The following is a 56169-nucleotide window of genomic DNA, read 5'->3' as shown; positions in this document are numbered from 1 at the left end:
GCAGCCTGCCGGGAAGCTTCTCGCTGCTCGTCCGGACCTACAACGGGATGAGCTGGGCCGCGCTGTTCAACCGTCGCGACGACGCGAGCGGCAAGTCGTACGGCGACATCGACGCGGCGATGTGGACCGCGGCCAACGGCGTCCGGACCTGGCCGACCAACGACCTCTTCCCGCAGTACTTCCCCGCCTGACCGATCGCAGTCCGCGCTACTGCCACGTTGCGGTGTCGGGATCGATGCCGTGGGCAACCGCGTGGGCGTCGATGAGCTGCCGGAACCAGGTGGCGAGGCCGGGCCGGATGCTGTCGTAGTGGGCGGCGAACTCCGGGTCGGCCTCGAACCTGCGGCCGAGGCAGACCTGCATCTGCCGGGTGATGGGGAAGTACGAGGAGAAGATCTCGCGGTGCAGCTCGACGAGCTGATCCGCTTCCGGGCTGCCCGGGGTGACACCGGCGTCCATCGCCTTCGCGAGATCGCCGTCGAGACCGGCCACCAAGTCGGCGATGGCCTGCCACTCCTCGGGGCTGCGCGAAGCTGAGCGTTCGGCGTACTGGCGCCATTGGGTCGTGTCTCCGTAGCGCCGGCGGGCTTCGGACGGCCAGTCCGGGTTCCACTGTGGGCCCAGGATCGCGGCTTGCTGCTCGGCGGTGAGCAGCAGGCCGCGTTCGTGGGCATCGATCATCCGGTCCAGTCCGGCGCTGAGTTGCTGGAGGCGGTCGATCCGTTCGGCGATCTGGCTGCGCTGCGCACGCAACGCGGCGGGCACGTCCTCGGCCGAGTCGTCCAGGACGGCCCGGATCCTGTCCAGGCCGAGACCGAGCTCGCGATAGACCACGATGCGGTGCAGGCGCTCCAGGTCGGCGGCGGTGTAGAGCCGGTACCCCGCGGGTGTGCGCAGCGACGGCCGGGCGAGACCGATCTCGTCCCAGTGATGCAGCGCGCGGACGGTCACGCCCACGCGCGTCGAGACCTGACCGACTGTCAGGCCATCGGTGTCGGCGACATCAGGCATGCGTCCCATTGTCGCCGCCACCGGCACCCGGCGCGGGGATCCCCATCGCCGCGATGTTCCGGGCCTCTTCGCTGGCAGGATCGAAGACCTTCGCCGCGGTCATGATGATCCGTGCGTTCTCCGGGGTGATCACCTCCACGTCGACGGTGTTCCAGGGCGTGTCGCGGGGACCGTCGACCGAGTCCGGCCGCAGGGTGCGACAGGCCTCGGCCAGCGGCTCGATCTGGCTGAGCACGCACGCGAAGCTGAAGCTCATCGCCGGTGCCTGCTCGGGAACGCTGTCCGCCGCGACGAGCAGGACGTCCTGGAAGGCCCAGCGGCGCAGGTGGGTCAGCCGGCCGGGGACGCTGAACAGGTCGATGAACCCGAGCCCCCGAACCCAGAAGTCCACCGACGCCGCCAGATCGGCGGTGGGGATCGTGGCGAAGGCGGGCATGCCGTAGATGCCCCGGTACGGCTCCGGCGGGACCGCATCCGGGCCAGGAACGGGTACGGGGCTCATCTCGAAAGCGTCGTAGTAGTCACTCATGCCCCCGACCCTCCAGCCTCACGCTACGTGAGGGTCAAGCTCGATCAGAACAGCAGCGCCCTGAACTGCGGATCGGTGGTGCTGTCCTCGCCGGCCATCGAGGTCAGCACAGCCCGTACTGCGTCGATCGCCGCGTCACCGTGGGTCTTGCGGAGTCTGCGTTCGTAGGCCTGGTGAAAGCGCCGGGCCGCGGCGAGCGCGGCCTGGCCGCGCTCCGACAGGTGGATCAGCCGGGCGCGCCCGTCGGTCGGGTCGGGGTGGCGCTCGACATAGCCGCGGCGTTCCATGTCGTCGACGATCTGCGCCGCGCCCTGCTTGCTGATGTCCAGCCGCTGCGCGAGCGTGCTGATCGTCGCCGGCGCCCGGCCGAGCGTCCGCAGGACGAAGCCGTCGCTGCGGCCCTGGTCGTCGAAGCCCTGCGCCGCGGTCACCGCGCGGAGCTCGCGGACGAACTCCTGTTCGGCGAGCAACAGCAGGATGCCGAAATCGGGCTTGCCATTCGTCGTCATGTGCTCCATGATAGACAAGTCAACTTGAACAAGCCAGCTTGTCTAATATGTGAGGGGAATACAGATGCCGATCGTTCGTGCAGCAGAGGCGCCGCAGTTCGACCTTCAGGGCGCGCAGTTCACCGTGCTGGCTTCGCCGAGCCTGGGCTCCGAGGGGCTGTGCACCTGGCGGCTGCGTCTGGCCGCGGGCCCCCGCGACGACGCGCCGCACACGTTGGACCGCGACGAGGTGTTCATGGTCCTGTCCGGCACCGTGCAGATCACCCCGGGCGGCGAGAAGCTCAGCGCCGGCGATGCGGCTGTAGTGCCGGCGGGAGAGCCGATCCAGGTTCGCAACCTCGGTGACGACGACGCTGAGATCCACGTCGCCATCACTGCAGGCTTCACCGGCACCATGGCCGACGGCACCAAGGTGCAGCCGCCCTGGTCCAAGTAGTCGGCTAGCAGCGGCGGATGGGGGCGCTGTAGGTGGTGTTGCTCGGGGTGGCGACGTAGTAGTCGGTGACCCAGCTGCCATCGGTCAGCCTGTCCCAGACCGCCGTAGTACCGACTGTCGAGCCGGCTCGTTGGCACGTGACCCACGCCAGCGAGCCGGACGGCAGAAGTCCTGGGTACCTGCTGTACGCCGAACCGGGGCCGCTTCGCCTGGCCAGGTTGTCGATCGTTGTCTGGTACGGGTAGCTGCAGCCCGGGATCGGCGGGCTGTAACCAGTCTTGTTGGGCGTGCGGACGTAGTAGTCGATGACGTAGGTGCCGTTGATCAGCTTGTTCCAGACCGAGCTGGTGCCGATCTTCGGGCCGTAGGTCTGGCACACGATGCGGACGCTGCTGTTCTGGGCGATCGTCGCCCGGATCGGATAGGCGGTCGACGGGCCGCTGTAGGCGTAGATGGTGGTTCTGACCGTGTACGTGTACCAAACGGACGCGACCGGCGCGTCGAAGCGGTCGTTGTCGATGTTGAGCGTGACGCCGCCGTACGTCTCCGTGTGGTCACCCCGGTACTGCTTCGCCCGCTGGCCGACGGACCAGTAGCGGTCGGAGATCAGCGGCCAGCCTGTCAGTGCGGAGTTGAGGTCCCAGCGGGCGATCCACAGCGCGTCCGGGCGGGCGTAGGAGGTCGAGTTGTAAACCTCTGCCAGGTGGCGAGCGCCGGAGTCCTGGTGGGCGTACACCGCGGAGAGGTAGCCGCGGCGGTGGAGTTCCTTCGTCCAGGACGACAGGTACCGCAGTACTGTCGCCCGGCAGGTCGCATCGGCTGCGTTGTAGTGCTCCATGTCGCCGTAGATCGCACTACCCGGCAGCAGCCCGATCGCTGCGGCCTTGGCGACGGCATCCGCCGCCTGACTCGTCCCCTGCGTTGCAGCGGAGGGCGCAGTCATCTTCACCGCGTTGACGCGGGTCGTGCAGGGCGCCTGATAGCCCATGTAGATAGGGATCAGCCGCCAGCCCATCCGGGTCACAGTGCTCACCCAGCTGGCCGTCAGCTGCGGCTGGGCGCAACCACGGTTCACCCCGCCGAAGTAGATCCCTATTGCCTTGTACGGCGACGACGTCCACGCCGACATCTGCGCGACCGTCGGCGCAGTACAGGTGTCGAACGCCAGGCCGGTGTATCTGGTGGCGGTAGCACTCGCCGGATAGTTCACCGTCGTGGCCGGCTCAGCTGCTGCCGGCACGACCACCATCCCCAGCGTCAGACCGCCACACACCAACCCCACAAGCAACCGCAAACGCCCCATGGTGACCCCTTAGACATCTGCAGTAGACGCCTCCGGCGAGCGTCCCGCAATGCCTAGCGGAGCAGCGATGCAGCACCGATACGGTTCTGGCGGTCCTTGACTACGACGCGCAGTTCGAGCTTGCCGCTGGGTAGCTTCGCGAAGACCCGGTACGGCGGTGCGTCGTCGGTTCCGAGCACGGTCCACTTCTGCTGCGCCTGGACGCGCAGTGCGAAGGTCGCCTGGGCGTAGGAGACATCTGGGACCGTCGAGACGAGTTCCGTGCGGCCGTCCTGGGTGGTGTTGGTGCCCAGCGCGAGAGTTGGCTCAGGAGCAGCCGGGTCGGCCGGCAGTGCGCTACGGCTGCGGTAGACCGCCGCGCTCAACGGCGGCACGGTGAGCTTGACCGTGCCCTCTGCACTCGTCACCTGCGTGACCCCTGCCGTCTGCAGCGCAGGACGGATCCGCTCGTACTGCGTACCCGACGCCCCCACCGGCACATCGACAGTCTTCGCCGAGGTGGACGAGTTGGCGACCACGAGGAACTCGCGACCCGTCGTACGGTCGATCCGGCTGTAGGCGAGCAGGTCGCCGGAGGCGAGGCGCAGTACCTGGTTGCCGCGCTTCCACATGGGGTCCGAGGCGGTGAAGCCGGCCAGTGAGCGTAGTTGGCGGTAGAGCGGATGCGTGGGGTCGAAGTTGTCGTCCGCGGGAGTCTTGGCCGTGCCGACCTGGTCCTGCGTCTTGTGGTCGGCGACCTGCGTCGGGAACATGTCCTGCCGGGTCTCGGCATCGCCGCCGGTCCCGATGAAGCCCTGCTCGTCGCCGTAGTAGATGACCGGGTTGCCACGCCAGAGGAAGAGCAGTTCGTTGCCGAGCTTGACCCTGGCCAGCAACTCCTGCTCGCTGATGTCTGGATGGTCCTGCTTCAGCATCATCGCCAGCCGGCCCATGTCGTGGTTGCCGAGGAAGGTGGTCAGCGAGTACGCGTTCGAGTCGGCGTCGGTGTAGAGGTCGTCGGACTGGAGCACCTGGCCGAGCAGCGACGAGCCCTTGCCGGAGACGAAGTCGCGGGCCGCGCCCTGGAACGGGAAGTCCAGCACCGACTGCATCTTCGCCGCAGTGCTGTAGTGCGAGGTCAGCTCGGGATCACCGCTGTAGACCTCGCCGAAGATGAAGAAGTCCTTCTTGCCGCGGGCGATGGCATGAGCCCGGACCGCGGGCGCGAACGCCTGCCAGAACTCGTCGTTCACGTGCTTGGCGGTGTCCACCCGATAGCCGTCGATGTTCATCTCGTTGATCCAGGACGAGTAGATCTGCTGCATGCCGGCGACGACCCGCGGGTGCTCGGTCATCAGGTCGTCCAGGCCGAAGAAGTCGCCGTACAGCAACTGCTCGCCTTCGTAGACGGTCGCGTCGCCACGGTTGTGGTAGAGCGTCGGATCGTTCAGCCACGCGGGCCTCTTCAGCTTCGCGACTTCGGGGGTCGCCAGGATCGGCTTGTAGGGAAAGGATTTGTCGACAGGGAGCTTCGGGAAGTCCGGCCGCCCGGCCATCGCGCGGAGGTCGAAAGGCTTGCCGTCGGCATCCTTGTAAGGGGCCTCCTGCAACGACCTGTACGGATGCTCACCCGCGAAGGTGATCACGTCCGCGGTGTACTGCGCGGTGATGTCGAAGAACACCTTGATGCCGTTGGCGTGCGCCTTGTCGACCAGCGCCCGCATCTCCCGCGCCGTCCCGAAGTGCGGGTCGAAGCTGGTGAAGTCGGTGATCGCGTAACCGTGGTACGCCGCGAACGCGCCGGCCGGGCCGAGATCGACGACCCAGCGGTTGCGGAACGGCGGGTTCACCCAGAGCGCCTTGACGCCGAGCCCGGCCAGATAGTCCACCTTCGACGACAATCCGGCCAGGTCGCCCCCGTGGAAGAACTGCTTGTCCGTCGGGTCGAACCCGTTCTCCAGCCGCGTCCCCGCGGTCAGCCCACCGCGGTCGTTGCGCGGATCACCGTTGGCGTACCGGTCGATCATCGTCATGTAGAACGGCACGCCGGTCAGGTCCGAGCGCAGCGAGTCCCGCGCCAATGCGGCATCACCGGGATCGGCAGCGGTCGCAGTGCTGGCCAGACCGAGAAGGAGGGTGCTTGCAGTCAGCAACGATGCGGCTACGGAGCGCTTCACCCGGGCAGGCTATCTCCTGGCGGGACCAGGCCAAGAGATAGCCTGCACCGGACCCCACTGGAGGAGCGGATGCCGACCGTCCTGGCTGGCCTGGCCCGGCTCGATCCCGAGCGAATCCGGCATGTCGCCTCACCGCTGATCGAGCTCGGCTGCGCCCTGCACGTCCTCGCCGAACCGCGCCACCACGGCCGCACCGAGTGGGCCGACCAAGTCAAAACAGCCATGCCCGCCGTACTGCGAACCGACCTCGCCACCTGGGCCTGGACGGTCCGGGCGGTCCGGGCACGGTTCTTCGCCACCAGCCCTGCGACGGGCCTGCCGTCATTCCCCGATGAACTCGCAGTACTGCGCTCCCGCCCGCCGGCAGACCTGGCCGCCGAGCTGGTCCGGCCGTTGCGTGGCCAGCCGTTGGGCAGCCGGAGTACCGACCTGGTCGCAGTACGGCGCTGGGCGTTGAGCCGGGGGAGGCCGGTGGCCGAGCTGGTGGAGGCGCTGCTGACCTCGCCGGCCGAGCCGGTCGCGCAATTCCTGGACTTCCTTGAAGCGTGCTGGAGGGGCTGGTTCGGCGAGATCTGGGAGTCGTCACGGGATCAGCTGGCCGCGCGGGGCCGGCAGGATCGCGATCTCGCGGTGCGGGGCGGATTGAGCGTGATGCTGCCGGGGCTGGACGGCTCGATCGAGGTCAGGGACGCCGACAGCATCGTCGTTCAGAAGGTCCAGAACAAGCGGATCGATCTGGCTGAGCGCTCGCTGCTGCTGGTGCCCAGCAACTTCATCGCTCCGCACCTCTTCCTCGGCGAGGTCCCGGGCGAACCCTTGACCGTGATCTATCCCGTCGGCGGCCGCGGGTCCGCAGTACCGACGGCTCAGGTGATTCGCCATCGGCTCGAGGCGCTCGCGGTCGCCGACCGGCTGCAGGTCTGCCGGGCGGTCGCCAGCGAGCCGCGGACGGCGGGGGAGATCGCTGCTCTGTGGAATCTCAACGCGACGCAGGTCACCCGGCATCTCAGGGCTTTGACCAGAGTTGGACTGGTGACGGCCGAGCGGCATGGCCGATTCGTGGCCTACCGGCTCGACGAGCAGGCGGTCCGCAACCTCGGCACAGATCTGCTCGACCTCGTGATGCGCTGACGACTTCCGTCAATCCAATCGCCACCCGCGGGTCCGGGCGGTTGACTGACGGCCATGACTTCTTCCCTTCCGCCGGAAGTCCGCCGGCTGGTCGCGGCGACCCTGGTCAACACCTTCGGCAACGGCGTCTACGCGGCGGTGGGCGCGCTGTACCTGACCCGAGTGGCGGGGCTGTCCGTCGGTCACGTCGGCATCGGCCTGACGGTCGCGGGCCTCGTCGGCCTGATCGTCAGTACTCCGCTCGGTGTGGTCGCCGACCGCCTCGGCCCGAACCGCGCGTACGTCGCGTTCCTGCTGCTCCAGGCCGTCACCATGACCGCCCTGACCCAGGTGCGTTCCTTCCCCCTGTACATCGCCGTCGCGGCGGTGACCGCGATCGCGGACTCCGGTCAGCGGGGTGCAAAGGGCGCGCTGATCGCCGGGCTGGTGCCGTCCGACCAACGCGTCCGGACCCGGGCGATCCTGCGGGTGACGACGAACATCGGGATGGGCGTCGGGATGGGTCTGGCCGGGATCGTGCTCGCCGTCGACCGGCCGGTGGTCTACGTGATCGCGCTGCTCGCCAACGCGGCGACGTACCTGGTCACGGCCGGGTTGGTCGGTTGGGGGATGCCGAGGATCGCGCGAGTGCTGGCTACGAGCGGTCCGTCGGGGTTCACCGCGCTGAAGGACCGGCCGTTCCTGGTGTTCGTCGCGCTCGACGGCCTGCTCAGCATGCACAACTCGATGGCCCAGATCGCCATCCCGCTGTGGGTGGCGACCGCGACCGACGCGCCCACCTGGCTCATCTCGGTGCTGCTGGTGACCAACTCGGTGGCGGTGATCCTGCTGCAGATCAGAGTTGCCCGCGGCACCGAAACCCTGGTCGGTGCCGCGCGGGCCGGTCGTCGAGCAGGCCTTCTGCTCGCAGTGGCGTGCGGGGTGCTGGCGCTGACCGACGTGACGTCGGGCGCGGTGACGATCGCCTTGCTGCTGGTCGCCGCGCTGGTGCACGTGCTGGGGGAGATGCTGCAGTCGGCGGGCGGCTGGGGGATCAGCTTCGAGTTGGCGCCTGCCGGTGCGCAGGGGCAGTACCAGGGCGCCTACGCGATGGGGCACCAGGTCGGCGACCTGATCGCGCCGTTCGTCCTGACCGTCGTCGCGGTCAGCTGGGGCTGGCCGGGATGGTTGCTCACGGCCACTATCTTCCTGCTCGCCGGAGCGTTCATTCCGGTTGTGGTTCGGAGGAGCTCAGGCGGCGAGCCGCTGGAGGAGATCGCGCAGCTGGCGAGCAGCGGCGAAGCCGGCGCGGTTGCCGCCAATCGTGCTGGCTGACGGTCCATAGCCGACCAGATGGACTCGCGGCTCGAGGACCGTATGGGTGCCGTCCATCCGGATGCCACCGGACCGTTCGCGGAGCTGGAGGGGAGCGAGATGACCGTGGTCGGCCCGGAAGCCGGTGGCCCACAGGATGGCGTCGACGTGTTGCTTGCGCCCGTCCGCCCACTCGACGCCGTCGGGAGTGATCCGTTCGAACATCGGCAACCGGTTGTAGACGCCTTTCCGGTACGCCGCCTGCTCCTGCTCGCGCAACTGCAGGCCGGTGACTGCTACTACGCTCTTGGGTGGTAGCCCTGCCCGGACCCGCTCCTCGACCTTGGCGATGATCTGCCGCCCGATCTCCGGCCCGAACTCCTCACCCGGCGCGCGCCACTCCGGCGGCCTGCGGGTCACCCACGTGGTGTCGGCGTACTCGGAGATCTCGGCGAGCAACTGTACTGCGGATGCGCCGCCGCCGACCACGAGCACGTGTTGGCCGGTGAACTCCTCAGCGCCGTTGTAGTCGGCTGTGTGCAGTTGCCGGCCCTTGAACGTCTCGATGCCCGGATACCAGGGAATGAACGGACGATTCCAGGTGCCGGTCGCGTTGACGATCGCCTCGGCCTGGTAGGTGTCGTGATCAGTCCTCAGCTCGAAGACCTCGCCATCGCGGCGCACGCTCTCCACGATCACGGGCCGGACAACCGGCAGGTCGAAACGCGTCTCGTAGTCCGCGAAGTACCGGGGGACGAAGGCGTTGGCCCGCTCGTCCGCGGCACTTTCCGGTACGGCGACTCCTGGCAGGTTGGCGATGCCGTGCACGTCGTGCATGGTGAGCGAGTCCCACCGGTGCTGCCACGCGCCACCGGGTGCCGGGTTGCGATCGAGCACCACGACACCGTCGTACCGGTCGAATCCCATCCTGACCAGGTGATACGCGGCCGAGAGCCCGGCTGGCCGGCTCCGATCACCGCTACCCGCGTCGTCTTCACACCGGGTGCAACGTCTGCACCCGGTGTGACTCTTCCCAGTTACTCCCAGCTGTTGTCGATCCGCTTGTGGTAGCGCTGACCCGCCTTGCCGCCGATCACCGCGGCCAGCAGGCTGACCACCACGACCGCGCCGGCCAGGATCAGGCCGCCGCTGGTCAGCGTCTCCTCCGCGATCGGAACGGACGGCAGGTCCACCCGGTCGAGGACGTCGTACTGCGAACCGGCGAGCGCGCCGATGCCGGCCACCACGAGCGTGACGACCAGGCCGATGGCCCAGACGCCGAACCCCTGGCGAGCACCGTCGAACCGGGCCAGCCGGCCGGCGACGTACCCGCCGTTGTAGTAGGCGATCGCCATCATCAGGATCAGCACGACGCCGGAGACGACGCCGATGGTGCCGGCGTTGTCCTCGGCCGTCGAGCGGTCGAGGGTGATCGCGTAGTCGACCGCGGCGGCGATCGCACCGACCACTCCGGTCAGCAGGACCGTCAGACCGACGGCGATCAGCCAGCCGAAGAACGCGGCGCCGGCCTTGAAGCCGCGGAACGCCGGATCGACCTCGGCCGCCGTGGAGGTCTTGATGTCAGCCCGGTGGGTCGGCTGAGTCCGCTCGACCACCGGCTCTTCGTGGGTGTAGTCGTGCTCTTCTCTGTACTGCGCGTCTTCTCTGTACTGCGCGGGCGTGGTCTGGGTGTCAGGCTCGTCCCGATACTGCTGAACCATGTCGCTGTCTCCTCATCATCGACAGCCCCGTGTTTCCCCGTCCCAGGTACCCGCGGGTATGCCTCTCAGTCGAGCAGACTGTCGATTTTCTCGTGGTACCGCTGCCCGGTCCTGCCGCCGAGCAGCGAAGCGAGCAGAGGCAGCATCAGCAGCGCGGCGGCCGTGATGAGTCCGCCGGTCAGCAGGGAGTCGTTGGTCAGCGGTACGTCGGGGCGGTCGACCCGGCCGGTCAGGTCGTAGTGGCTGTTCAGGAATGCCCCGACGGATGACGTCAGCACGAGCAGCAGGAAGGTGATCATCCAGACGCCGAAGCCCTGCCGCATGCCGTCGAACCGGGCCAGCCGGCCGGCGACGTACCCGCCGGTGTAGAAGGCGAGGCTGAGCATCAGGACGAAGGCGGCCGCGGCAGCGACGGCCGCAGCACCGGCCTGCCGCTCCGCATCGTCTCTGGTGTAGTCCAGAACGTAGGTGGTGCCGGCGGTGGCTCCGGTGATCAGAGCGCTGAGCAGGACGACCATCGAGCCCATGATCATCCAGCCGAAGAAGGCAGCACCGAACTTGAAGCCGCGGTAGGACAGCCGTTCGGGTTCGATCGGCAGCAGCGGGGTGTCGGGGACCACCGTGACGTTGCTCATCGCCCGGTGGGCCGCTGCGCGCGCCTCCTGGTAGCGCTGGGTCGAATCGACCTCAGGCTCGGTCAAGGTGCCGGTACCGCCATTGCGCTGTTCCACTGCCATTTCCCCTCACGAGTGGGTCCTGCGGGCGGTCCCTACCCGTCCAGTGCTCGGGTCATGCGGGGTCCGGCGAGGAATTAACGATCTCCTGCGGGTACCGGCGCGGGGTGAAGACCAGCGGACCGGCCGGGCGGGGGACTGTCTGGGTCTGCGAGGAGCCGATCAGCAGCAGGCACCGCATGTCGACCTGCTCCGGGTCGAGCTCCGCCAGAGTCGTGACGGTGATCGACTCGGCCGGACCGCCTACGTCCCGGCCGATCACCACCGGGGTGGTCGGCGAGCGGTGTTCGAGCAGGAGGTCGCGCGTGGCGCCTACCTGCCAGGTCCGGGACTTCGAGGCCGGGTTGTAGATGGCGATGGCCAGGTCAGCCGTTGCTGCTGCAGTCAGGCGGGCAGCGATCACGTCCCACGGCTTGAGGCGGTCCGACAGCGACAGCACGCAGTAGTCGTGGCCTAGTGGCGCGCCGACGCGACTGGCCACCGCCTGGGCCGCAGTCATGCCTGGCAGAACGCTGACCGCGATGTCGGCGTACTCCGGTTCGGAGGCGACCTCTGTGACCGCGCTCGCCATCGCGAAGACACCGGGGTCGCCGGAGGAGACCACGACGACCCGGGAGCCCTTGCGGGCCAGGTCGAGCGCGAAGGCGGCCCGCTCCGACTCCACCTTGTTGTCCGAGCCGTGCTTGCGTTGCCGGGCGCGGTCGGGCAGCCGGTCGACGTACGGGCCGTAGCCGATCAGGTCGTCGGCCTCGGCGATCGCGGACCGGACCTCCGGGGTCATCCACTCGGGTCCTGCCGGGCCGAGGCCGACCACGGTCACCGAGCCCTCGGTGCTCTCGGTTGTGTGGCGCGACTGGGGTGCCGGGGTGTTGATCGGGCTGGGGAGCAGGGCGAGGGAGAAGTAGGGGACTGAGTCCGGGTCGACGTCTTTGAGCGGCGCGGTGCGCTGGGCGTCAGTGGTCGCGCGTTCGACGTACCAGGCCTCGTCTGCTCGTCCGGCCAGCTCGAAGGCCTCGCGGACGCCCTCGAAGGTCCTGCCCAGCTTCATGACCGCGGCAGCGTCGGTGTTCCGGAGCCGCTCGGCCAGTACGTCGGGCGGCAGTGTGCCGGGGAGCACCGTGAGGATCTCGTCCCGCTCACACAGCGGCCGGCCGAGTACTGCGGCTGCCGCGCTCACCGAAGTCACTCCTGGCACGACCTCACAGTTGTAGCGGTCGGTGAGCCGCTTGTGCATGTGCATGTAGGAGCCGTAGAACAGCGGGTCGCCCTCAGCCAGTACTACGACGTTGCGACCCGCATCGAGATGCGCGGCCAGCCGGGCGGCGCACTCGGTGTAGAAGTCGTCCATGGCGCCCTGGTAGCCGCCGGGGTGGTCGGTGGTCTCGGTGGTGAGCGGGTACATCAGCAGTTCTTCGAGCTGGCCTTCGCGCAGGTACGGCGCTGCCACCGAGCGCGCGATGCTCCGGCCGTGCCGGGCGCTGTGGTAGGCGATGACGTCCGCCTCGCCGATCAGCCGGGCCGCCTTCACAGTCACGAGTTCGGGGTCGCCCGGGCCGAGCCCGACCCCCCAGAGCCGTCCGGTCATTCTTCCTCGCTCGCGATCGCGTTGATGGCGGCAGCGGTGATCGCACTGCCACCCCGGCGGCCCCGGACGACCAGGTACTCCAGACCCAGGTCGTTGGCGGCCAAAGCTTCCTTGGACTCGGCGGCGCCGATGAACCCGACCGGGATGCCGAGGATCGCGGCCGGGCGCGGTGCGCCGTCGCGGATCAGCTCGAGCAACCGGAAGAGCGCGGTCGGAGCGTTGCCGATGGCAACTACTGAGCCTGCGAGGCGGTCCGTCCACAGGTCGATCGCCGCCGCGCTTCTTGTTGTCTCGAGCTGCTTGGCCAGCTCGGGCACCGACGGGTCGCTCAGGGTGCAGATGACCTCATTGTCCGCGGGCAGCCTTTTGCGGGTGACGCCGGCAGCGACCATCGCTGCGTCGCACAGGATCGGGGCTCCGCCTTGCAGGGCAGCCCGGGCGGCCTTCACGACGCCCTCGGACCAGGCGAGGTCTTGGGTGAGGTCGGTCATCCCACAGGCGTGGATCATCCGCACGGCCACCTGCGCGACATCGGCAGGCAGCTCGTCCAGCGCGGCCTCGGCGCGGATCGTCGCAAACGAACGGCGGTAGATCTCCGCGCCGTCAGTCACGTACTCGTAGTTCTCACTCACTGCACCCTCACTCCGTCGCCAACCTCATCGACTGTCATCGCGACCCCATCGACCGAATACCCGCCGCTCGCAAGGGCAACTACGTCCACAAACTCCCCACCAGGTTTCCCACACCGCCGCTCACACCCGGACCAGTGCACGGCCTTTTGCCCACCGCTCCACCCCGGTACTACGCGCCGAGCGTCCCCCCGAACATCCCCCAACGCCTTCCCACACCCCGGCCGCCCCGCACACGAGGTCACCCCATTCCAGGCTGACTCAGCCTCCACCACCAACCCACACCCAGCCAGCTGCGTTAGGTCCTCCTCAGCAACCCCAACCACAACAACCCCCCGCCCCCGGGTAACCCGCAACACAGCCTCGCTGGCCCCCAGGCTCTCCCAACCCCCAGCAACCCCAGCAATCACCGCCGCCTGCTCCCCGTCCAGCACCCCAAGCGGCACCCCTACAACGAACGCCCCCACCCCCACACCGTCCTGCACCCACCCAGCCCGAGGCACAGCCGCGCGCGGCACCCGCCCCTCGCCTTCCAATGCCGGCCCGCCTTCACACGCTTCCACCGCCTGCGCAGTGCCCGCTCCCGCAGCGAGGTGCTCTCCGGGCACATGCTGCAGAGCGGCCTGCTCCTGCAACCCCAGCCGTGCCAGCACGCGTTGCGGGCCGTTTAGCAGTTCGGCCAGCCGCCAAGCCTCCGACTGCTGCTGTGCGCGTTCCGCCAGGAATGCCTCGGCGGCAGCGACCATCAGGTCCGGTGCCTGCTCCGGCGGCAGCAGCACGCCGGTAGGTGCTCCTGCGAGCAGCAGCTCAGCAAGCTGGCTGTCGACCATCCGCACAGCGACGTCTGCCTTCGCCGACGCCAGATCCCCGCGCCCGTCATCCAGAGCGAACAGGAAGCGCCCCGGCAGCTCCGCCAGCGCCGGGCGGGCGCAGAGCAGCCGGTCCAGGTCGCGCGCGAGCGGCAGTACGTCGTACCGGCCGTGTGTGTCGAGTCCGGAGAGTGGTGAGGCGAGGATGTTGCGTACGCGCTCATGGCTGATTGATGGCAGCAGCCCCGCCGCGTACAGCCGCTCCGACAGCTCCACCGGCGCCCCCGGCCGCAGCGCCCGGATCTGCACGTTCGCCCGCGACGTCAGCTCCAGGTGCCCGTCCCCGAGCTCCACCGCCGCCGCAGCGAGCACTCTCAGCTGCTGCGCGCTCAGCACTCCGCCAGGCAGCCGCACCCGCGCCAACCCGCCGTCAGCCGCCTCATGGACAGCAAGAACCCCCGGACAACGGTCTGGCTCGGTCCTTCCAAGAGGCGTCACGGCCGTGATGCTACTGCCCGCCCCACCGCTGTGTTTCCCCTCACAACCGCAACCCCCACCCGTCCGCTCCCGCTGGGGGAGCGGACGGGCGGGCGGCGCGGCTCAGAGGTGCGGGTGCGGGTGGACGGGGGAGCGGTGCTGGAAGGAGAGGATGCCGGGGTTGCGGATGCGGCCGGCCTCGATCTCGATGGCGCGGTCGATCGTGGTGTCGGCGTGCCAGGCTTCCGGCCCTTCGAGCACCGTCCGCAGGTAGGGCAGCAGGGCCTCGCTGATCTCCCAGCTCGCGGAGTTCCACAGGTACGACGGGGTGTGGTCGACGCCGTAGTACGTGATGTTGTTCCCGACCGTGAACGTCGGCTCGTTGAAGCCGGTCGGGCGGGCCCAGCTGAAGCCCATGCCGAGATCGCAGGAGACGTCGATGATCAGGCTGCCCGGAGCGAACAGCTCCAGGTCCTCCTCGATCAGGAACGTCAGCGGTGCGTCCGGATCCTGCAGCACACAGTTCACGACGATGTCGTGCTGCGCCAGGAATCCGGCCAGCGGCACCCTGCCCTCATCCGTCAGCGCGTGACTGCGCCGCGGATCGGAGGTGTCGTCAGCATCGTCGTGGTCGAACTGGACCATCCGCGCCGAGTGGATCGGCGAACTGACCGCCGTCACGCCTCGCCCGGTCAGTACGTCGACGTCGTGGATGCCGTGCGCGGCGAGCGCGGTCACCGCACCTCGCGCCGTCGCGCCGAAGCCGATCACCACCGCGTTGAGCCGGCGGCCGTAGTCACCGGTCGAGCCGATCATCTCCAGCGCGTGCAGCACCGAGCAGTAGCCGGCCAGCTCGTTGTTCTTGTGGAAGACGTGCAGGTTGAACCGGCCGTCGGAGGTCCAGTGGTTCATCGCCTCGAACGCGATCAGGGTCAGCTCGCGGTCGATCGCGAGCTGGGTCATCTTGTCGTCCTGGACACAGTGCGGCCAGCCCCACAGCACCTGGCCGGTGCGGAACTCGGCGAGGTCCTCCGGCTGGGGCTTCGGCAGAAGCAGGACGTCCGTCATGGCGATCAGCTGTTCCCGGTCGAGGACGCCCGCAACGGACTGGGACAGCTGTGCGTCGGAGACACCGAACTGTTCGCCGTACCCGGACTCGAGGAAGATGCGTTGCCGCAGATCCTCGTCGATGCGGTCGAAATGATGCGGATGGATCGGCAACCGGCGCTCGTTCTCCTTGCGAGAACGGCCGATGACACCGAGAGCTAACTGGTCCACGAGGGCCCCTTTGGTTACCGCCTGTTTAGCACAGCGCACCCGACGACCGACACCATCACAAGCGCTGTCAGGCCTCCACAGACCATCGCGACGGACACCGAACTGGCGTCGACGACCAGTCCTCCCAGTAGCGCACCGGTGGAGAGTGTGGCCTGGAATGAAGAGGTGAAGAGCACTGTGGCGGCCTCACGGGCTTGGGGAGCCGCTACCGCGAACCAGGTCATCGAGCAGACCGGTACTGCGCCGTACGCGACTCCCCAGATGACCAGGAGTGCAGCCGCTGCAGGCGTGGTTGTCCCGATGATGGGGAGAAGGAGTGTCGCGGCTGCGATGAGGGCTGCGCTGGTGATGAAGGTGGTCCGGAGGTGGTTGGCGACCGTCGTACCGGCCAGGAAGTTGCCGGCTACTCCTGCTACGCCGTACAGGAGTAGTAGCTCGCTGATGCGGGTTGTGCCGGTGACGTCGCGGAGGAACGGGGTGATGTAGGTGTAGGTGCCGAAGTGGGCGGCGACGATGAGGCAGGTGGCGGCTAGGGCGATGCGGGTCTGCTTGAGGCGGAGGAGGTCGCGCAGTACTGCTAGTCCTGTTACTTGTAGAGGCGGCAGGGGCGGTACGACGACTGCCAGGGCTACGAGCACGCCGACGGTCAGCACGCCTAGTACTACGAACGGCACTCGCCAACCGAGGTGCTCGCCGAGAAACGTCCCAGCCGGTACGCCGAGCACCGACCCCAGAGGCACGGCGGCGAAAATGACCACCGTCGCCCGGACCACCCACCGCTCAGGCACCAGCCGCGCCGCCAGACCCGCCCCGATCGACCAGAACCCACCGATCGTCAGGCCGACCATGGCGCGCGCAACCAGCTCAACCCAGTACTCCGAGGCTGCCGCGGCGATGAAGTCGGCTGCGGCTAGCAGGGCCATCAGCGCGCAAAGCATCAGCCGCCGATCCAACCGAGCGGTCGCCACGGTGACAACGGGTGCCGCGACGGCCGCAACCAGCCCCGGCATCGTCATCAACCACCCACCCCGCCCAGCCGAAACCCCAAACTCCGCCGCCATCGCCCCGAGCAACCCGATCGGCAGAATCTCCACGGTCACAATCAAAAAAATCCCAACCGTCACACACCCGACCCCAGCCCACGCCCGAGCCGTCGTCCGCACATCCAGAAGCTCCATGCCCCAGTCGACCCCGCGCCCCCGCCGCCCTACACGCGATTTCACGACACCTCGGTCGACACCCACTACGGCGTCGCATTCCCGCGGGTGGTTGTTCCCCCACGCAGCCGTCCGCTCGCTCCTGCGTCGCTCCCTCCACGGCTGCTCCCGCCCACCCCGGGCCGACGCGGGCTCCTTCGTCGCCCGCGCGAAGACGAATTGCGCGCGAGTGTCTTGCGAGCGGCTGGTGGTGTTCCCCCCACGCAGCCGTCCGCTCGCTCCTGCGTCGCTCACTCCACGGCTGCTCCCGCCCACCCCGAGGCGACGCGGGCTCCTGCGTCGCCCGCGCAAAGGCGTGGTCGCGAGGCGATCATCCCTGGTGCGAGCTGCCCACTGCGCGGCACCCGGCGGAGGCGGAAGCCGACTCCTTCGTGCGCCAGCGACCGCGACGACGGCTGGAGCCGAGAGCAGCGCGGTCCAGTTCTACGCGGTCCAGTTCTGAGCCATCAGCAGCCGCTGATCGCCGGGTTCACGTGTGCCGACGGACAGGACGTATTCGGGCTGCGAGCAAACCCGCGCGCTCAGCGGCGGCTCTGAATGCGCTCAAAGCGGCACTACCCCCTGTCGTTCGGGACGGATCGACCCGCGCTCGGCTCCGCGGTGCTGGATAGTCAGTTGGTTGGATCATCTGTCAGTGGATTATCTCGCGGTATCCTGATCGTATGGCTGAGACACCGTTGCGGACTGTTCCGGATCTGACCGGGCTGTTGTTGCATGCCGGGCACGTCCTCGAGACCCAACTCACGGCCGCGCTGGCCGAGGTCGGGATGACGCCTCGGATGCAGTGTGTGCTGCTCCACGCCCTGGAGGGCGAGCGGACGCAGATCCAGCTCGCCGAGCTTGCCTATCTCGACAAAACCACGATGGTCGGGACCGTGGACGCGCTGGAGAAAGCCGGGTACGCCGAACGCAAGCCGTCCGCGACCGATCGCCGGGCCCGGATCGTCGCCGTCACGCCCGCCGGTGCCAAGGCGGCCGCCGAAGGGCAGCGCATCGTCGACAAGGTGCACGGTGAGGCGCTCGCCGCCCTGGCAGCCTCCCAGCGCAAGCCTTTCGCGGACTCGTTGGCCGAGTTGGTGGGCGGGCAATTGGCCACGCCGGTCGAGGATCAAGCGGTCCGCCGGCCGCGGCAACGGAAGTAGTCCACTAAAAGATCGTCTACTACCGAACTATCTGTTAAGGTCGTTCTTGTCTTGCCCTGCTGACAAGGAGAACGACCGATGACCTCGACCACCGACCCGACCAGCCCCGCCCTCGCCGGCCAAGCCGCCCCACGGGTCCACGCAGCCACGGACCAGACGGCCCAACGCCAAGCAGCCACGAACCAGACGGCCCAACGCCAAGCAGTCCCGGGCCAGGCGGCCCCATCCGGCCAAGCAGCCAAGGGCGAAGGCGCCCAGCCGGACCCAACAGGCAGCGACCGCGCAATCCAGCCAGGACGGGCCAAAGCGCTCGCGGTGCTCTGTGTGATGCAGTTGATGATCATCCTCGACGCCACCGTGGTGACGGTCGCATTGCCGACCATCCAGAGTGACCTCGGGTTCACCCAGGCCGGTCTGGCCTGGGTGATGAACTCCTACCTGATCGCCTTCGCCGGACTGCTCCTGCTCGCCGGTCGCATCGGTGACCTCCTCGGCAGCAAGCAGGTCTTCCTCGCTGGTCTCGGCGTCTTCACCGCGGCCTCGCTGCTCTGCGGCCTCGCCACCAGCTCCGAAGTACTGATCGCAGGCCGCTTCCTGCAGGGCGTCGGCGGCGCACTCGCCTCTGCTGTCATCCTCGGCATGATCGTCGGCCTCTACCCGGCGCCGGCCGACCAGGCGCGAGCGATGGGCGTCTACGGCTTCACCTCCGCAGGTGGCGCCTCAATCGGGCTCATCCTCGGCGGTGTGATCACGCAGACCGTCGGCTGGCACTGGGCCTTCCTGATCAATGTGCCGATCGGTGTGGTCTCCCTGGTACTCGCACAGCGGCTGCTGAGGGCTCAGCCCGGTCTCGGCCTCGGCAAGGGAGCAGACGTTCTCGGTGCCATCCTGGTCACCGCAGGTCTCTCGCTAGCCGTCTACACGATCGTCCAGACCGCCGAGCCGACTGCCGACGTACTGCGGACGCTCGTGCTCGCCGCCGTCTCAGTAGCTCTGCTGGCAGGCTTCGTACTACGCCAGGCCCGCGCCACCCAGCCATTGGTTGCCCTGCGCATCTTCCGCAGTCGTCAACTGACAGCGGCCAACCTGGTTGTCGTCCTGCTGTTCGCGGCCGGTTTCGGCTTCCAGTTCATGACAGCTCTCTACCTGCAGCGAGTGCTGGGCTTCGACTCGCTCCGTACCGGCCTGGCCTTCCTGCCGGCCCCGGTCCTCGGTGCTGTCATGTCGCTGTTCATCGGACCGCGACTGGTAGCCCGCCTCGGCGCCCGCGCCCTCATGCTGGCCGGCCTGGTCGCCCTTGCTGCAGCGCTCCTGGTGATGACCCAGGCCCCAACCGACGGCTCCTACCTCGTCAACGTGGTTGCCCCGCTGGTCCTAGTAGGCATCGGAACCGGCGCAGCGATCCCAGCCGTGATCATGCTCGCCATGTCCGGCGCAGAGCCCAGCGACGCAGGCCTAGCGTCCGGCCTGAACAACACAGCCCAGCAAGCCGGCGCAGCCATCGGTACTGCGGTCCTGGCAACCCTGGCCGCTTCAACCACCGCAGGACAACTCGCCGGGGGAGCTAACCCAGTCAGCGCCCTACGAGACGGCTACAGCACAGCGTTCGCCGCCGCAGCCGCCTTCGCCCTTGCAGCAGTGCTACTTGGAGCCACGCTCCTGACCCGCCACCGTCGTCGGCCGTAGCGGGAGGCGTACCCCGACCCGCTCTGCCAGATCGGACAGGTTCAGGTCAGGCGGGACCAGAAGGCGCAGTGGTGTTCGGTGGTCAGGTTGATGGGCTTGATGCCTCCCTGGTCGGTTGGGGCCAGGGAGAGGCCCTTGATGTCGGCCGTGCCGGCTGGTGCCCAGTGTGGACGTCCGGGGCCGTTCGGGTCACCGGTGCGGGCGAAGGCGGTCCAGTAGTCGAGCATCTGCTCCGACAGCCGCTTCTGCGTCTCCGTCAGCGGGAACTCGTAGCCACCGAGGTTGAACAGGTACGGCAGCTCAACAGCATGCGACGCGCCCAGTCCCGGCTGGGACAGCGGCGAATGCTTGTCCGCGAACTCATACGCGTACACAGGCACCCTTCGCGCCGCCTGCCGATCCGTGGTCACCTGTGTGCAGGACCAGATCCTGTCGGTGGTCACGGCGGTCCACGCCGCAGCAGTCGACCCGTACTGCGCCAGCGGGTACTCGCGGAGCACCTTCGGGGCGTCCTTGGCGCCGACCATGTCCGTCACCAGCCTCGGGTAGTCCGTGTCGGTGAGCACACCACCGTTGAACGTGCTCAACCAGCCCGCAGCCTCGTCATGGTTGTTCCCGGACAACACCGGCACCCGGTGGAACAGCCCAGCCTTCATCGCTGTCGCCGGACTGAGCGGCAATACCGCAGTACCGCCATAGGCAGGTTGCGTGAAGTTCAGGGTGTCTTCAACCAGTACTGCGGGGTCTGCCGCGCGCAGGCAGTCCAGTGCTGCCTGACCCGGCTTGCAGTTCAGCTTGGCCGCGTTGTTGGCGGCCCACTCCTCACCGTTCTGTTGCACAGCGCTCTGGGGCACCCATGGGGAGCCGGCCGCCTGGTGCGGGTACTGGCTGTTGTCGGGCCAGTTGAAGGCGCAGGAGCCGCTTTGCATCACTGCCTTGGAGAACAAGCCGGTGGCGGTCGGTGAAGTGAGCTGGGCGCACACGCTCATGCCACCGGCCGATTCGCCGGCCACTGTGACGTTGTGCGGATCGCCACCGAAGGCCCGGGCGTTGCGCTGGACCCACCGAAGGGCTGCCTGCTGGTCCTGGATGCCGTAGGTCCCCGAGCCGCGCAGGCCCGGGTAGCCGAAGAACCCGAAGATCCCCAGCCGGTAGTTGACCGTGACCACCACGACGTCCCCGCGAGTGGCCATCTTCGAGGCCTCGTAGCTGTTGCCGGTGCCGGAGAAGAAGCCACCGCCAGGGATCCACACCACGACCGCACGAGGCTTGGTCGACTGCTGCGCCGGAGTGGTGACGTTCAGGTAGAGACAGTCCTCGTTGGCAGTGCCCCCGGGTAGCTCAGGATTGGCGGCTTGAGCACAGGGGGTCGAGAGCTTGACCGCGTCCCTTGTGCCTGACCAGGGCTTCACGGGCTGCGGCGGCTTCCAGCGCATCCCGTGCACCGGCGGAGCGGCGTACGGGATGCCGTTGAAGACTCTGGTCGTTGTGGTCGCCCGGCCTCGCACTAGCCCGGCATCGGTCCGTACTACGCCAGGGTCCGCTCCAGGGGAGGTCGTGGATGCGGTTGCTCTGTTGACCCCTAGTGCGGCCGGGACGAGTGCCAGCGCTACTGCCAGCCGCAGCTTGCTACGGGTGATTCGGATACTTGTCATGCCGTGCAGCCTCCGCCAGGACCAGCAGCCCTCGCTTCGGCCGGACGGCCACTGCATCTACACCTTTGGTCTAGCGGTTGCGGCGGAGGAGGTAGGTGTCCATGATCCAGCCCTTGCGGCGGCGGGCTTCGGTGCGGACCTCGACGATCTGGTCGGCTACCTCCGCCAGTGGGCCGGCGACCAGGAGCTCGTCGGGTGTGCCGAGGTACGCGCCCCAGTAGATCTCGGCGTCCTGGTCGGTGTGCTGGGTGAAGGCGGTCTGGGCGTCCAGCATCACGACGACGTCGTCCACGTCGTCCGGCCAGCTCTTCGCCAGCCGGCGGCCGGTGGTGACCTGGATCGGCCGGCCTACCTGGTTGAGGCTGACCCGGTGCCGGGCCGCAAGGGTCGAGACACTGCTGATGCCCGGGATGACCTCGATCTCGAAGTCCAGTTCGCCGCGGTCGAGGATGTCGTCGAGGATCGCCAGCGTGCTGTCGTACAGCGACGGATCGCCCCAGACCAGGAACGCGCCGACCTGGCCGTCCTTCAGCTCGGTCGCGATCAGGTCCGCGCAGACGTCCGCGCGCCGCCGGCGCCAGTCGTCGACCGACTCGACATAGGCGTCGCTGCTGCGGTCCCGCTCGGGATCACGCCCGAACACCACCCGGTACTCCCGGTCGCCGGCGTGCCGCCGCAGGATCTGCTCGCGCAGGTCGACCAGCTCCTGCTTGACCTCGCCCTTGTCGAGCACGAAGAACACGTCGACCTGGTTCAGCGCCTTCACGGCCTGAACCGTCACGTGATCCGGATCGCCGGCTCCAACCCCGATCACCTTCATCTCCATCATGGCGCCGAGAGTAGTTGGCGGCCCGGAGCGAGCGGTCCGGGCAGTGACTGCTAATTTCAAAGTAACGTCGTCGAGAGGTCGCCCGCGTGCCCACTGCGGAAGAAATGCTCAGTACTGCGTCCGTGGTCGCCCTCGGCGCCTGCCTGGAGGCCGTAGCCCCTGAACTCGAACTGACAGCGACCAAGGCGGCACCCTCGCAACTGGCCGGTCTGACGTTCAGCGAGCGTGGCCGGCTGGTCCGCGACGCCCTGCTGGCCGACCTGCCCGCGGAGTACGCGCAGATGGAAAAGATCTTCCGCACCGCACTCGACGATCCCGCCTTCACCAGCTGGATGACCTGGCCAGTCACCGAGGCCGTCGCCGTACGGGCTGTCGAGGAGGGCGAGTTCGAGACCGGGCTGGCGCTGCTCGCAGACCTCACCCCCAGGCTGACGGCCGAGTTCGCCCTGCGGACCTTCCTCGCGGCAGATCTGGATCGCACCCTCGCGGTGGTCGTCGAGTGGACCGAACATCCCGACGAGCATGTCCGCCGGCTAGCAAGCGAAGGCACCCGAGCCAGATTGCCGTGGGCAAAACGGGTACCGGGCCTGATCGAGCGCCCCGAGCTGACCCGGCCGATCCTCGAAGCGCTCCGGCGGGACGAATCGGAGTACGTGCGCCGCTCGGTCGCCAACCACCTGAACGACCTCAGCCGCGTTGATCCAGCATTGGCCGTATCAATCGCCGGCAGTTGGCTGGCGTCACCGGCACCGACGACCGAGCGACTGGTGCGACACGCCCTCCGCACCCTGATCAAAGCGGCCGACCCAGGAGCCCTTGCTTTGCTGGGTTTCGAGCCGCCCACCGGATTCGTTGTCGACGGCCCGCAACTCGCAGTACAGGCTGTTGCTGTGGGGGAGTCGCTTGCTTTCGAGTTCCACGCGCACAACCGGAGTACTGCGGAGCTGCGGCTGGCGATCGACTACGTCGTCCATCACGTCAAGGCCAACGGGACGCTCGCGCCGAAGGTCTTCAAGCTGACCACTCGCACCCTCGCGCCGGGGGAGTCCGCGACGATCGCCAAGCAACACTCGTTCAAACCGATTTCCACCCGCCGGTACTACGCGGGCGAGCACGCCCTCGAACTCCAAATCAACGGCCACCCCTACGGCCACTCCACCTTCACCCTCTCGCTGGACTGATGCGGCTAGCCCTGAGGCTGAGGCTTGCCGTGGCGCCATTCGCGTTCGAAGGGGAGACGCCAGGCGTGGGGCGCGATGAGTTGGTGGATGGCGTTGGGGCCCCAGGTGCCGGGCGCGTAGGGCTTGACCGGCGGCGGGTCGTCCAGCAGGAGCGCTGAGTTCTCCCAGAGCGACTCGATGCCCTCGGCGGTGGTGAAGAGTGTGTGGTCGCCGCGCATCGCGTCCAGGATCAGTCGCTCGTAGGCCTCCAGTACGTCGCCCGCCGTCTCCGTCTCCTGGGTGGAGAACTGCATCGAGAGCTTCTCCAGCCGCATCCCCGGGCCGGGACGCTTGCCGTAGAAGGACAGCGACACTCGCGACGAGTCGGCCAGGTCGAAGGTCAGGTGGTCGGGACCCTGCGACCCGACGCCGGAGCCGGCCGGGAACATCGTCTTCGGCGCCTCTTTGAAGGCGATCGAGATGATCCGCATGCCCTCGGCCATCTTCTTGCCGGTGCGCAGGTAGAACGGCACGCCGGCCCAGCGCCAGTTGTCGATGCCGACCTTCATCGCGATGAACGTCTCGGTGTCCGAGTCCGGCGCGACGCCTTCCTCGCTGCGGTAGCCGCCGTACTGGCCGCGGACCACGTCGCTCGGCTGGATCGGCAGCATCGAGCGGAAAACCTTGTTCTTCTCCTCCGAGATGGCCCGCGGTTCCAGCGCCGTCGGCGGCTCCATCGCGACGAACGCGAGCACCTGCAGCACGTGCGTGACGACCATGTCCTTGAACGCGCCGGTCGGCTCGTAGAAGGTGGCGCGCTGGTCCAGGCCGAGCGACTCGGGGATGTCGATCTGGACGTGGTCGATGAAGTTGCGGTTCCAGATCGGCTCGAACAGCCCGTTGGCGAACCGGAAGGCGAGGATGTTCTGCGCCGCCTCCTTGCCGAGGAAGTGGTCGATCCGGAAGATCTGCGCCTCGTCGAAGGTCTCGTGCACGAAGTCGTTCAGCTCGATCGCGGACTGCAGGTCGTCACCGAACGGCTTCTCCATCACCACCCGGGCGCGGTCGACCAGATCGGCGTCGCGCAGCATCTGGATCACCGAGCGCGCGGCCTTCGGCGGCACCGACAGGTAGTGCAGCCGGCAGGCGTCCGCTCCGAGTGCGGTCTCCGCGGTCTTCACGGCGGCGGCGAGCGCGTCCGGCCCGGCCGAGGTCGGCACGTACTCGAGCCGGTCGGAGAACTGTGCCCACTCCTCCTCGGTGATCTTGTGCGTCCCGAACGTCTCCACCGCAAGCCGCGCACGGGCCCGGAACTCGTCCGAAGTGAGGTCTTCGGTCGCCGTACCGATGATTCGTACGTCGGGCGCGAACCGCGATTGCTGCAGGTACGCCAGTCCCGGCAGCAGCTTGCGCTTGGCCAGATCACCCGTTGCCCCGAACAACACGATCACGTGCGGCGCGAGCGGCTCGGGATCGCGCCGGGACGGCCGCGAACCGGGCGCCGGGTAGGCGATCGTCTGGGTATGGGAGTCGGGCATTTCTGAGTCCTCCTACGGACGGCGCCACCAGCGGTTTCAGTCTAGGCAGGTACTACGGCTTGGCGGGGTGCGCCCGGCCCCACTCGAGCATCGCGTGCAGGACGGTTCGCAGGCTGAGGCCTTGCTCGGTCAGCTCGTAGACGACGCGCGGCGGGATCTCGGCGTGGATCGTGCGGGTGAGGATGCCGTGGTGCTCCAGGGCGCGAAGGCGGTCGGTCAGGGTTTTGGCGCTCGGGTTGCCGAGTGCGGCGCGGAGTTCGGTGAACCGCAAGGGGCCGCTCAGCAGCTCGCGCACGATCAGCGTCGTCCACTTGCCTTCGAGGACGGTGATAGTCCGGTTGACGCCGCAGTCCTCGCCCGAATCACAGCGGGCAGCGAGAAGTTCGGCATCCATCGCCGCTTCGGTTTCCATAAGTAAACTATGCCACTTTCTGGGTACTAGTTCATTTTGGAAACTAGCTTCGCACCATGAACTCTTTGACTGTTGCCGTCCATGGCGCCACCGGGTCCCAGGGATCCGCCGCCCTTCGCACCTTGCTCGCCGCCGGTCACAAAGTCCGGGCCGTCGCGCGCCGCCCGCACGGTCTTCCGTCAGGCGTCGAGGCTGCTCCTGCCGACCTGCTCGATATCGACGCGTTGGTCGCCGCCTACACCGGTGTCGACGCTGTAGCTCTGCAACTGCCCATGGTCTTCGACGACGGCGCCATGGCTCAGGTCCGCGCAGTACTGGCTGCCTTGGAGAAGGCCGCGGTACCGCGGGTGGTGTTCAACACCAGCGCAGCCGTTCCGGACGTGATGATCGGCGTGCCGTTCATCGATGCGCGTGTGCAGCTGATCGCGGAACTGCCCAACGTCGTGGAGACCGCCGCAGCGGTCGGCCCGGCGGCCATGTACGCCGAGAACCTCGTTGCTCCCTGGTCAGCACCACTGGTCGCGGCCGGTGAGGTCCGGTACCCCTTGCCGGCTGAGCTGCCTATCCCGTGGGTAGCGGCCGACGATGTCGCCGCAGTGATGGTGGAGGCGCTCACCATGGCCGCGCCGCCGCGGGTGCAACTGGTAGGCGGCCCAGAGGACCTCACCGGAGAACAGGTCGGTGCTGCCCTGGGTGCCAAGTGGCAGTCGGTCACGCCGGACGAGTACGAGCTGCTGATGCGCCCGCACGTAGGCGCTGAAGCTGCCGCAGGCGTCGCGGGGTCGTACCGCAACCCGGCGCCCGTACCCGCTTCCTTCCGCCGCGGTACGACGTCCTTGCGCTCCTGGGCCGCCAAGCAGACCTGGTGATCAGCGGTACTCCTGCCGCAGGAGCTCGAGGGTGGTCGTGTCGGACCAGTCGAAGAACAGTGGGTGGAGGAAGTAGCTCAGTAGGTCGGTCATAGCTCGAAGTTAGGAACGGCAGTGCCCGCTTCGCGCCCGTCAGGTGACGGTGGTGGTGTACGTCAGGCCTGCGCGTTCTGCAGTACTGCGGGCAGGTCCGCGCGGGACGTGATGCCGAGCTTCGGGAAGATGCGGTGCAGGTGGGTGCTGACGGTGCGGTGCGACAGGTAGAGCCGCTGGCCGATCTCCCGGTTGGTCAGCCCATCAGCAGCCAGCTGGGCGATGCTCAGCTCGTGTGCGGTGAGCTGCTCGCGGGCGTCCGGCGTACGGCGTGGGCTGATCTCTCCGGCGGCGCGCAGCTCGTTGCGGGCGCGCTCACTCCACGGGACCAGGCCTAGCGCGTCGAACGTCTCCCGAGCCGCTCGCAGGTGCACGCGCGACTCCGCTGCTCGCCGGTGCCGCCGCAACCACTCGCCGAACGCGAGCTGCAGCCGCCCACGCTCCGACGGCCACCCGGTCAGATCAGCGGCCAGCGCGGCGTTGAACAGCTTCTCGGCCTTGTCGTCGCTCGCCAGTACTGCGCGGACGTAGCGCAGCCCGATGTGCAGAGCAGGCGACGTCGTCCGCTGCGCGTCCTTCTCCAGCTCGCGGACGATCTTGCGGACCGCGTCCTCCTGACCGCAGCGGATGGCCGCGTCGGCCAGCTCGGCGATCACGTAGCAGCGCAGGGCGAGCTGGTACGACGGTTCGGCGGGGTCGAAGAGCCGGTGCAGATCGGCGAAGGCGTCGGCGTGCCTGCCCTCGCCGAGGGCGGCCAGGCCACGGGCGAGCTGCACAGTAGCCAGTACTGGCCGTGCAGCAGCGGCCAGCCCGACCTGCTCGGCTTCTGCAGCGAGCGCGGCGGCTTCGGCGTACTGGCCGCGGAGTGCAGCCACCTCTGCCTGAGTGGAGAGGGCGAAGCCGTACATGAAGGTCTGGTTGGTCTCCTTGGCCAGCCTTGCCGCTTCCTCCGCCGCAGACAGGGCGACGCCGAGGCTGCCGAGGCGCGTCGCGCTGCAGGCGTGGACGGCCAGCGCACGGGCGAGCAACCCGAGCCTGCCCTGCTTCCGCAGCCCTGCGGCGGCCGACGAGGAGAACCGCGCCGCCAGCTCGAAGCCGCCGATCTGCAGGGCCGCACTGCCCAGGAACCGCTCGACCTGCGGATCGCCGCCGGTCTGCCCGGCCAGCTCCATCAACCCGGCCGCGACCGCTTTGCCGCGCTCGATCGGCGCGACGTATGCCAGGATCGCGATCAGCCTCGGGTCGCGTTCGTCGAGCGGCAGGCTGTCCGCGACGTCGAGCAGGTGCTGCCGCCCCTCCGGGCCGGGCTCGGACCAGAAACAGCGCATGCCCGCGCCCCACAGCACCCGCATCGCCAGCTCGAGATCGCCGTCTTCGTGAACCGAACGGGCCAGCTTGGCCAGCTCGATCGGACCGGCCGTGTCCTCGACCAGCCCGTCGTCGAAACTGCTGCGGATCCAGGTCGCCCGCGCCCGGTCCTGCGCAGTCAGCTCGCCAGACGCGGCCTCGGCCAGCAGTCGCCGTACCAGGTCGGGCCGGCCGGCCTCGACGCTGAGATCGGCGGCCCGAAGGAGCCGGTCGGCACGCAGTTGCGGAGTTTCGCTCAGCCGGGCGGCCTCCTGCAGCGCCGCGATGGCCGCGCCCACCCCAGCCCGGTACTGCGCTCGCTCCGCAGCCGTGACGAGCGCACTGGCGATCGTCTCGTCAGGCGTGGATGCGGCTGCCGCGAGATGCCAGACCTGTCGCTCAGGTTCCTTCGCCAACGCGTCAGCCAGCGCGCGATGAGCCGCCTGCCGCTCCGGCGCAGTGGTGGTCTGCACGATCGCAGACCGGATCAACGGATGCCGGAAGGTCAGCCCACCTTCGAGGTCGATCAGCCGCGCCTCCGCAGCCGGCGCGAGCGCATCCGCACCCACCGGTACGCCGAGCGCTGCCGCGGCGGCCGCGAGCGTCTCGGCGACCGTCCCACGATCGTTGAGTGCGGCAACGAGGAGGCACATCCGGGTCGGTCCGGGCAGCGCGGTGAACTTGTCGCCGAAGGCATGCTCGAGCCGGGTGCTCAACGGCAAGGTTGCCTTCAGCAATGAATCCGGCTGGACCGTGTGCGGCAGCTCGGTCAGCGCCAGCGGGTTGCCGGCGGCCTCGGCCAGCAACCGTTCGCGGACCGGTTGCTCGAGACCGGGGGCGACGTGGTCGAGCAGACGCGCGGACAGCTCGTCGGTCAACGGCTCGACCTGGAGCGACGGCAGCCCCGCCTGGTCGAACACGCAAGGTACGCCGTCACGAACGCTGGCGAGCAACACGATCGGCTCGGACTCCAGCCGGCGACCGACGAAGGCCAGCACATCCGCACTGGCCTGGTCGAGCCAGTGCGCATCCTCGACCAGCAGCAGGAGTGGCGTACCGGTCTCGGACAGAAGATTGAGCGCCGCCAGCCCGACGAGATAAACATCCGGCACCTCACCCGCGGTAAGCCCGAGCGCGGCTTTCAACGCGTCGCGCTGCGGACCAGGAAGCGCGTCGATCCCTTTGCGCACCGGATACAGAAGCTGTTGCAGCCCGGCGTACGGAAAATGCTGTTCCGACTCCGCCCCGGCGACGCTGAGCACCCGCACCCCAGCAGCCTTGGCCACCCCAGCCGCCTCGCCGAGCAGAGCAGACTTCCCAATCCCCGCCTGCCCCCGAACCAACAGCGCCCCACCCTGCTCCGTGATGCCGCCGACGAGGGCGGCCAGACGTTCTTGTTCCGCTACCCGCCCGAGAAGTGTGGTCATCCGCACCCTGAGGAGTTTGTCATGTCTCGCAAGATCGTTCGCTGCCCGAGGATCGCGACCTGATTCTTTCCAGCAGCAGCCTCCGGCTGTGAGGTCGTTCACATGCGGTCACAACCACGCGGAAAGCGGGGTCTGGTGGGCATGACGACGAAAGAACAGACCTCGGTGCTGATCACCGGAGGCAACAAGGGACTCGGTTTGGAAGCGGCCCGGCGGCTCGGGGAGCGGGGCTGGACGATCTTCCTCGGCTCACGAGACGTCGGCCGGGGCCAGGAGGCCGCCGGCAAGCTGGCTGCCGGAGGCGCGAACGTGGTCATGGTCCCGCTGGACGTGACCTCGGACGAGTCGGTGGCCGACGCCGTCCGGCGGGTTCGGGAGCACACCGACCGGCTGGACGTGCTGATCAACAACGCCGGCGCACCGGGAAACGTGGTCCCACCCGCGGACGCGACGGCCGAGGAGCTTCATTCCGTCTACGACACCAACGTGTACGGGCCGGTCAGGGTGACGAACGCGTTCCTGCCGCTGCTGGCTGCGGCAGACCATCCACGGGTGGTGATGGTGTCCAGCGGTGGCGGTTCCTTCGCGGTGATGGCCGACCCGGCGCAACCGGTCACCAAGATGCACGAGCTCGCCTACAGCTCGTCGAAGGCGGCGCTGAACATGATCACCGTCCGGTATGCCCAGGCGCTCCCGAACATCAAGTTCAACGCCGTCACCCCCGGCGAGGTCGCCAACCGCAAGTTCACTGCCACCGACATGAACCACCACACCGGCCAGCTGACGGTCACCGAGGGCACCGACCCGATCGTCAAGCTCGCGACGCTCGACGCCGACGGACCGACCGGGATCTTCATCGATCGCCTCGGCGTCGTCGGCTGGTAACCGCAAACTTCAGAAAGGGAACGACATGAGCAAGGTTTGGTTCGTAACCGGTTCGTCGCGCGGCCTCGGTCGCAACTTCGTCGAAGCCGCCCTGTCCCGTGGCGACAAGGTCGCCGCGGCCGCCCGGAACACTGCAAGCCTCGACGACCTGGTCGCTGCCCATGGCGACGCGGTGCTCCCGCTCGCGATGGACGTGACCGACAAGGCCGCCGTCTTCGAGAGCGTGCGGCGCGCCCGGGAGTACTTCGGCCGTCTCGACGTCATCGTGAACAACGCCGGCTACGCCCAGGTCGGCGCGATCGAGGAGCTGACCGAGCAGGAACTGCGTGACCAGCTGGAAACCAACGTGTTCGGCGCGGTGTGGGTGATCCAGGCCGCGCTGCCCTACCTGCGGGCGCAGGGTTCGGGGCACATCATCCAGCTGTCCTCGGCGGCCGGGCTCATCGCCATGCCGCTCGGTGGCGCGTACCACGCCTCCAAGTGGGCCCTCGAAGGTCTGAACGAAGCCCTCGCGGGCGAGGTCGCCGAGTTCGGCGTCAAGGTGACCGTCATCGAGCCAGGCGGCTTTGCCACCAGGAAGGGCAACAACCCGGATCCCCTCAACAACGGCCACATGGCCAAGCTCAACCCGGTCTACGACGGTCTACGCCAACGCCTCGGCGCGCTCGCCGGAAAGCAACCCGCCGGCGACCCGGCGGCCGCGGCCCAAGCACTCCTCAAAATCGTCGACACCGACACCCCACCCCTGCGAATCCTCTTCGGCCAGGGCTTCTACCCCATGATCCAACAGGCCTACACCGACCGCCTCAAAACCTGGGCCGACTGGCAGCCTCTTTCAGCAGAAGCCCAGGGCAACCTCGACCAAGCCGATCGCTGACAACAGCAACCACAACCCCGCAGTACAAGCAAAGAGCAACCACAGCCCCGCACGTGCGCGCCGGCATCAACCACAACCCCGCGCGTACGCGCCGGCATCAACCACAGCGATGGGGGGTCCGGGGGGCGAAGCCCCTCCGGGTGGGGTGTGGGGGCTTCGCCCCCACAAAACACCGCGAGCGATCTAGATCCGCGCTCTCCGCGGATATAGATCGCCCGATCGATCGCGCGCCCCCGGCAGGATTCGAACCTGCGCACCCGCCTCCGGAGGGCGGTGCTCTATCCCCTGAGCTACGGGGGCTCAGGAACGAGCAGAACAGTAGCAGGAAATCCGGCCAGGGCTCGCACCGGGGGAGACCCTGATCGGTCCCTGGGTCTTCCGCGCGGCGGGATCTGGCCGGGGTACTGGGTCGTCATAGTGGTCGTAAGTCCCAGTACCGAAAGGAAAACGAACTCATGGCTAGCTCTTTGGTCCGTCCGTCCAGTGGTCGCTGGATCGGTGGTGTCTGCGCCGGCCTGGCCCGTCGCTTCGGGATGTCGCCGAACACCGTCCGGCTGATCTTCGTGCTCAGCTGCCTGTTGCCCGGCCCGCAGTTCATCGCCTACATCGTGCTCTGGGTGCTGATGCCGTCCGAGCGGTGACGTGAAACCCTGCTCCGCATGAGAGTGGGTGTGCTGCTGGTCGCCGTCGCGGTGAGCCTGGTGCCGGTGCTGAGCGGTTGCCAGGTCGGTCCCGCGCCGGCCGGACCGGCGGAGCTGCGGACCGGCCCGCCGCCGTGGGACGCGCCGCGCGATGCGGTCTCGTACATCGACAAGGCGGGCTTCGAACGGTTGCCGCTGGACTTCCAGGGTCCGGCGCCGTTCACGGTGACGCTCACGGTCGCGGTGGACGGCAAGCCGGTGCAGGTCCCGGCCGGGATCGGCGTCGACCGGGTCCGGGCCGAGCAGGCGGCGATCCACACGCACGGCACGGACGGCCTGATCTACGTCGAGGCGAAGACCAAAGAGGAGCGCCCGACCCTGAACCAGTTCTTCACCCTCTGGGGCATCCAGTACGACGCCCGCTGCCTGGCCGACGCCTGCACCTCCCTGACCGTCCGCGTCAACGGCCAACCGGCCCCCTGGGACACCAAACTCCCCCGCGAAAGCACCATCGAGGTCGAAGCCAAACACTGAAGTCAATGACGTCAGTGCTAGCATTGACGTCGACGGAGGTGGTTCCGGATGGCAGTGATTACCGTTCGCAACCTGGATGACGAGGTGAAGCAGCGTCTGCGCGTCCGGGCCGCGCGCAACGGCCACTCGATGGAGGCGGAGGCGCGGGCGATCATCGTCGCCGCCGTGGCTGAAGAGGATGAGCCGAAGAACATCCTGATGAGACTGCGCGAGAGCGCTGCCGAACTCGGTGGAGTCGAGCTGGACATTCCGCCGCGGGACGGCACGATGCGGGTGGTGGATTTCGGCGAATGATCGTCGTGTTCGACACCAACGTCGCCTCTGAGTTGATGAAGCCGAAGCCGGACGAAGCCGTCACCCGCTGGTACGAGGCGTGCCGCCCGAACGGGCTGCACACAACGGCCATCACGGTGGCCGAGATCCGGCACGGCATCGAGCGGCTACCGGACGGGCAGCGCAAGGCGCGCTTGTCGGAAAGGGTCGGTGAGGTGTTCCTGGATTGCGTGGACGCCATCTTGCCGTTCGACGCCTACGCCGCGGCTCTCTATGCCGAGGTGGCGGTCGGCCGGGAGCGCCTCGGTCGGCCGATCGGCTCGTCCGACGCGAAGATCGCGGCGATCTGCCGACTGGTGGATGCCACCCTTGCGACGCGGAACACGAAGGATTTCGCCGACACCGGCGTCACTCTGGTGAATCCCTGGGAGTAGGGCGTACCGGGCTGTGGATACTGAGTCAAGGGTTTGGGGGGTTGGCCATTAGGCTGGGCCGGTGACTCCGGAACAGCTCGCTGAAAAGATTCTGTTGGCCCTGACCGCGCTCGTCGATGACGGGACGTTGACGGTCGAGGGTGGCCTGCCGGGCGAGCTCAAGGTGGAGCGACCCAAGAACCCCGAGCACGGCGACTACGCGACCAACGTCGCGATGCAGCTCGGCAAGCGCTCCAGCCTCGGCAACCCGCGCAAGCTGGCCGAGTTGCTGGCGGCCAAGTTGCAGGACGACGACGCCATCACGGCCGTCGAGATCGCAGGGCCGGGGTTCATCAACATCCGGGTCGCCGCCGATGCCCAGGGCAAGATTGCCGCGGCGATCCTGGAAGCGGGTCCGGCGTACGGGTCGAGTGACACGCTCAAGGGTCAGCCGATCAACCTGGAGTTCATCTCCGCCAACCCGACCGGCCCGCTGCATCTCGGGCACACCCGCTGGGCCGCCGTAGGCGACGCGCTGGCCCGGGTGCTGACCGCCGCGGGCGCCAAGGTGACGCGCGAGTTCTACGTGAACGACCGGGGCGCCCAGATGGACAAGTTCGGCGCCTCGCTGCAGGCCGCCGCGCACGGCGTACCGGTGCCGGAGGACGGCTACCACGGTGAGTACATCAACGAGCTCGCCGCCCGGATCGTCGCCGAGGTGCCGGGCATCAAGGAGCTGCCGGAGGACCAGCAGCTGGTCGCGTTCCGGGAGGCCGGCTACGACCGGCAGCTGAAGGAACAGCAGAGTCAGCTCGAGCAGTTCCGGACCAAGTTCGAGGTGTGGATGTCGGAGCGCAGCCTGCACGAGCAGGACGGCGTCGGCCACGCGATCGAGAAGCTCCGCGAGCAGGGCCACCTGTACGAGGCCGACGACGCGCTCTGGATGCGCACGACCGACTTCACCGACGACAAGGACCGGGTGCTGATCCGGACCAACGGCGAGCCGACGTACTTCGCTTCCGACGCCGCGTACTACGTGAACAAGCGTGAGCGCGGTTTCGAGGTCTGCATCTACCTGCTCGGCGCCGACCACCACGGCTACGTGAACCGGCTGAAGGCGATCGCGGCCTGCGCCGGCGACGACCCCGAGCACAACATCGAGATCCTGATCGGCCAGCTCGTCAAGATCCTCAAGAACGGCGAGGAGATGAAGCTGTCCAAGCGGGCCGGCACCATCGTCACGCTGGCCGAGCTGGTCGAGGAGAGCGGCGTCGACCCGCTGCGGTACACGCTGTGCCGCTACCCGGTCGACTCGCCGCTGACGCTGGACATCGAGGAGATGACCCGTCAGGTCAGCGAGAACCCGGTGTACTACGTGCAGTACGCGCACGCCCGGCTCGCCTCGATCCTGCGCAACGCCGACGAGCTCGGGATCAAGCTGGACGAGTTCGACCCAGGCCTGCTCAGTCATGAGAAGGAGGGCGACCTGCTCCGGGCGCTGGCCGAGTTCCCGCGGGTCGTCGCCACCGCGGCCGAGCTGCGCGAGCCGCACCGGGTCGCGCGCTACCTGGAGGACACCGCCTCGTCCTTCCACAAGTTCTACGACAGCTGCCGGGTGCTCCCGCGCGGCGACGAGGAGGTGGAGCCGGTGCACAAGGCTCGCCTGACCCTGGTCGGTGCGACCAGGACGGTTCTCGCCAACGGGCTCGACCTGCTCGGCGTCTCCGCCCCGGAGCGGATGTGAGGGCGCACGAGGCGGGCACGCTGCACGCCGACATCGGCCACCGGGCACCGCCGTGGCTGCGGGCGCCGCGTGACCCCAACGACCTGGTCCCGGCGCTGTGGTCGAACACGGCCAAGAAGAACGCCGAAGGCGCCCTCGAGGTCGGCGGCGTCGACCTGCGCGACCTGGTCGCCGAGCACGGCAGCCCGGCGTACGTGCTGGACGAGGACGACTTCCGGGCCCGCGCCCGGGCGTTCAAGCTCGGGTTCAAGGACTTCGACGTGTACTACGCGGGCAAGGCCTTCCTCTGTACGACGGTCGTCCGCTGGGTGATGGAGGAGGGGCTGAACCTCGACATCTGCAGCGGTGGCGAGCTGGCCACCGCGTTGCGGGCCGGCGCCGACCCGAAGCGGCTCGGGTTCCACGGCAACAACAAGTCCGAGCAGGAGCTGGCCCGCGCGCTGGACGCCGGGATCGGCCGGATCATCGTCGACTCCCAGCACGAGATCTCCCGGCTGATCGAGCTGGCCCGCGAGCGCAACGTGGTCGCGCCGGTGATGATCCGGGTCACCGCGGGCGTCGAGGCGCACACCCACGAGTACATCGCGACCGCGCACGAGGACCAGAAGTTCGGCTTCTCGATCACCTCGGGAGCGGCGTACGAGGCCGTTGCCCGGGTCAACGAAGCAGCCGAGCTGGAGCTGCTCGGGCTGCACTCGCACATCGGCTCGCAGATCTTCGACTCGTCCGGGTTCGAGGTGGCCGCCAAGCGCGTGATCGCCTTGCACGCAAGGGTTTCCGAGGAGCTCGGCGTGGACATGCCGGAGCTCGACCTGGGTGGCGGTTTCGGCATCGCCTACACCACCCAGGACGACCCGTCCGACCCCGCGCAGCTCGCCACCGAGATGGGCAAGATCGTCGAGCACGAGTGCCGGGCGTTCGGCGTCGAGGTGCCCAAGGTGTCGATCGAGCCCGGCCGCGCGATCGTCGGCCCGGCCGTCTGCACGGTCTACACGGTCGGCACGGTCAAGGAGGTCGAGCTCGACGCCGGCGCGCAGCGGACGTACGTCTCCGTCGACGGCGGGATGAGCGACAACATCCGCACCGCGCTGTACGACGCGGACTACTCCTGCACGCTGGCCAACCGGTATTCCGATGCCGAGCCGACGCTGTCCCGTGTGGTCGGCAAGCACTGCGAGGCGGGCGACATCCTGGTCCGGGACGAGTTCATCCCGGCCGATGTCACGCCGGGCGACCTGGTCGCCGTACCGGGGACGGGTGCGTACTGCCGCTCGATGGCGAGCAACTACAACCACGTACCGCGGCCACCGGTGATCGCGGTCAAGGACGGGCAGACCCGCGTCGTGGTCCGTCGCGAGACCGAGGACGACATGCTGGCACTGGACATGGGGGCCGAATGACCGAGAACTCAGAACCCCTCAAGGAGAAGCCGCTGAGCGTGGCGGCGGGGCAGCGGCCGTTGAAGGTGGCGCTGCTCGGTTGCGGTGTCGTCGGGACCGAGGTGGTCCGCATCCTCACCGAGCGGGCCGACGACCTCGCCGCCCGCGTCGGCGCCCCGCTGGAGATCGCGGGCATCGCCGTACGCCGGGCCGGCCGCGCGCGCGACATCGCCGTCGACCCCGCTCTCGTCACCACCGACGCCCAGGCGCTCGTCTCGCGGGGCGATCTCGACCTGGTGATCGAGGTGATCGGCGGTATCGAGCCCGCCCGCAGCCTGATCCTGACCGCGCTCGAGCACGGTGCCTCCGTCATCACGGCCAACAAGGCCCTGCTCGCCGAGGACGGCCCGACGCTGTTCGCCGCCGCCGAGAAGTACGAGCGCGACCTGTACTTCGAGGCCGCCGTGGCCGGTGCGATCCCGATCCTGCGGCCGCTGCGCGAGTCGCTGGCCGGTGACGACGTCACCAAGGTGATGGGCATCGTCAACGGCACCACCAACTACATCCTCGACAAGATGGACTCCACCGGCGCCGGCTTCGACGAGGCGCTCGAGGAGGCCCAGGCCCTCGGGTACGCCGAGGCCGACCCGACCGCCGACATCGAGGGTTTCGACGCGGCCGCCAAGGCCGCCCTGCTGGCGAGTTTGGCCTTCCACACCAGGGTTTCCATCGCGGACGTGCATCGGGAGGGCATCACCGAGGTGTCCGCGACCGACATCGCGTCGGCCCGCGAGATGGGCTGTGTGGTGAAGTTCCTGGCCATCTGCGAGTTGGACGAGGCGAGCGACTCGGTCGGTGCCCGGGTGTATCCGGCGATGATCCCGCTGAGCCATCCGCTGGCCTCGGTCCGGGATGCGTACAACGCTGTTTTCGTGGAATCCAAAGCGGCCGGCCAGCTGATGTTCTATGGTCGTGGTGCCGGCGGGGCCCCGACGGCCAGTGCTGTCCTCGGGGATCTGGTCTCCGCCGCGCGCAACCGGCTCAAGGGTGTGCCGGGGGTCGGCGAGTCGTCGTACACCCAGCGGGCCGCACGGCCGATGGGTGCCACCCGCACTCGCTATCACGTGTCGCTGGACGTGGCCGACAAGGCCGGTGTGCTGTCGGCGGTGGCCCAGGCGTTCGCTGAGCACGACGTGTCGATCCAGACCGTCCGCCAGGAAGGCCGGGGCGGGGACGCGCAACTCGTGGTCGTCACCCACACCGCCACCGACGCCGCACTGTCCGCGACCGTGGAAGCCCTGCGCGACATGGACATCGTGCGAGAAGTCAGCAGTGTGATGCGGGTAGAAGGCGAGTAGGACATGGCTCAGCAGCGGCCCCACCAATGGCGAGGCGTGATCGAGGAATACCGCGACCGGTTGCCGGTTTCGGCGGACACTCCGGTGGTCACGCTCGGCGAAGGCGGCACGCCGCTGGTGGCCGCGCAGTGGCTGAGCGAACAGACCAACTGCGAGGTCTGGCTCAAGGTCGAGGGCAACAACCCGACCGGCTCCTTCAAGGACCGCGGCATGACGGTGGCGATCTCGCTGGCCGCGCAGGCCGGTGACAAGGCGGTCGTCTGCGCCTCGACCGGGAACACCTCGGCCTCCGCAGCGGCGTACGCCGTCCGCGCGGGGTTGCTGCCGCTGGTACTGATCCCGGCCGGGCGGATCGCGAAGGGCAAGCTGGCCCAGGCGATCGTGCACGGCGCGAAGCTGGTCTCGATCGACGGTGGCTTCGACGACTGCCTGCGGATCGTGCGTGAACTGGGCAAGCACTACCCGGTCGCGCTGGTGAACTCGGTCAACCCGGTCCGGCTGGAAGGCCAGAAGACCGCGGCGTTCGAGGTGTGTGACGCGCTCGGCGACGCCCCAGACCTGCATGTGCTGCCGGTCGGCAACGCGGGCAACATCGCGGCGTACTGGAAGGGCTACCTGGAGTACAAGAAGGACAAGGTCTCCTCGAGGACCCCGCAGATGTGGGGTTTCCAGGCCGAGGGCGCGGCGCCGATCGTGACCGGCCGGATCGTCGAGCAGCCGGACACCGCCGCGACCGCGATCCGGGTCGGCAACCCGGCGTCCTGGACCCTGGCCGAGGCCGCGCGGGACGAGTCCGGTGGCCGGATCGAGGCGGTCAGTGACCATCAGATCCTCACCGCCCAGCGCGATCTCGCCGCCCGCGAAGGCGTTTTCGTCGAGCCCGGTTCGGCCGCGGGTGTCGCCGGGTTGCTGGCCACCAAGGCCGCCGGCCGGCTCGATGCGGGATCGACCGTGGTGATCACCGTCACGGGGCACGGACTCAAGGACATCGACACCGCACTGTCGTTCGCGACCGTCGAGGAGTCGCCGGTGACACCGGCCGACACCGACGCGGTCGCGCGCGTCGCCGGGCTGGTCTGAGTTGGCGGCGAGCGGTGGACCGGTTCGCGTCCGCGTCCCGGCCACCAGCGCGAACCTGGGCCCCGGCTTCGACGCGTTCGGCCTGGCCCTGACCCGGTACGACGAACTCACGGTGATCCCCGGCGGTTCCGGGGTGACCGTCGAGGTGACCGGCCCCGGCGAGGGCGAGGTGCCACTGGACGAGTCGCATCTGGTGGTCCGCTCGATCCGCGCCGGACTCGAATCGCTCGGTGCGTCCGTGCCCGGTTTCACCCTGCGCTGCGACAACCGGATTCCGCACGGTCGCGGGCTCGGTTCGTCGTCGGCCGCGATCGTCGGCGGCATCGCAGCGGCGTACGGGCTGACCGGTACGCCGCTCGATCGGGATGCCGTGCTGGCTTTGGCGAACGAGATCGAGGGTCATCCCGACAACGTGGCCGCGAGCGCGTTGGGTGGCTTCACGATCGCGTGGACCGAGGGTGAGACCGGCCGGGCGATCCGGTTGGAGCCGGTGGCCGGACTGTCGGTCGTCGCGTATGTGCCGACGACGCAGGTGCTGACAAAAGAGGCTCGGGGGTTGCTGCCAGACGTCGTACCGCATGGGGAAGCGGCGGCGAATGCGGGACGGGCCGCGTTGCTCGTCGCCGCACTGACCGCGCGGCCGGAGTTGCTGATGGTTGCGACCGAGGACCGGTTGCACCAGGAGTACCGCGAGCCCGCGATGCCGGAGAGTCTTGCCCTCGTTCACAAGCTCCGAGGTGCTGGACTACCGGCTGTGGTGAGTGGTGCCGGACCGACGGTGCTGGTGCTGGGCGGCCCACCCGAAGGACCAGACGGGATCGACGAAGAGAACCTGTCGGAAATGCCCGTGACCTCGCAGGATTCGGAGCCGGGCCGGTTGCCCGAAGCGCCGGACGGTTGGCGCCGGTACGAGCTCGGCATTGATCCACTGGGCGTACAGGTCTGGCCGGCGGATGCCGAGCAACTGCTCGCCGAGGGCGGGAATGAACGATCCCGGACACGCGTTGAACCCCTCGAGGCAGCAGACTGACCCTGAGTGGTGCTAGTCTCGACTCACCCGATCCCCTCCAGGTGATCGGCGAACTCTCGCCGCATCGGGCTTTGCTCCCGGCACCCAGGTGTACGTGGCGATCTCCCAGTGAAGGACTTGCGCCGCCTGCGCCGGAGATTTCCGGGGGACCCAGATTCAGCGAGAGCCGCCTCTCTATACCCGCGTCGCCGTTTCGTCGGTCGCGGGCGATGATTCCGGGCGATTTGTCTTCTCAAGACATCGTCCATCCGTGTGGGAAGGACCTCACGTGACAGAAACTGTTGAAGCCTCCAGCGGAGCCGGCACCTCGCCGGCCCCCGGCACCGACGCGACGGCTACCGCCGGCACGCGGCGCCGCAAGGCCGGAGGCGGCCTCGAAGGCATGCTGCTCCCCGAGCTCAAGCAGCTCGCCGGGACGCTCGGCATCAAGGGCACCGGCGCACTGCGCAAGGGCCAGCTGATCGAGGCGATCAAGGCTGCCCAGTCGGGTGGCGGCTCGTCGGGCGGTTCCCGCTCGCGTTCGAGCCAGCCGACCCTGGACGAGGCGGCCGCGGAGCCGGTGGCCGTCAAGGCCAAGGCTCCCGCTCAGGAAGCCCCGCAGCGGGCCGGCAGCCGGCGTACCCGCGCCGCCGCCGGTCAGAGCAGCGCGGAGACGGCCGAGCAGAACAGCCCCGTGACCAAGGTGGCCGAGCCGGCTCCGGTCGCGGCGCAGAACGGTACTGCGACGGTCGAGGCCGTGCAGGCGCCGGAGAAGGCCGAGAGCGCGCCGGCCGAGCAGACGTCCGACCGCGGTGAGAACCGTGGCGACCGCGAGGGCAACCGCGACCGCGGCCGGAGCCGCGACAACCAGCGCGAGACCCAGGTCGCCCGCGATGGGCAGCAGGGGCGTGAGTCGCAGCAGAGCCGGGACGGTCAGCAGAGCCGCGATGGTCAGCAGGGCCGCGATGGTCAGCAGGGCCGCGGCGAGAGCCAGCGCGACGGCAACCGGGACGGTAACCGCGACGGTCAGCAGAACCGTGACGGCCAGAACCGCGATGGTCAGAATCGTGACGGCCAGGGCCGCGACGGCCAGAACCGTGACGGTCAGAGCCGTGACGGCCAGGGCCGTGATGGTCAGCGCACCGATCGTGACGGTGGGCGTGACAACCGTGACCAGCGCGACCGCCAGACCCAGAGCGACCGGGGCGAGGAGGGCGAGGGCCGTCGTCGTCGCCGCCGGGGCCGCGACCGCGACCGGGCCGGTGGCAGCGACCGGGGTGGCCGGGACACGGGTGTGCGTGACAACCAGCGCAACCGCGGCCGCAACGACCGCTTCGAGCCGGAGCCGACGATCAGCGAGGACGACGTACTGGTCCCCGCCGCCGGCATCCTCGACGTGCTCGACAACTACGCCTTCGTCCGGACCAGCGGCTACCTGCCGGGCCCGAACGACGTGTACGTCGCGCTGTCGATGGTGAAGCGCTACGGCCTGCGCAAGGGTGACGCGATCACCGGCGCGGTGAAGCAGCCGTCGGACGGCGAGCGCAAGGAGAAGTTCAACCCGCTGGTCCGGATCGACACCGTCAACGGCTCGGACCCCGAGGTCGCCAAGCAGCGTCAGGACTTCAACAAGCTGACCCCGCTGTACGCGACCGAGCGGCTCCGGCTGGAGACCGAACCGGGCATCCTCACCACCCGGATCGCGGACATCGTCAGCCCGATCGGCAAGGGCCAGCGCGGCCTGATCGTCTCGCCGCCCAAGGCCGGCAAGACGATGGTGCTGCAGGCGCTGGCGAACGCGATCACCACGAACAACCCCGAAGTACACCTGATGGTCGTGCTGGTGGACGAGCGGCCCGAAGAGGTCACCGACATGCAGCGCACGGTCAAGGGTGAGGTCATCGCCTCGACCTTCGACCGGCCGGCCGACGACCACACCACGGTCGCGGAGCTGGCGATCGAGCGGGCCAAGCGGCTGGTCGAGCTGGGTCACGACGTGGTCGTGCTGCTCGACTCGATCACCCGGCTGGGCCGGGCGTACAACATCGCGGCACCGGCCAGCGGCCGGATCCTGTCCGGTGGTGTCGACTCGTCGGCGCTGTACCCGCCGAAGCGGTTCTTCGGCGCGGCCCGCAACATCGAGGACGGCGGTTCGCTGACCATCCTGGCGACGGCGCTGATCGAGACCGGCTCCAAGATGGACGAGGTCATCTTCGAGGAGTTCAAGGGCACCGGCAACATGGAGCTGCGGCTGCGCCGCGAGTTCGCCGACCGCCGGATCTTCCCGGCCATCGACGTGGTCGCCTCCAGCACCCGCCGCGAGGAACTGCTGATGAGCAAGGACGAGACAGCAGTCGTCTGGAAGCTCCGCCGCGTCCTGTCCGCCCTGGACGGCCAAGCCGCCCTGGAACTCCTGATCGGCAAGCTCAAGGAGAGCAAGTCGAACATCGAGTTCCTCCTCCAGGTCAACAAAACCACCCCCTCAACCGGCAACGGCCGAACCACCGACGACGGCAACTGACGGCAACATTTGCCACAGCCGACGGTTACTGCTTCTCACAAGGTGAGAGGTAGTAACCGTCAGCTACGTGGGCTGCTGGTGCGAAAAATTGGTTCGTTGCCGGGGTGCATGGCACAATTACCTGTTGGTTCCGGTTCACGTTCGCACCTGGCGGGCGACCCGGGGCGTCTTACTCGAGGAGATTCATGAAGAGCGACATCCACCCGAACTACGTGGCGACCAAGGTGACCTGTGCCTGCGGCGCGTCGTTCGACACGTACTCGACCGCGGAGAACGGCGTCATCCACTCCGACGTGTGCTCGCAGTGCCACCCGTTCTACACCGGTAAGCAGAAGATTCTCGACACCGGTGGCCGCGTAGCCCGCTTCGAGAAGCGCTACGCCAAGAAGTAGCTGTCTTCCGGCGCCGGTCCACGGATCCCTCAGGGGATCCGGGACCGGCGCCGTTGCGTTGTCCAGACTGGCCACAGGGAAGGAGTGCGGGCATGTTCGAAGCGGTACAGACGCTGAAGGCGGAGTACGCCGAGCTGGAGCGGCGGATGTCGGATCCCGAGCTGCACTCCGACCAGGCTGTCGCACGTCAGGTCGGCAAGCGGTACGCCGCGCTGGCGCCCGTGGTTCGCACGTACGACGAGTGGCTGCAGACCGCCGATGACATCGAGGCGGCCCGCGAGCTCGCGCACGAGGACGCGTCGTTCGCCGAGGAGGCGACCAAGCTCGAGCACCGGCGCGACGAACTGGCCGAGAAGCTGCAGGTGCTGCTCGTCCCGCGCGACCCGAGTGACGACAAGGACGCGATCCTCGAGATCAAGGCGGGGGAGGGCGGCGACGAGTCGGCGCTGTTCGCCGGCGACCTGCTCAAGATGTACCTCAAGTACGCCGAGTCGCAGAACTGGAAGACCGAGGTGCTCGACTCGGCCGAGTCCGACCTCGGTGGCTACAAGTCGATCACTGTCGCGGTGAAGGCGAAAGGCACGCCCGAGCCCGGCGAAGCTCCGTACGCGAAGCTGAAGTTCGAAGGTGGCGTGCACCGGGTGCAGCGGGTGCCGGTGACCGAGTCGCAGGGCCGGATCCACACCAGCGCGGCCGGTGTCCTGGTGCTGCCCGAGGCGGAGGACGTGGACGTCGAGATCGACCAGAACGATCTGCGCATCGACGTGTTCCGCTCGTCCGGTCCGGGTGGCCAGAGCGTCAACACGACCGACTCTGCGGTCCGGATCACTCACCTCCCGACCGGCATCGTCGTCTCGATGCAGAACGAGAAGTCCCAGCTGCAGAACCGGGAACAGGCGATGCGCATACTGCGGTCCCGGCTGCTCGCCGCGGCCCAGGAGGCGGCTGACCAGGAGGCGTCCGACGCCCGCCGGTCGCAGATCCGCACGGTCGACCGTTCCGAGCGCGTCCGCACCTACAACTTCCCGGAGAACCGCTTCTCCGACCACCGGGTCGGCTACAAGGCGCACAACCTCGACCAGGTGCTCAACGGTGAGCTCGCCCCGGTGATCCAGGCACTGACCGAGGCGGACCTCACCGCGCGTCTAGAGGCCGTCGAGTCCCAGTGAGCGTCCGCACTCTCCTTGCCGAGGCCACAGCCCAGCTGGCCGAGGCCGGCGTCGCCTCACCCGACTACGACGCCGCCGAGCTCCTTGCGCATGTCACTGGCGTCCGCCGGATGCAGCTCGGCCTGGTGAAGCCCACAGCTGACCAGGAGGCGCAGTACGCCGCCCTGCTCGCCCGCCGCGCGCGGCGCGAACCACTGCAACACCTGACCGGTACTGCGGCCTTCCGCTACCGCGACCTGGCTGTCGGGCCTGGTGTGTTCGTGCCTAGGCCTGAGACCGAAGTACTGGTCGGCTGGATCCTCGACAAGATCGCTGACGTCGAGAATCCGCTAGTGGTCGACCTCTGCAGCGGCTCCGGCGCTATAGCCGGTGCAGTCGCCACTGAGCGACCCGACAGCACTGTGCATGCCGTGGAGCTGTCAGCCGAGGCCTGTGCCTGGGCCCGCCAGAACCTGGCCGGTACCGGAGCCACACTCCACGAGGGCGACATCGACGGCTGCCTGCCCGAGTTGGACGGTCAGGTCGACGCGGTGATCTCCAACCCGCCGTACATCCCTTTGACTGCTTGGGAATCTGTCACTGCCGAGGTGCGCGACCATGACCCCGCCCTGGCGCTCTGGTCAGGCGACGACGGCCTCGACGAGATCAAGGTCGTCGCCGCCACAGCCGGCCGCCTACTGAAGCCCGGCGGCTGGTTCGGCTGCGAACACGCCGACGTCCAGGGCGAGTCGGCCCCCGCAGTATTCGCCGCCACCGGCCTCTTCACCGAGGTCCGCGACCAACTAGACCTCGCGGGCCGGCATCGTTTCGCCACCGGCCGGCGAGTCTGAGCTTTCCGCTCAGGCTTTTGCGACGTACTCGTCGATCTCGGCCAGTAGGGCGGTTTTGGTGGTGTCGTCGGCGAAGGAGACTTCGACGGCGGTGCGGGCGAGGTTGGCTGCGCCCTGGTTGTCTAGGTTGAGCAGGTCAGCGGCGACGGCGTACTCCGTGACCAGGTCGGTGCCGAACATGGGTGGGTCGTCGGAGTTGATCGTGACGACCAGGCCGGCTTCGACCATGCCGCGCAGCGGGTGTTCGTCGTACGACGCGACGACGCGGGTGGCGAGGTTCGAGGTGGGGCTCACCTCGAGTGGGATCCGGTGCTCGCCCAGGTAGTCGACCAGGGCTGGGTCCTGCAGCGCGGACGTGCCGTGGCCGATCCGCTCGGCCTTCAGGACCCGCAGGGCGTCCCAGATGGTCTCCGGGCCGGTGGTCTCGCCCGCGTGCGGCACGCTGTGCAGCCCGGCGGCGCGGGCGGCGTCGAAGTACGGGGCGAACTGCGGCCGCGGTACGCCGATCTCCGGGCCGCCGAGGCCGAAGCCGACCAGGCCGTCGGGGCGGATCTCGGTGGCGACCCGCAGCGTCTCCGCCGCGGCCTCCAGACCGGCCTCGCCGGGGATGTCGAAGATCCAGCGCAGGCCGATGCCGAACTCCTTCTCGGCCGCCGCCCGGGCGTCCTCGATCGCCTCGCAGAACGCCTCCGCGGCGATCCCGCGGATGATCGACGTGTACGGCGTGACGGTGAGCTCGGCGTACCGGATGTTCTGGCCGGCCATCTCGCGGGCGACCTCGTAGGTGAGCAGCCGGACGTCGTCCGGGGTGGTGATCAGATCGACCACGGACAGGTAGATCTCGACGAACTTGGCGAAGTCGGTGAACTGGAAGTACTCCGCGAGCGCCGCGGCGTCGGCCGGGACGGGCGAGCCGGGGTGCCGGGCGGCGAGCTCGGCGACGATCCGCGGCGAGGCGGATCCGACGTGGTGGACATGCAGCTCGGCCTTCGGCAGGCCGGCGAGGAAGTCGCGGGTCACAGTCATGGCCTGGGATCTTATGCACGCTTGGTGGTGGGTGGCTGGGAAGCTGACAATCGTTTGTCAGGAGGGCGCTCGGCGAACCCGGCTGGAGGTGGCGCGGCTGCGAGTGGCACGATGCACTCCGTGAGCGAGCGCTTTGACTTCACCGGTGATGAGCTGGCACCGGCGTACCGCGCGGCCGTCGACGCCATCGAGGCGGGCGACCTGGTGGTATTGCCGACCGACACGGTCTACGGCATCGCCGCGGACGCCTTCAAGGCCGATGCCGTGCAACGGCTGCTGGACGCGAAGGGCCGCGGGCGCGACATGCCGCCACCGGTGCTGATCTCGGTGGTCGAGTCGCTGGAGGCGCTGGCGACCGACATACCGGAGGCCGGCCGCAAGCTGTGCGAGGCGTTCTGGCCTGGGCCGTTGACGGTGATCTGCCACGCGCAGGGCTCTCTGATGTGGGATCTGGGGGACACCCAGGGCACGGTCGCGTTGCGCGTACCGGATCACGAGAACACCCGCGAGCTGCTGTCCCGCACCGGACCGCTCGCCGTCAGCTCCGCCAACCTGAGCGGCCAGCCGGCCGCCCTCGACGTGTACGACGCCGAGGCGCAGCTGCTCGACACGGTAGCCGTCTACCTGGACGGCGGCGCGGTCACCGGCGGGCAGCCCTCCACCATCGTCGACCTCACCGGCGACGTCCCGCACGTGGTCCGGATCGGCGCCCTCAGCATCCAGCAGATCCGCGAGATCGTCCCCGAAACCACCACCGACCTCGAACCGGACGAAGAACCGGCCGACGAGAAGCCGGCGGACGAGAAGGTCCAGGACGAGCCAACCGAAATTGCACCTGAGGCGTCCAACGAACAGACGACGGACGACAAGCCCGCCGACGACAAGCCGGTGGACGACAAGCCCGCCGACGACAAGCCGGTGGACGTCGAGCCCGCCGAGGACAAGCCGGTGGACGACAAGCCCGCCGACGTAGCCAAGCCCGTTGACGAGAAGGCACCTGATGTGAGGCCTGCGGACCAAGGCCATGACTCCTGATTCCACGCCTACTGCGCGGCACTCGGCACGGCACCTCGCCGCACGAGTGCAAAGGGCAAGATGCTCCGCATCTAACCCTTCGCCCCCGCACGCCGAGCTACCGCGCCGAGCACCTGCTCGCTACGGCGTGGAACCAGGAGACATGACCTGTGCGTGAGTATCTGCTGGTCCTGTTCGTGGCGATGGCCACGACCTTTCTGCTGACCGGTGTGGCCCGGCAGGTTGCTCTGCGGTACGGCGCGGTGGCCCGGGTGCGGACCCGGGACGTGCACAAGGTCCCGATCCCGTACTTCGGTGGCATCTCCATCCTGGCCGGCCTGATCGCCGGTTTCGCGGTCGCCTCCAGCCTGCCGTTCCTCGGCGACAGCCTGCAGGTCGCCCACGACGCCCGGGCCATCCTGGTCGGCGGCGTGGTGATCTGCGCGGTCGGCGTCATCGACGACCTGTACGAGCTCGACGCGATCACCAAACTGGCCGGCCAGGTCCTCGCCGTCGGCGTGATGGTTGTCCAAGGCATCCAGTTGTACTGGCTCCCGTTGCCCGGCGGCATCTTCTCCCCGCCGCCCGCGCAGCTGGCCGTCCTGACCGCCGGTATCCTGCTCGTCTCCACCAACGCGGTGAACTTCGTCGACGGCCTGGACGGTCTCGCCGCCGGCGTCACCGCGATCGGGGCCGGCGCCTTCTTCACCTACTCGTACCTGCTGAACGTCGAGCAGAACCTCGACCGCGCCACCACCTCGACCCTCATCACGGTCGCGCTGGCCGGCGCCTGTCTCGGTTTCCTGCCGCACAACTTCTTTCCAGCAAGGGTGTTCATGGGCGACTCCGGCGCCCTGCTGATCGGGTTGATGCTGGCCGCGTCGACGATCAGCCTGACCGGCCAGGTGGACCCGAACGCGGTCCCGTACGAGGTCGGCGGCTCCAGCCTGCTGCCCGCCCTGCTCCCGCTGATCCTGCCGATCGCGGTCCTGGCGATCCCGGCGCTCGACCTGACGATGGCCTACGTACGCCGTACCAAGGCCGGCCGCTCGCCGTTCGCTGCCGACAAGCTCCATCTCCATCACCGCCTCATGCAACGCGGCCACTCCCACCGCCGAGCGGTCCTGCTGATGTACCTGTGGACCTTCCTGATCGCCTTCGGTGTGGTGGTCCTCGGCCTGCAACTCAAGTGGTGGACGGCCCTGCTGGTCCTGGCCGTCGCGGTGACCGCGATCCTGCTCACCACCGGCCTGCCCCGGCGTCGCAACGGGACCCTGTCGAAGGTCTGACCGGGACCAGACCAGTGGGCGTCGTGGCCTACCGATAGGGTGTTCGTGTACAGCGGCAGGGACGCTGGGTTTGCTGTCTATTTTGCTAACGCGGAAGACTTTGTGCTAGTTTTCACAAGCACCAGCAATTCACAGCTTCACCCCTGACCCCGCCCACCCGACGACCGAGGGCAACAATCCCGGTCGCCAGCAGGACGGAACCACCAGATGCCCCCTCTGGACGACACCGCCCAGGAGCACCGCGAGACAGCCGGCCAGGCCACCAGGCACCCGGCGTTGGCGATGCTGCGCGGCGCTCTTGTCGCCGCGGTCGTCGTCGGCGTGAATGCCGCCGCCGTGGCCACTGTCGCCGCCGGGCTCAAGGGTCTGTGGGGTGCGCTGCTCGGGCTGCTGATGGTGATCGTCTTCTCCGGCGCCGGACTGCTCGCGCTGCACCTGTCCCGCCGGACGTCGCCGACCATGCAACTCGCGGTCGCGATGGCCTCCTACACCGGCCGGATCGCGGTCTTCGGCGGGCTGCTCGCCATTGCCCTCAGTTCTGAGGCTCTCGAGCGCGGCGTCGACCTGACCGCGCTCGGACTGAGTGCGCTGGTGGTCGTCATGGGCTGGATGGCCGGCGAGATCTGGGCCTGGTCACGACTGCGCGTCCCGATCTACGACCTGGACAACGAGGTGACGGCGTGAGCACGCTGCGTGATGCCTCGGAGAGCCGTTTCCCGGCCTCGTTCGACGGTGTGGTGAAGGGCACTGACACCCCCGCTGAGGCCGATGTGACCCGGCGTGTCGCGGGCTGGTACCTTTCGGGTGCCCATGAGCCAGCACAGCGATCCGAAGCCGACGCCGAACACTTCCGGCGACGGCTGGCGGGTCGTGTCCTACCTGATCGGCGGAATCCTCATCTACGGAGGGATCGGCTTCGGGCTGGATCGCTGGCTGGGCACCCAGTTTCTGCTTCCGGTGGGCATCGTCATCGGTGCCGGCCTCACGATCCTGATGCTGCACTTCCGGTACGGGCGTTCCTGAGCCCTGCCAGGTCTGACGTTGTTGACCGCCTTGCCCTGAGCCGCCCTGCCCTTAGCCATATGGCGAACGACTTGAGCACGACGCGAGAGGAGACCCGGTGAGCGCCGGCGTTTCGACCGAGTTCATTCCACCCGGTCCACAAAGCTTCGAGACCCCGCCGATCTTCGACGGTGTGGAGTGGTTCACCAAGCCTGTCCTGGTGGCCATGCTGTCGGTGGTCGTGATCGTGTGGTTCTTCTGGGGAGCGTCGCGCAAGGCCGCGGTGGTGCCGAGCAAGCTGCAGTTCGCCGGCGAGCTCGGCTACAACTTCGTCCGCAACTCGATCGCCCGCGACGCGATCGGCAGCCACGACTACATGAAGTTCGTGCCGTACCTGTGCGGCCTGTTCTTCTTCATCCTGCTGAACAACGTCGCCGCCTCGATCCCGCTGATCCAGTTCCCGACCTTCAGCCACATCGGCTGGGCGTACGTGGCCGCGGTGATGAGCTGGGTCATCTACAACGCGGTCGGGATCAAGCGGAAGGGCCTCTGGGGCTACTTCAAGCACCAGACGATGCCGGCCGGCGTGCCGCTGTGGCTGATGCCGCTGATGATCCCGATCGAGTTCATCTCGAACATCCTGGTCCGGCCGATCTCGCTGAGCCTGCGGTTGTTCGCGAACATGTTCGCGGGCCACATCCTGCTGCTCGTCTTCGTGCTCGGCGGCGAGTACATGATCCTGCACTCCGGCAGCATCGCCCTGGGCGGCGTCGGCATCCTCACCATCCTGATGGGCTTTGCGATCGCCGGGCTGGAACTGTTCGTCCAGTGCATCCAGGCCTACATCTTCGTCGTGCTGACCGCGCAGTACATCGGCAGCGCGATCGCGGACGAACACTGATCCGCCGCACCACCCACAGACCCGTAGCAACGGAAACCCGGATAGCTCCTATCCGTACCGAAAGGAACACACTGAAATGGCACTCGAGATTGCCGGCAACATCGCCGTTCTGGGCTACGGCCTCGCCGCGATCGGCCCGGGCGTCGGTGTCGGTCTGATCTTCGCCGCCGTCATCAACGGCACCGCGCGTCAGCCTGAGGCCCAGGCCAAGCTGCAGTCGATTGCATGGATCGGCTTCGGTGTCACCGAGGTTCTGGCGATCATCGGTATCGCGCTGGCCTTCGTGTTCAAGGCAAGCTGACCCACTTTCTCCTTGACTGACAGGACTCAGACATGTTGACGATCGTGCTACCGCTCGCAGAGGCCGCTGGCGAAGAACCCAGCCCGCTGCTGCCGCACACGGCTGAAATCATTTTCGGCTTCGTCTTCCTGGTCCTGCTGGCCATCGCCTTCGCCAAGGTCGTCGTACCGAAGTTCGAAAAGGCTTACGCCGATCGGACCCAGGCGATCGAAGGCGGGATGAACGAGGCCAAGCAGGCCCAGGCCGAGGCGAAGGCGGCCCTCGACAAGTACAACGCGCAGCTGGCCGAAGCCCGGCAGGAAGCTGCGAAGATCCGCGAGGACGCGCGCGAGCAGGGTGCGCTCATCATCGCGGAGATGCGTGAGCAGGCCAACGCCGAGGCCGAGCGGATCGTGTCGCACGCGCGGACCCAGATCGAGGCCGAGCGCAGCCAGGCGGTCGCCTCGCTGCGGACCGAGGTCGGCACCATGGCGACCACCTTGGCCGGCCGGATCGTCGGCGAGTCGCTCGAGGACGAGGCGCGTCAGCGTCGCACCGTCGAGCGCTTCCTGGCCGATCTCGAGGCCTCGGAGTCGGCACGGCAGGCCGTCGGAACGGACGGCTGATGCGCGGCGCATCGAAGGAGTCGCTCGCCCGGGCCCAGGAGGCCCTGGCGGGTGTCGCCGTCAGCGAGGAACTGGGCACCGAGCTGTTCTCGGTGGCCCGGCTGCTGGACTCCAACGGCGCGCTCCGGCGCGCCCTGACCGACCCGGCCCGCTCCACCGCGGGCCGGACCGGACTGGTCGGGCAGCTGTTCAGCGGCAAGATCTCCGCCCAGGCGCTGGAGATCCTGACCGCGGCGGTGGCCGGCCGATGGGTCAGCAGCCGTGACCTCGGCAACGCGCTCGACCAGCTCGGTGTCGAGGCGGACATCGCCGCGGCCGACGGCCGGCGCAAGCTGGACGAGGTGGAGGACGAGCTGTTCCGGCTCGACCGGGTGCTGGCAGTGGAGCGGGAGCTGAGCGACAAGCTGAGCGATCGCAACATCCCGCTGGCGGCCCGGCAAGAGCTTCTGCACGGTCTGTTGCAGGGCAAGGCCGACCCGGTCACCGTGCGGCTCGCCGAGCGTGCTGTGGACGGTCGCGGACGGAGCCTCGCGGCTTCGCTGCGGTCCTACCAGGTCGCCGCGGCGGCCCGGCGCAACGCCAGCATCGCCACCGTGCGGGTGGCCGCCGACCTGACCGAAGCCGAGCGCACCAGGCTCAGCGAGGCGCTCGGCCGGCAGTACGGCCGGGACATCCAGCTCAACGTGATCGTCGACCCCAAGGTCGTCGGCGGCGTCCGGGTGGACATCGGTGACGAAGTGATCGACGGAACCATCGCGGCCAGGCTCGACGAGGCGCAACGGCGCATCGCGGGCTGACCCCTAACGACACAGATTGCGGCGCTAGTGGTCAGCAAACCTCTAGAGCCAACAGACCAGGCCAGCTAGGTCAAGGAAGCAGGGACGGAAGATAATGGCGGAGCTCACGATCAGGCCGGAGGAAATCCGGGACGCCCTGGATCAGTTCGTCTCCAACTTCGAACCGGACACGGCGACCCGCGAAGAGGTCGGCACCGTTGTCGACGCAGGCGACGGCATCGCGCACGTCGAGGGCCTGCCCTCGGCGATGACGAACGAGCTGCTCGAGTTCGAGGACGGTACCCAGGGCATCGCCCTGAACCTCGACGTCCGCGACATCGGTGTCGCCGTCCTCGGTGAGTTCAGTGGCATCGAGGAAGGCCAGCAGGTCCGCCGGACCGGCCAGGTCCTGTCCGTGCCGGTCGGTGAGGGCTACCTGGGTCGCGTCGTCGACCCGATGGGCAAGCCGATCGACGGCCTCGGTGAGATCAAGGACCTCGAGGGCACCCGTGCGCTCGAGCTCCAGGCGGCCGGCGTGATGGACCGCCAGGAGGTCCGCGAGCCGCTGCAGACCGGCATCAAGGCGATCGACGCGATGATCCCGATCGGCCGTGGCCAGCGTCAGCTGATCATCGGTGACCGCAAGACCGGCAAGACGGCGATCGCGGTCGACACGATCATCAACCAGAAGGCCAACTGGGACTCCGGCGACCCGAAGAAGCAGGTTCGCTGCATCTACGTCGCGATCGGCCAGAAGGGCTCGACGATCGCCTCCGTGCGCGGTGCGCTCGAAGAGGCCGGCGCGATGGCGTACACCACCATCGTCGCCTCCCCGGCGTCCGACCCGGCCGGCTTCAAGTACGTCGCGCCGTACACCGGCTCGGCGATCGGCCAGCACTGGATGTACCAGGGCAAGCACGTCCTGATCGTGTTCGACGACCTGACCAAGCAGGCCGAGGCCTACCGCTCGATGTCGCTGCTGCTGCGCCGCCCGCCGGGCCGCGAGGCCTACCCGGGTGACGTCTTCTACCTGCACAGCCGGCTGCTCGAGCGCTGCGCCAAGCTGAGCGACGAGCTCGGCGGCGGCTCGATGACCGGTCTGCCGATGATCGAGACCAAGGCCAACGACGTCTCGGCCTTCATCCCGACCAACGTCATCTCGATCACCGACGGCCAGATCTTCCTGCAGTCGGACCTGTTCAACGCCAACATCCGCCCCGCGATCGACGTCGGTGTCTCGGTGTCCCGGGTCGGTGGCGCCGCGCAGGTCAAGGGCATGAAGAACGTCTCCGGTTCGCTGAAGCTGGACCTCGCGCAGTTCCGCGCGATGGAGGCGTTCGCGATGTTCGCCTCCGACCTCGACGCGACCTCGCGCCGTCAGCTGGACCGTGGTCAGCGTCTGGTCGAGCTGCTCCGTCAGCCGCAGTACTCGCCGTACCCGGTCGAGGAGCAGATCGTCTCGGTCTGGTCCGGTACCAACGGCAAGTTCGACGACGTGCCGGTCAACGACGTGCTCCGGTTCGAGCGCGAGTTCCTCGACTACCTGCGCCGTGAGGGCAAGGTGCTGGAGGCGATCCGCGAGTCGAACCTGTTCAGCGACGACACGGCTCAGGCGGTGTCGTCGGCGCTCGACGCGTTCAAGCCGACCTTCCAGACCTCCGACGGCCAGCTGCTGGCCGGCAAGGAGGAGTCCGAGGCGATGGACGAGGGCGATGTCGAGCAGGAGCAGATCGTCCGGCAGAAGCGGGGCTGATCGACCATGCCAGCCAGTCTGCGGGAGCTTCGTGAGCGTCGGGCCTCGGTCTCGACGATCAAGAAGCTGACCCGCGCGATGGAGCTCATCGCGGCGTCCCGGATCGTCAAGGCGCAGCAGCGCGCCCAGGCGGCCGGTCCGTACGCGCGTGAGCTCACCCGTGCCGTGTCGGCGGTGGCGACGTTCTCGAACGTCGACCACCCGCTGACCACCGAGAAGCCGAACCCCCGGCGTGCCGCGGTCCTGCTGATCACCTCGGACCGTGGTCAGGCCGGTGCGTACTCCTCCTCCGTGATTCGCGAAGGCGAGCGGCTGAACCAGCTGCTCCGCGAGGAGGAGAAGGAGATCGTGCCGTTCCTGAGCGGCCGCAAGGGGATCGCCTACTACACCTTCCGGCAGCGCGAGGTCGCGCAGTCGTGGAGCGGTGACTCCGACGCGCCGTCGTTCGCCCGGGCGCGGGAGATCGCCGACGCCCTGATCGAGGCCTTCCTGACCCCGACCGAGGAAGGCGGCGTGGACGAGATCCACATCGTCTTCACCCGGTTCGTGTCGATGCTCACGCAGCGCCCGGACGTCATCCGGCTGCTGCCGCTGGAGGTCGTCGAGGGCGAGGAGGCCCCGGCCGCGGACGACGTACTGCCGCTGTACGAGTTCGAGCCGTCCGCCGAGGACGTGCTCGACGGACTGCTGCCGAAGTACGTCGCCAGCCGGATCCACTACTGCATGCTGCAGGCGGCGGCCTCCGAGCTGGCCAGCCGGCAGCGCGCGATGAAGTCGGCGACCGACAACGCGCAGGAACTGATCGAATCGCTGACGCGTGAGTTCAACCAGGCGCGTCAGGCGCAAATTACCCAAGAAATCAGCGAGATCGTCGGTGGCGCCAGTGCGCTGGCCGATGCCAACGCCGGGAGCGAGTGAGAGAGATGACTGCCACGGTTACCGAGAAGAACGGCGACGGCGGGGCCACCGGCTCCGTAGGTCGCGTCGCCCGGGTGATTGGCCCGGTCGTCGATGTCGAGTTCCCCGCGGACTCGATGCCCGAGATGTACAACGCGCTCGAGGTGGACATCACCCTGGGCGAGACCACCCAGACGATCACCCTCGAGGTGGCGCTGCACGTCGGCGACAACATCGTCCGGGCCATCTCGATGAAGCCCACCGACGGCCTGGTCCGCGGTACCGAGGTGCGCGACACCGGATCGGCCATCTCCGTGCCGGTCGGTGACGTCACCAAGGGCCGGGTCTGGTCCGTCACCGGCAAGTGCCTGAACCAGGACGAGTCGGAGTTCGAGATCGCCGAGCGCTGGCCGATCCACCGCAAGGCGCCGGCCTTCGACCAGCTCGAGTCGAAGACCGAGATGCTGGAGACCGGCATCAAGGTGCTGGACCTGCTCACGCCGTACGTGCAGGGCGGCAAGATCGGCCTGTTCGGCGGTGCGGGTGTCGGCAAGACCGTGATGATCCAGGAGATGATCTACCGGATCGCGCACAACTTCGGTGGCACCTCGGTGTTCGCCGGCGTCGGTGAGCGGACCCGTGAGGGCAACGACCTGATCCACGAGATGGAAGACGCAGGCGTGTTCAAGGACACCGCGCTCGTCTTCGGCCAGATGGACGAGCCGCCGGGCACGCGTCTTCGCGTCGCGCTGTCGGCCCTCACGATGGCGGAGTACTTCCGCGACGTGAAGGAGCAGGACGTGCTGCTCTTCATCGACAACATCTTCCGGTTCACCCAGGCCGGTTCCGAGGTCTCCACGCTGCTCGGCCGGATGCCGTCCGCGGTGGGTTACCAGCCGAACCTGGCCGACGAGATGGGCGTTCTGCAGGAGCGGATCACTTCGACCCGGGGTCACTCGATCACCTCGATGCAGGCGATCTACGTGCCGGCCGACGACTACACCGACCCGGCGCCGGCCACCACGTTCGCGCACCTGGACGCGACCACCGAGCTGTCGCGGACCATCGCGTCGCGTGGTCTGTACCCGGCCGTCGACCCGCTGACCTCCACGTCGCGGATCCTCGACCCGCAGTACATCGGCCAGGAGCACTACGACGTGGCCGTGCGGGTGAAGCAGATCCTGCAGAAGAACAAGGAACTGCAGGACATCATCGCCATCCTCGGTGTCGACGAGCTGTCCGAAGAGGACAAGATCGTCGTCGCCCGGGCGCGCCGGATCGAGCAGTTCCTGTCGCAGAACACCTACATGGCGGAGAAGTTCACCAACATCCCGGGCTCGACGGTGCCGCTGAAGGACACCATCGAGTCGTTCAAGAAGATCACCGAGGGCGAGTGCGACCACATCGCCGAGCAGGCGTTCTTCAACACCGGCAGCCTCGACGACGTCGAGCGCAAGTGGGCTGAGCTGCAGAAGGAAAACTGATGGCCGAAGACTCTGGCAAGCACCTCGACGTCGCGCTGGTCGCGGCCGAGCGGACGGTCTGGGAAGGGCAGGCGAAGATCGTCATCGCCCGCACCACCGACGGCGACGTCGGCATCCTGCCCGGACACGCGCCGTTGCTGGGTCTGTTGCAGGGTGGCACCGTCCAGGTGCGGACCGTCGACGACGAGTACTTCGTCGCGGCCGCGCCGGACGGCTTCATCTCGGTGGCGAACGACCGGGTCTCGATCCTGGCCGAGAACGCCGAGATGGGGCACGACATCGATCTGGAAGAGGCCAAGCGGGCGCTCGAGCAGGCCCAGGCCACCGGTACGGACAGTGCGGACGAGCAGGAGCACGTGCGGCTCGCCGAAGCCAGGGTGAGGGCCGCCGAGCAGGCGTCCTGAACCCACCTGCCATAATTGAAAAAGGTCGCAGTCGGTACGGTTCGGGGATGGCGCCACCTCAGCGAGGGCGCCAGGAATGAGGTTGGCAACTTATGAGCACAGTCCTCGAGTTGGTCGGGGTCTGTTGCCTTGCTGCCGTACTACTGATCGTCGCTTTCGCGTGCCGTCGTCGCTGGATCTCCAGGGACGGCGGCACGTTCGATTGCAGCCTGCAACTCGCGGAGCGCGACCACGGCCGTGGCTGGGCCCTCGGTCTGGCCCGCTACGTCGGTGACGACCTGCAGTGGTTCCGCGTCTTCAGCCTGGCCTGGTGGCCGAAGCTGACCGTCAACCGCCGCCAGCTCGAAGGCGTCACCACCCGCCGCCCGATGGGCAACGAGCCCCTGGTCACCTACGCCGGCCACGTCATCGTCGACGCCGAGCTCCGCGACCGCACCGTCCACTTCGCGATGACCGAAGAAGCCCTCACCGGCGTCCTCGCCTGGATGGAATCAGCACCCCCCAGCACCCAGACATACCTGTAAGGCGGGTTGACCGGCCTGTCTAGGGTCGGGGTATGACGGGTATTTTGCTGGAGCTGGATTTGACGCGTGGGGTTTTGGAGACTCCGCCGTCGTCGCCGCTGGCCGCGTTTCG

Annotated in this window: 56 protein-coding genes and 1 tRNA gene (2 of these 57 only partly in view); 37 read left to right on the top strand and 20 right to left on the bottom strand. The window is 68.2% G+C overall.

Translation table 11 applies throughout. The features are described 5' to 3' along the window. Window positions 1–191, top strand: partial view of a serine hydrolase domain-containing protein gene (locus AB0F51_RS33530; RefSeq protein WP_360286382.1) — the final stretch only. 1069 nt of this gene lie to the left of the window's left edge; 191 of the gene's 1260 nt are visible here — the last part of the coding sequence; the start codon falls outside the window, past its left edge; its stop codon occupies window positions 189–191. A gap of 16 nt (window positions 192–207) precedes the next feature. Here AB0F51_RS33530 and AB0F51_RS33525 read toward each other — a convergent pair whose 3' ends face one another. The 3 genes from AB0F51_RS33525 to AB0F51_RS33515 are packed head-to-tail and all read right to left on the bottom strand — an operon-like array spanning window position 208 to window position 2049. Next, window positions 208–1011: a MerR family transcriptional regulator gene (locus AB0F51_RS33525; protein WP_360286379.1), complete on the bottom strand. Its 804-nt coding sequence runs from the start codon at window positions 1009–1011 to the stop codon at window positions 208–210. Beyond that, window positions 1004–1540, bottom strand: a complete 537-nt coding sequence (locus AB0F51_RS33520) for a VOC family protein (protein ID WP_360286376.1) — start codon at window positions 1538–1540, stop codon at window positions 1004–1006. Before AB0F51_RS33520 ends, AB0F51_RS33525 begins: the two co-directional genes overlap by 8 nt. A gap of 44 nt (window positions 1541–1584) precedes the next feature. After that, a complete protein-coding gene (locus AB0F51_RS33515; RefSeq protein ID WP_360286374.1) occupies window positions 1585–2049 on the bottom strand; it encodes a MarR family transcriptional regulator in 465 nt (154 codons plus the stop codon). 64 nt (window positions 2050–2113) lie between these two features. Here AB0F51_RS33515 and AB0F51_RS33510 point away from each other — a divergent pair, with 64 nt between their 5' ends. Continuing rightward, complete coding sequence (locus tag AB0F51_RS33510; RefSeq protein WP_360286371.1) at window positions 2114–2485, top strand: cupin domain-containing protein; 372 nt, start codon at window positions 2114–2116, stop codon at window positions 2483–2485. Window positions 2486–2489: 4 nt separating this feature from the next. On the opposite strand, the gene AB0F51_RS33505 is transcribed toward AB0F51_RS33510, so the two are convergent. Further along, window positions 2490–3788: a glycoside hydrolase domain-containing protein gene (locus tag AB0F51_RS33505; protein WP_360286369.1), complete on the bottom strand. Its 1299-nt coding sequence runs from the start codon at window positions 3786–3788 to the stop codon at window positions 2490–2492. 53 nt (window positions 3789–3841) lie between these two features. Beyond that, on the bottom strand, window positions 3842–5944 hold the full coding sequence (locus AB0F51_RS33500; protein WP_360286367.1) for an alpha-amylase family glycosyl hydrolase: 2103 nt from the start codon (window positions 5942–5944) through the stop codon (window positions 3842–3844). A 69-nt stretch (window positions 5945–6013) separates the two neighbouring features. On the opposite strand from AB0F51_RS33500, the gene AB0F51_RS33495 reads away from it, so the two are divergent. Together AB0F51_RS33495 and AB0F51_RS33490 are read left to right on the top strand one after the other, a co-directional pair. Then, window positions 6014–7075, top strand: coding sequence for a DUF5937 family protein (locus tag AB0F51_RS33495; RefSeq protein ID WP_360286366.1), 1062 nt, complete (start codon window positions 6014–6016; stop codon window positions 7073–7075). A gap of 54 nt (window positions 7076–7129) precedes the next feature. Continuing rightward, window positions 7130–8389, top strand: a complete 1260-nt coding sequence (locus tag AB0F51_RS33490; protein ID WP_360286364.1) for an MFS transporter — start codon at window positions 7130–7132, stop codon at window positions 8387–8389. On the opposite strand, the gene AB0F51_RS33485 is transcribed toward AB0F51_RS33490, so the two are convergent. From AB0F51_RS33485 to AB0F51_RS33450, 8 genes are all read right to left on the bottom strand, one after another. Further along, complete coding sequence (locus AB0F51_RS33485; RefSeq protein ID WP_360286362.1) at window positions 8306–9295, bottom strand: NAD(P)-binding domain-containing protein; 990 nt, start codon at window positions 9293–9295, stop codon at window positions 8306–8308. The two genes, AB0F51_RS33490 and AB0F51_RS33485, sit on opposite strands and share 84 nt — an antisense overlap. Window positions 9296–9405: 110 nt before the next feature. Continuing rightward, window positions 9406–10089 (bottom strand): hypothetical protein, encoded by a 684-nt coding sequence (locus AB0F51_RS33480; protein ID WP_360286360.1) that lies wholly within the window; start codon window positions 10087–10089, stop codon window positions 9406–9408. A 65-nt stretch (window positions 10090–10154) separates the two neighbouring features. After that, entirely contained in the window at window positions 10155–10826 is a 672-nt protein-coding gene (locus tag AB0F51_RS33475) for a hypothetical protein (RefSeq protein ID WP_360286357.1), read from the bottom strand. Between the two features lie 52 nt (window positions 10827–10878). Continuing rightward, complete coding sequence (locus AB0F51_RS33470) at window positions 10879–12408, bottom strand: precorrin-2 C(20)-methyltransferase (protein ID WP_360286354.1); 1530 nt, start codon at window positions 12406–12408, stop codon at window positions 10879–10881. Beyond that, window positions 12405–13040 (bottom strand): precorrin-8X methylmutase, encoded by a 636-nt coding sequence (locus tag AB0F51_RS33465; protein ID WP_360286351.1) that lies wholly within the window; start codon window positions 13038–13040, stop codon window positions 12405–12407. The genes AB0F51_RS33470 and AB0F51_RS33465 overlap by 4 nt, the downstream gene beginning before the upstream one ends. Further along, window positions 13037–14344, bottom strand: coding sequence for a precorrin-3B synthase (locus tag AB0F51_RS33460; RefSeq protein ID WP_360286349.1), 1308 nt, complete (start codon window positions 14342–14344; stop codon window positions 13037–13039). Before AB0F51_RS33460 ends, AB0F51_RS33465 begins: the two co-directional genes overlap by 4 nt. Before the next feature lie 102 nt (window positions 14345–14446). Continuing rightward, window positions 14447–15601 carry a N(5)-(carboxyethyl)ornithine synthase gene (locus AB0F51_RS33455; RefSeq protein ID WP_360286346.1) on the bottom strand — a complete coding sequence of 385 codons (1155 nt, stop codon included), beginning with the start codon at window positions 15599–15601 and terminating at the stop codon, window positions 14447–14449. A gap of 14 nt (window positions 15602–15615) precedes the next feature. Beyond that, on the bottom strand, window positions 15616–16779 hold the full coding sequence (locus AB0F51_RS33450) for an MFS transporter (protein ID WP_360286529.1): 1164 nt from the start codon (window positions 16777–16779) through the stop codon (window positions 15616–15618). A 701-nt stretch (window positions 16780–17480) separates the two neighbouring features. Here AB0F51_RS33450 and AB0F51_RS33445 point away from each other — a divergent pair. Further along, complete coding sequence (locus AB0F51_RS33445) at window positions 17481–17960, top strand: MarR family transcriptional regulator (RefSeq protein ID WP_360286343.1); 480 nt, start codon at window positions 17481–17483, stop codon at window positions 17958–17960. Between the two features lie 78 nt (window positions 17961–18038). Next, the gene (locus AB0F51_RS33440) at window positions 18039–19646 is read left to right on the top strand and encodes an MFS transporter (protein WP_360286340.1); all 1608 of its coding nucleotides are present in this window, start codon (window positions 18039–18041) and stop codon (window positions 19644–19646) included. Between the two features lie 41 nt (window positions 19647–19687). Here the strand turns inward: AB0F51_RS33440 and AB0F51_RS33435 are convergent, their stop codons facing one another. Next, window positions 19688–21301 carry a carboxylesterase family protein gene (locus AB0F51_RS33435; RefSeq protein ID WP_360286337.1) on the bottom strand — a complete coding sequence of 538 codons (1614 nt, stop codon included), beginning with the start codon at window positions 21299–21301 and terminating at the stop codon, window positions 19688–19690. Window positions 21302–21371: 70 nt separating this feature from the next. Next, window positions 21372–22130 carry a precorrin-6A synthase (deacetylating) gene (cobF, locus tag AB0F51_RS33430; protein WP_360286335.1) on the bottom strand — a complete coding sequence of 253 codons (759 nt, stop codon included), beginning with the start codon at window positions 22128–22130 and terminating at the stop codon, window positions 21372–21374. 86 nt (window positions 22131–22216) lie between these two features. Between cobF and AB0F51_RS33425 the strand changes: the two genes are divergently transcribed. Beyond that, a complete protein-coding gene (locus AB0F51_RS33425; RefSeq protein ID WP_360286332.1) occupies window positions 22217–23311 on the top strand; it encodes a DNA alkylation repair protein in 1095 nt (364 codons plus the stop codon). 5 nt (window positions 23312–23316) lie between these two features. On the opposite strand, the gene zwf is transcribed toward AB0F51_RS33425, so the two are convergent. Then, complete coding sequence (gene zwf, locus AB0F51_RS33420; protein ID WP_360286329.1) at window positions 23317–24828, bottom strand: glucose-6-phosphate dehydrogenase; 1512 nt, start codon at window positions 24826–24828, stop codon at window positions 23317–23319. 52 nt (window positions 24829–24880) lie between these two features. Beyond that, a complete protein-coding gene (locus AB0F51_RS33415; RefSeq protein ID WP_360286327.1) occupies window positions 24881–25240 on the bottom strand; it encodes a helix-turn-helix domain-containing protein in 360 nt (119 codons plus the stop codon). Between the two features lie 56 nt (window positions 25241–25296). Between AB0F51_RS33415 and AB0F51_RS33410 the strand changes: the two genes are divergently transcribed. Then, window positions 25297–26109 (top strand): NAD(P)H-binding protein, encoded by an 813-nt coding sequence (locus tag AB0F51_RS33410; protein WP_360286324.1) that lies wholly within the window; start codon window positions 25297–25299, stop codon window positions 26107–26109. Window positions 26110–26264: 155 nt separating this feature from the next. Here AB0F51_RS33410 and AB0F51_RS33405 read toward each other — a convergent pair whose 3' ends face one another. Beyond that, window positions 26265–28976: a LuxR family transcriptional regulator gene (locus AB0F51_RS33405; RefSeq protein ID WP_360286321.1), complete on the bottom strand. Its 2712-nt coding sequence runs from the start codon at window positions 28974–28976 to the stop codon at window positions 26265–26267. A 141-nt stretch (window positions 28977–29117) separates the two neighbouring features. Between AB0F51_RS33405 and AB0F51_RS33400 the strand changes: the two genes are divergently transcribed. Both AB0F51_RS33400 and AB0F51_RS33395 read left to right on the top strand, forming a co-directional pair. After that, window positions 29118–29861, top strand: a complete 744-nt coding sequence (locus tag AB0F51_RS33400) for an SDR family NAD(P)-dependent oxidoreductase (protein ID WP_360286319.1) — start codon at window positions 29118–29120, stop codon at window positions 29859–29861. 25 nt (window positions 29862–29886) lie between these two features. Next, window positions 29887–30738 carry an SDR family NAD(P)-dependent oxidoreductase gene (locus AB0F51_RS33395; protein WP_360286317.1) on the top strand — a complete coding sequence of 284 codons (852 nt, stop codon included), beginning with the start codon at window positions 29887–29889 and terminating at the stop codon, window positions 30736–30738. 228 nt (window positions 30739–30966) lie between these two features. Here AB0F51_RS33395 and AB0F51_RS33390 read toward each other — a convergent pair. Further along, window positions 30967–31038: transfer RNA gene (locus AB0F51_RS33390), tRNA-Arg, on the bottom strand. Window positions 31039–31193: 155 nt separating this feature from the next. On the opposite strand from AB0F51_RS33390, the gene AB0F51_RS33385 reads away from it, so the two are divergent. The 13 genes from AB0F51_RS33385 (at window position 31194) to prmC (ending at window position 44081) form a co-directional block, all read left to right on the top strand. Further along, the gene (locus AB0F51_RS33385; protein ID WP_360286314.1) at window positions 31194–31379 is read left to right on the top strand and encodes a PspC domain-containing protein; all 186 of its coding nucleotides are present in this window, start codon (window positions 31194–31196) and stop codon (window positions 31377–31379) included. Between the two features lie 18 nt (window positions 31380–31397). Then, a complete protein-coding gene (locus AB0F51_RS33380; RefSeq protein WP_360286311.1) occupies window positions 31398–31913 on the top strand; it encodes a hypothetical protein in 516 nt (171 codons plus the stop codon). Window positions 31914–31961: 48 nt separating this feature from the next. Further along, window positions 31962–32207, top strand: coding sequence for a plasmid stabilization protein (locus AB0F51_RS33375; RefSeq protein ID WP_360286309.1), 246 nt, complete (start codon window positions 31962–31964; stop codon window positions 32205–32207). Next, complete coding sequence (locus AB0F51_RS33370) at window positions 32204–32620, top strand: type II toxin-antitoxin system VapC family toxin (protein ID WP_360286306.1); 417 nt, start codon at window positions 32204–32206, stop codon at window positions 32618–32620. The genes AB0F51_RS33375 and AB0F51_RS33370 overlap by 4 nt, the downstream gene beginning before the upstream one ends. A 61-nt stretch (window positions 32621–32681) precedes the next feature. Next, a complete protein-coding gene (gene argS, locus AB0F51_RS33365) occupies window positions 32682–34343 on the top strand; it encodes an arginine--tRNA ligase (RefSeq protein ID WP_360286303.1) in 1662 nt (553 codons plus the stop codon). Continuing rightward, window positions 34340–35743 (top strand): diaminopimelate decarboxylase, encoded by a 1404-nt coding sequence (gene lysA, locus AB0F51_RS33360; protein WP_360286300.1) that lies wholly within the window; start codon window positions 34340–34342, stop codon window positions 35741–35743. Before argS ends, lysA begins: the two co-directional genes overlap by 4 nt. Then, complete coding sequence (locus tag AB0F51_RS33355; RefSeq protein ID WP_360286297.1) at window positions 35740–37080, top strand: homoserine dehydrogenase; 1341 nt, start codon at window positions 35740–35742, stop codon at window positions 37078–37080. Before lysA ends, AB0F51_RS33355 begins: the two co-directional genes overlap by 4 nt. Before the next feature lie 3 nt (window positions 37081–37083). Next, on the top strand, window positions 37084–38160 hold the full coding sequence (gene thrC / locus AB0F51_RS33350; RefSeq protein WP_360286295.1) for a threonine synthase: 1077 nt from the start codon (window positions 37084–37086) through the stop codon (window positions 38158–38160). 1 nt (window position 38161) lies between these two features. Beyond that, entirely contained in the window at window positions 38162–39190 is a 1029-nt protein-coding gene (gene thrB, locus AB0F51_RS33345; protein ID WP_360286293.1) for a homoserine kinase, read from the top strand. Between the two features lie 268 nt (window positions 39191–39458). Beyond that, complete coding sequence (rho, locus tag AB0F51_RS33340) at window positions 39459–41690, top strand: transcription termination factor Rho (RefSeq protein WP_360286291.1); 2232 nt, start codon at window positions 39459–39461, stop codon at window positions 41688–41690. Window positions 41691–41875: 185 nt separating this feature from the next. Beyond that, window positions 41876–42082: a 50S ribosomal protein L31 gene (gene rpmE, locus AB0F51_RS33335; protein ID WP_020386473.1), complete on the top strand. Its 207-nt coding sequence runs from the start codon at window positions 41876–41878 to the stop codon at window positions 42080–42082. A gap of 92 nt (window positions 42083–42174) precedes the next feature. After that, on the top strand, window positions 42175–43251 hold the full coding sequence (prfA, locus tag AB0F51_RS33330) for a peptide chain release factor 1 (RefSeq protein ID WP_360286289.1): 1077 nt from the start codon (window positions 42175–42177) through the stop codon (window positions 43249–43251). Then, window positions 43248–44081: a peptide chain release factor N(5)-glutamine methyltransferase gene (prmC, locus tag AB0F51_RS33325; RefSeq protein ID WP_360286286.1), complete on the top strand. Its 834-nt coding sequence runs from the start codon at window positions 43248–43250 to the stop codon at window positions 44079–44081. Before prfA ends, prmC begins: the two co-directional genes overlap by 4 nt. Window positions 44082–44090: 9 nt before the next feature. Here the strand turns inward: prmC and AB0F51_RS33320 are convergent, their stop codons facing one another. Continuing rightward, the gene (locus AB0F51_RS33320; protein WP_360286283.1) at window positions 44091–45107 is read right to left on the bottom strand and encodes an adenosine deaminase; all 1017 of its coding nucleotides are present in this window, start codon (window positions 45105–45107) and stop codon (window positions 44091–44093) included. 111 nt (window positions 45108–45218) lie between these two features. Here AB0F51_RS33320 and AB0F51_RS33315 point away from each other — a divergent pair, with 111 nt between their 5' ends. The 14 genes from AB0F51_RS33315 to sppA form a co-directional block, all read left to right on the top strand. Then, window positions 45219–46142: an L-threonylcarbamoyladenylate synthase gene (locus tag AB0F51_RS33315; protein WP_360286280.1), complete on the top strand. Its 924-nt coding sequence runs from the start codon at window positions 45219–45221 to the stop codon at window positions 46140–46142. A 149-nt stretch (window positions 46143–46291) separates the two neighbouring features. Then, window positions 46292–47410, top strand: coding sequence for an MraY family glycosyltransferase (locus tag AB0F51_RS33310; RefSeq protein ID WP_360286278.1), 1119 nt, complete (start codon window positions 46292–46294; stop codon window positions 47408–47410). A gap of 207 nt (window positions 47411–47617) precedes the next feature. After that, a complete protein-coding gene (locus AB0F51_RS33305; RefSeq protein ID WP_360286276.1) occupies window positions 47618–48094 on the top strand; it encodes a hypothetical protein in 477 nt (158 codons plus the stop codon). A gap of 126 nt (window positions 48095–48220) precedes the next feature. Beyond that, window positions 48221–48433 carry a hypothetical protein gene (locus AB0F51_RS33300; RefSeq protein WP_360286273.1) on the top strand — a complete coding sequence of 71 codons (213 nt, stop codon included), beginning with the start codon at window positions 48221–48223 and terminating at the stop codon, window positions 48431–48433. Window positions 48434–48530: 97 nt separating this feature from the next. Beyond that, window positions 48531–49313: a F0F1 ATP synthase subunit A gene (gene atpB, locus AB0F51_RS33295; protein ID WP_360286271.1), complete on the top strand. Its 783-nt coding sequence runs from the start codon at window positions 48531–48533 to the stop codon at window positions 49311–49313. 76 nt (window positions 49314–49389) lie between these two features. Beyond that, window positions 49390–49614 (top strand): ATP synthase F0 subunit C, encoded by a 225-nt coding sequence (atpE, locus tag AB0F51_RS33290; RefSeq protein ID WP_344179072.1) that lies wholly within the window; start codon window positions 49390–49392, stop codon window positions 49612–49614. Between the two features lie 32 nt (window positions 49615–49646). Further along, complete coding sequence (locus tag AB0F51_RS33285; RefSeq protein ID WP_360286267.1) at window positions 49647–50219, top strand: F0F1 ATP synthase subunit B; 573 nt, start codon at window positions 49647–49649, stop codon at window positions 50217–50219. Next, entirely contained in the window at window positions 50219–51016 is a 798-nt protein-coding gene (locus tag AB0F51_RS33280; RefSeq protein ID WP_360286264.1) for a F0F1 ATP synthase subunit delta, read from the top strand. Before AB0F51_RS33285 ends, AB0F51_RS33280 begins: the two co-directional genes overlap by 1 nt. 94 nt (window positions 51017–51110) lie before the next feature. After that, the gene (gene atpA, locus AB0F51_RS33275; RefSeq protein WP_360286262.1) at window positions 51111–52748 is read left to right on the top strand and encodes a F0F1 ATP synthase subunit alpha; all 1638 of its coding nucleotides are present in this window, start codon (window positions 51111–51113) and stop codon (window positions 52746–52748) included. 6 nt (window positions 52749–52754) lie between these two features. Beyond that, window positions 52755–53666 (top strand): F0F1 ATP synthase subunit gamma, encoded by a 912-nt coding sequence (locus AB0F51_RS33270; RefSeq protein WP_360286259.1) that lies wholly within the window; start codon window positions 52755–52757, stop codon window positions 53664–53666. Between the two features lie 5 nt (window positions 53667–53671). Next, entirely contained in the window at window positions 53672–55129 is a 1458-nt protein-coding gene (gene atpD / locus AB0F51_RS33265) for a F0F1 ATP synthase subunit beta (protein ID WP_360286256.1), read from the top strand. Then, window positions 55129–55533: a F0F1 ATP synthase subunit epsilon gene (locus AB0F51_RS33260; protein ID WP_360286254.1), complete on the top strand. Its 405-nt coding sequence runs from the start codon at window positions 55129–55131 to the stop codon at window positions 55531–55533. Before atpD ends, AB0F51_RS33260 begins: the two co-directional genes overlap by 1 nt. Window positions 55534–55625: 92 nt before the next feature. After that, entirely contained in the window at window positions 55626–56057 is a 432-nt protein-coding gene (locus AB0F51_RS33255; RefSeq protein WP_360286252.1) for a DUF2550 domain-containing protein, read from the top strand. A gap of 32 nt (window positions 56058–56089) precedes the next feature. Beyond that, window positions 56090–56169 carry the 5' end (the start) of a signal peptide peptidase SppA gene (sppA, locus tag AB0F51_RS33250; protein WP_360286249.1) on the top strand. The gene runs 1582 nt beyond the window's last position, so 80 of the gene's 1662 nt are visible here — the first part of the coding sequence; its start codon is at window positions 56090–56092; the stop codon falls past the right edge of the window.

The organism is Kribbella sp. NPDC023855, assembly GCF_040639475.1.
GTDB lineage: Bacteria > Actinomycetota > Actinomycetes > Propionibacteriales > Kribbellaceae > Kribbella.
This window is presented reverse-complemented; position numbering and strand designations above follow the sequence as displayed.

Excerpts from the sequence above, each read along its gene's own strand:
- AB0F51_RS33525 (WP_360286379.1), bottom strand. The coding sequence starts at position 1,011 with ATGCCTGATGTCGCCGACACCGATGGCCTGACAGTCGGTCAGGTCTCG.
- AB0F51_RS33520 (WP_360286376.1), bottom strand. The coding sequence starts at position 1,540 with ATGAGTGACTACTACGACGCTTTCGAGATGAGCCCCGTACCCGTTCCT.
- AB0F51_RS33515 (WP_360286374.1), bottom strand. The coding sequence starts at position 2,049 with ATGACGACGAATGGCAAGCCCGATTTCGGCATCCTGCTGTTGCTCGCC.
- AB0F51_RS33510 (WP_360286371.1), top strand. The coding sequence starts at position 2,114 with ATGCCGATCGTTCGTGCAGCAGAGGCGCCGCAGTTCGACCTTCAGGGC.
- AB0F51_RS33505 (WP_360286369.1), bottom strand. The coding sequence starts at position 3,788 with ATGGGGCGTTTGCGGTTGCTTGTGGGGTTGGTGTGTGGCGGTCTGACG.
- AB0F51_RS33495 (WP_360286366.1), top strand. The coding sequence starts at position 6,014 with ATGCCGACCGTCCTGGCTGGCCTGGCCCGGCTCGATCCCGAGCGAATC.
- AB0F51_RS33490 (WP_360286364.1), top strand. The coding sequence starts at position 7,130 with ATGACTTCTTCCCTTCCGCCGGAAGTCCGCCGGCTGGTCGCGGCGACC.
- AB0F51_RS33485 (WP_360286362.1), bottom strand. The coding sequence starts at position 9,295 with ATGGGATTCGACCGGTACGACGGTGTCGTGGTGCTCGATCGCAACCCG.
- AB0F51_RS33480 (WP_360286360.1), bottom strand. The coding sequence starts at position 10,089 with ATGGTTCAGCAGTATCGGGACGAGCCTGACACCCAGACCACGCCCGCG.
- AB0F51_RS33475 (WP_360286357.1), bottom strand. The coding sequence starts at position 10,826 with ATGGCAGTGGAACAGCGCAATGGCGGTACCGGCACCTTGACCGAGCCT.
- AB0F51_RS33470 (WP_360286354.1), bottom strand. The coding sequence starts at position 12,408 with ATGACCGGACGGCTCTGGGGGGTCGGGCTCGGCCCGGGCGACCCCGAA.
- AB0F51_RS33450 (WP_360286529.1), bottom strand. The coding sequence starts at position 16,779 with ATGGAGCTTCTGGATGTGCGGACGACGGCTCGGGCGTGGGCTGGGGTC.
- AB0F51_RS33445 (WP_360286343.1), top strand. The coding sequence starts at position 17,481 with ATGGCTGAGACACCGTTGCGGACTGTTCCGGATCTGACCGGGCTGTTG.
- AB0F51_RS33440 (WP_360286340.1), top strand. The coding sequence starts at position 18,039 with ATGACCTCGACCACCGACCCGACCAGCCCCGCCCTCGCCGGCCAAGCC.
- AB0F51_RS33435 (WP_360286337.1), bottom strand. The coding sequence starts at position 21,301 with ATGACAAGTATCCGAATCACCCGTAGCAAGCTGCGGCTGGCAGTAGCG.
- cobF (WP_360286335.1), bottom strand. The coding sequence starts at position 22,130 with ATGATGGAGATGAAGGTGATCGGGGTTGGAGCCGGCGATCCGGATCAC.
- zwf (WP_360286329.1), bottom strand. The coding sequence starts at position 24,828 with ATGCCCGACTCCCATACCCAGACGATCGCCTACCCGGCGCCCGGTTCG.
- AB0F51_RS33415 (WP_360286327.1), bottom strand. The coding sequence starts at position 25,240 with ATGGAAACCGAAGCGGCGATGGATGCCGAACTTCTCGCTGCCCGCTGT.
- AB0F51_RS33410 (WP_360286324.1), top strand. The coding sequence starts at position 25,297 with ATGAACTCTTTGACTGTTGCCGTCCATGGCGCCACCGGGTCCCAGGGA.
- AB0F51_RS33405 (WP_360286321.1), bottom strand. The coding sequence starts at position 28,976 with ATGACCACACTTCTCGGGCGGGTAGCGGAACAAGAACGTCTGGCCGCC.
- AB0F51_RS33400 (WP_360286319.1), top strand. The coding sequence starts at position 29,118 with ATGACGACGAAAGAACAGACCTCGGTGCTGATCACCGGAGGCAACAAG.
- AB0F51_RS33395 (WP_360286317.1), top strand. The coding sequence starts at position 29,887 with ATGAGCAAGGTTTGGTTCGTAACCGGTTCGTCGCGCGGCCTCGGTCGC.
- AB0F51_RS33385 (WP_360286314.1), top strand. The coding sequence starts at position 31,194 with ATGGCTAGCTCTTTGGTCCGTCCGTCCAGTGGTCGCTGGATCGGTGGT.
- AB0F51_RS33380 (WP_360286311.1), top strand. The coding sequence starts at position 31,398 with ATGAGAGTGGGTGTGCTGCTGGTCGCCGTCGCGGTGAGCCTGGTGCCG.
- AB0F51_RS33375 (WP_360286309.1), top strand. The coding sequence starts at position 31,962 with ATGGCAGTGATTACCGTTCGCAACCTGGATGACGAGGTGAAGCAGCGT.
- AB0F51_RS33370 (WP_360286306.1), top strand. The coding sequence starts at position 32,204 with ATGATCGTCGTGTTCGACACCAACGTCGCCTCTGAGTTGATGAAGCCG.
- AB0F51_RS33355 (WP_360286297.1), top strand. The coding sequence starts at position 35,740 with ATGACCGAGAACTCAGAACCCCTCAAGGAGAAGCCGCTGAGCGTGGCG.
- thrC (WP_360286295.1), top strand. The coding sequence starts at position 37,084 with ATGGCTCAGCAGCGGCCCCACCAATGGCGAGGCGTGATCGAGGAATAC.
- rpmE (WP_020386473.1), top strand. The coding sequence starts at position 41,876 with ATGAAGAGCGACATCCACCCGAACTACGTGGCGACCAAGGTGACCTGT.
- prfA (WP_360286289.1), top strand. The coding sequence starts at position 42,175 with ATGTTCGAAGCGGTACAGACGCTGAAGGCGGAGTACGCCGAGCTGGAG.
- AB0F51_RS33320 (WP_360286283.1), bottom strand. The coding sequence starts at position 45,107 with ATGACTGTGACCCGCGACTTCCTCGCCGGCCTGCCGAAGGCCGAGCTG.
- AB0F51_RS33315 (WP_360286280.1), top strand. The coding sequence starts at position 45,219 with ATGCACTCCGTGAGCGAGCGCTTTGACTTCACCGGTGATGAGCTGGCA.
- AB0F51_RS33305 (WP_360286276.1), top strand. The coding sequence starts at position 47,618 with ATGCCCCCTCTGGACGACACCGCCCAGGAGCACCGCGAGACAGCCGGC.
- AB0F51_RS33300 (WP_360286273.1), top strand. The coding sequence starts at position 48,221 with ATGAGCCAGCACAGCGATCCGAAGCCGACGCCGAACACTTCCGGCGAC.
- atpE (WP_344179072.1), top strand. The coding sequence starts at position 49,390 with ATGGCACTCGAGATTGCCGGCAACATCGCCGTTCTGGGCTACGGCCTC.
- AB0F51_RS33285 (WP_360286267.1), top strand. The coding sequence starts at position 49,647 with ATGTTGACGATCGTGCTACCGCTCGCAGAGGCCGCTGGCGAAGAACCC.
- AB0F51_RS33280 (WP_360286264.1), top strand. The coding sequence starts at position 50,219 with ATGCGCGGCGCATCGAAGGAGTCGCTCGCCCGGGCCCAGGAGGCCCTG.
- atpA (WP_360286262.1), top strand. The coding sequence starts at position 51,111 with ATGGCGGAGCTCACGATCAGGCCGGAGGAAATCCGGGACGCCCTGGAT.
- AB0F51_RS33270 (WP_360286259.1), top strand. The coding sequence starts at position 52,755 with ATGCCAGCCAGTCTGCGGGAGCTTCGTGAGCGTCGGGCCTCGGTCTCG.
- atpD (WP_360286256.1), top strand. The coding sequence starts at position 53,672 with ATGACTGCCACGGTTACCGAGAAGAACGGCGACGGCGGGGCCACCGGC.
- AB0F51_RS33260 (WP_360286254.1), top strand. The coding sequence starts at position 55,129 with ATGGCCGAAGACTCTGGCAAGCACCTCGACGTCGCGCTGGTCGCGGCC.
- AB0F51_RS33255 (WP_360286252.1), top strand. The coding sequence starts at position 55,626 with ATGAGCACAGTCCTCGAGTTGGTCGGGGTCTGTTGCCTTGCTGCCGTA.